This window comes from Actinomadura rupiterrae, from assembly GCF_024172125.1.
GTDB classification, from domain to species: Bacteria; Actinomycetota; Actinomycetes; order Streptosporangiales; family Streptosporangiaceae; genus Spirillospora; species Spirillospora rupiterrae.
Genome location: NZ_JAMZEA010000011.1, coordinates 1 through 57,671 on the forward strand (window position 1 = coordinate 1; position 57,671 = coordinate 57,671).

At 71.2% G+C, this 57,671-nt stretch carries 42 protein-coding genes and 3 pseudogenes (1 of these 45 running past the window's edge); 21 read left to right on the forward strand and 24 right to left on the reverse strand.

The window, feature by feature from the left end:
- Positions 1–3 precede the first annotated feature (3 nt).
- From FHU30_RS33860 to FHU30_RS33900, 13 genes and pseudogenes are all read left to right on the forward strand, one after another.
- Complete coding sequence (locus FHU30_RS33860) at positions 4–4,716, forward strand: type I polyketide synthase (RefSeq protein WP_308211458.1); 4,713 nt, start codon at positions 4–6, stop codon at positions 4,714–4,716.
- The gene (locus FHU30_RS47360) at positions 4,632–5,651 is read left to right on the forward strand and encodes a SpnB-like Rossmann fold domain-containing protein (RefSeq protein WP_253881604.1); all 1,020 of its coding nucleotides are present in this window, start codon (positions 4,632–4,634) and stop codon (positions 5,649–5,651) included. The genes FHU30_RS33860 and FHU30_RS47360 overlap by 85 nt, the downstream gene beginning before the upstream one ends.
- A 28-nt stretch (positions 5,652–5,679) precedes the next feature.
- Complete coding sequence (locus tag FHU30_RS33870; protein ID WP_253881605.1) at positions 5,680–5,886, forward strand: zinc-binding dehydrogenase; 207 nt, start codon at positions 5,680–5,682, stop codon at positions 5,884–5,886.
- A 167-nt stretch (positions 5,887–6,053) separates the two neighbouring features.
- Positions 6,054–6,350, forward strand: coding sequence for a KR domain-containing protein (locus FHU30_RS47780; protein WP_372504017.1), 297 nt, complete (start codon positions 6,054–6,056; stop codon positions 6,348–6,350).
- A pseudogene (locus FHU30_RS47785) lies at positions 6,347–6,475 on the forward strand (hypothetical protein); the annotation flags it as partial. The gene FHU30_RS47780 and the pseudogene FHU30_RS47785, both read left to right, overlap by 4 nt.
- 25 nt (positions 6,476–6,500) lie before the next feature.
- Positions 6,501–6,575 (forward strand): annotated as a pseudogene (locus FHU30_RS47790) (KR domain-containing protein); the annotation flags it as partial.
- 24 nt (positions 6,576–6,599) lie between these two features.
- A complete protein-coding gene (locus tag FHU30_RS33875) occupies positions 6,600–7,373 on the forward strand; it encodes a phosphopantetheine-binding protein (protein WP_253881606.1) in 774 nt (257 codons plus the stop codon).
- 12 nt (positions 7,374–7,385) lie between these two features.
- Positions 7,386–8,336, forward strand: a complete 951-nt coding sequence (locus FHU30_RS33880; protein ID WP_253881608.1) for a beta-ketoacyl synthase N-terminal-like domain-containing protein — start codon at positions 7,386–7,388, stop codon at positions 8,334–8,336.
- Positions 8,337–8,425: 89 nt separating this feature from the next.
- Positions 8,426–8,485: pseudogene (locus tag FHU30_RS47795) on the forward strand (hypothetical protein); the annotation flags it as partial.
- Between the two features lie 13 nt (positions 8,486–8,498).
- Positions 8,499–19,088: a type I polyketide synthase gene (locus FHU30_RS33885; protein WP_301324070.1), complete on the forward strand. Its 10,590-nt coding sequence runs from the start codon at positions 8,499–8,501 to the stop codon at positions 19,086–19,088.
- Between the two features lie 85 nt (positions 19,089–19,173).
- A complete protein-coding gene (locus FHU30_RS33890) occupies positions 19,174–19,731 on the forward strand; it encodes a (2Fe-2S)-binding protein (RefSeq protein WP_253881611.1) in 558 nt (185 codons plus the stop codon).
- Positions 19,728–20,723, forward strand: a complete 996-nt coding sequence (locus FHU30_RS33895; protein WP_253881613.1) for an FAD binding domain-containing protein — start codon at positions 19,728–19,730, stop codon at positions 20,721–20,723. The genes FHU30_RS33890 and FHU30_RS33895 overlap by 4 nt, the downstream gene beginning before the upstream one ends.
- A complete protein-coding gene (locus FHU30_RS33900; RefSeq protein WP_253881614.1) occupies positions 20,720–22,846 on the forward strand; it encodes a xanthine dehydrogenase family protein molybdopterin-binding subunit in 2,127 nt (708 codons plus the stop codon). The genes FHU30_RS33895 and FHU30_RS33900 overlap by 4 nt, the downstream gene beginning before the upstream one ends.
- Positions 22,847–22,922: 76 nt before the next feature.
- Here the strand turns inward: FHU30_RS33900 and FHU30_RS33905 are convergent, their stop codons facing one another.
- Positions 22,923–23,429 (reverse strand): MarR family winged helix-turn-helix transcriptional regulator, encoded by a 507-nt coding sequence (locus FHU30_RS33905; RefSeq protein ID WP_253881615.1) that lies wholly within the window; start codon positions 23,427–23,429, stop codon positions 22,923–22,925.
- Positions 23,430–23,645: 216 nt separating this feature from the next.
- Between FHU30_RS33905 and FHU30_RS33910 the strand changes: the two genes are divergently transcribed.
- Positions 23,646–25,412 carry an MFS transporter gene (locus tag FHU30_RS33910; RefSeq protein WP_253881616.1) on the forward strand — a complete coding sequence of 589 codons (1,767 nt, stop codon included), beginning with the start codon at positions 23,646–23,648 and terminating at the stop codon, positions 25,410–25,412.
- Between the two features lie 76 nt (positions 25,413–25,488).
- Here the strand turns inward: FHU30_RS33910 and FHU30_RS33915 are convergent, their stop codons facing one another.
- From FHU30_RS33915 to FHU30_RS33935, 5 genes are all read right to left on the reverse strand, one after another.
- A complete protein-coding gene (locus FHU30_RS33915) occupies positions 25,489–27,282 on the reverse strand; it encodes a choline/carnitine O-acyltransferase (protein ID WP_253881618.1) in 1,794 nt (597 codons plus the stop codon).
- Positions 27,279–28,148 carry a class I SAM-dependent methyltransferase gene (locus tag FHU30_RS33920; RefSeq protein ID WP_253881619.1) on the reverse strand — a complete coding sequence of 290 codons (870 nt, stop codon included), beginning with the start codon at positions 28,146–28,148 and terminating at the stop codon, positions 27,279–27,281. Before FHU30_RS33920 ends, FHU30_RS33915 begins: the two co-directional genes overlap by 4 nt.
- Before the next feature lie 4 nt (positions 28,149–28,152).
- Positions 28,153–29,004 carry a HalD/BesD family halogenase gene (locus tag FHU30_RS33925; protein WP_253881620.1) on the reverse strand — a complete coding sequence of 284 codons (852 nt, stop codon included), beginning with the start codon at positions 29,002–29,004 and terminating at the stop codon, positions 28,153–28,155.
- A gap of 375 nt (positions 29,005–29,379) precedes the next feature.
- A complete protein-coding gene (locus FHU30_RS33930; RefSeq protein WP_253881621.1) occupies positions 29,380–30,132 on the reverse strand; it encodes a peptidoglycan recognition protein family protein in 753 nt (250 codons plus the stop codon).
- A 255-nt stretch (positions 30,133–30,387) separates the two neighbouring features.
- Positions 30,388–31,398 (reverse strand): aldo/keto reductase, encoded by a 1,011-nt coding sequence (locus FHU30_RS33935; RefSeq protein ID WP_253881622.1) that lies wholly within the window; start codon positions 31,396–31,398, stop codon positions 30,388–30,390.
- 103 nt (positions 31,399–31,501) lie between these two features.
- Here FHU30_RS33935 and FHU30_RS33940 point away from each other — a divergent pair, with 103 nt between their 5' ends.
- Entirely contained in the window at positions 31,502–32,497 is a 996-nt protein-coding gene (locus FHU30_RS33940) for an aldo/keto reductase (RefSeq protein ID WP_253881623.1), read from the forward strand.
- Here the strand turns inward: FHU30_RS33940 and FHU30_RS33945 are convergent.
- From FHU30_RS33945 to FHU30_RS47365, 5 genes are all read right to left on the reverse strand, one after another.
- A complete protein-coding gene (locus FHU30_RS33945) occupies positions 32,457–32,888 on the reverse strand; it encodes a MerR family transcriptional regulator (protein ID WP_253881624.1) in 432 nt (143 codons plus the stop codon). The genes FHU30_RS33940 and FHU30_RS33945 overlap by 41 nt on opposite strands.
- Positions 32,889–32,968: 80 nt before the next feature.
- Positions 32,969–33,499 (reverse strand): VOC family protein, encoded by a 531-nt coding sequence (locus FHU30_RS33950; protein ID WP_253881625.1) that lies wholly within the window; start codon positions 33,497–33,499, stop codon positions 32,969–32,971.
- Between the two features lie 40 nt (positions 33,500–33,539).
- Positions 33,540–34,460, reverse strand: coding sequence for an NAD-dependent epimerase/dehydratase family protein (locus FHU30_RS33955; RefSeq protein ID WP_253881626.1), 921 nt, complete (start codon positions 34,458–34,460; stop codon positions 33,540–33,542).
- Entirely contained in the window at positions 34,457–35,050 is a 594-nt protein-coding gene (locus FHU30_RS33960) for a dihydrofolate reductase family protein (RefSeq protein ID WP_253881627.1), read from the reverse strand. Before FHU30_RS33960 ends, FHU30_RS33955 begins: the two co-directional genes overlap by 4 nt.
- A gap of 83 nt (positions 35,051–35,133) precedes the next feature.
- Positions 35,134–36,054, reverse strand: coding sequence for a helix-turn-helix domain-containing protein (locus tag FHU30_RS47365; protein WP_253881628.1), 921 nt, complete (start codon positions 36,052–36,054; stop codon positions 35,134–35,136).
- A 233-nt stretch (positions 36,055–36,287) separates the two neighbouring features.
- Here FHU30_RS47365 and FHU30_RS33970 point away from each other — a divergent pair, with 233 nt between their 5' ends.
- The gene (locus tag FHU30_RS33970) at positions 36,288–36,911 is read left to right on the forward strand and encodes a GNAT family N-acetyltransferase (RefSeq protein ID WP_253881629.1); all 624 of its coding nucleotides are present in this window, start codon (positions 36,288–36,290) and stop codon (positions 36,909–36,911) included.
- 40 nt (positions 36,912–36,951) lie between these two features.
- Here FHU30_RS33970 and FHU30_RS33975 read toward each other — a convergent pair whose 3' ends face one another.
- From FHU30_RS33975 to FHU30_RS34025, 11 genes are all read right to left on the reverse strand, one after another.
- Entirely contained in the window at positions 36,952–38,196 is a 1,245-nt protein-coding gene (locus tag FHU30_RS33975; RefSeq protein ID WP_253881630.1) for a cytochrome P450 family protein, read from the reverse strand.
- A gap of 214 nt (positions 38,197–38,410) precedes the next feature.
- Entirely contained in the window at positions 38,411–39,622 is a 1,212-nt protein-coding gene (locus FHU30_RS33980; protein ID WP_253881631.1) for an MFS transporter, read from the reverse strand.
- A gap of 58 nt (positions 39,623–39,680) precedes the next feature.
- A complete protein-coding gene (locus tag FHU30_RS33985) occupies positions 39,681–42,527 on the reverse strand; it encodes a tetratricopeptide repeat protein (RefSeq protein WP_253881632.1) in 2,847 nt (948 codons plus the stop codon).
- The gene (locus tag FHU30_RS33990) at positions 42,524–42,880 is read right to left on the reverse strand and encodes a hypothetical protein (RefSeq protein ID WP_253881633.1); all 357 of its coding nucleotides are present in this window, start codon (positions 42,878–42,880) and stop codon (positions 42,524–42,526) included. The genes FHU30_RS33985 and FHU30_RS33990 overlap by 4 nt, the downstream gene beginning before the upstream one ends.
- Positions 42,881–42,979: 99 nt before the next feature.
- Positions 42,980–43,735: an SIR2 family NAD-dependent protein deacylase gene (locus tag FHU30_RS33995; protein WP_253881634.1), complete on the reverse strand. Its 756-nt coding sequence runs from the start codon at positions 43,733–43,735 to the stop codon at positions 42,980–42,982.
- A gap of 61 nt (positions 43,736–43,796) precedes the next feature.
- Positions 43,797–44,939, reverse strand: a complete 1,143-nt coding sequence (locus tag FHU30_RS34000; protein WP_253881635.1) for a glycoside hydrolase family 3 N-terminal domain-containing protein — start codon at positions 44,937–44,939, stop codon at positions 43,797–43,799.
- Positions 44,940–45,158: 219 nt separating this feature from the next.
- Positions 45,159–45,968 carry a hypothetical protein gene (locus FHU30_RS34005; protein WP_253881636.1) on the reverse strand — a complete coding sequence of 270 codons (810 nt, stop codon included), beginning with the start codon at positions 45,966–45,968 and terminating at the stop codon, positions 45,159–45,161.
- A 259-nt stretch (positions 45,969–46,227) separates the two neighbouring features.
- Positions 46,228–47,172, reverse strand: a complete 945-nt coding sequence (locus FHU30_RS34010) for a sulfotransferase domain-containing protein (RefSeq protein WP_253881637.1) — start codon at positions 47,170–47,172, stop codon at positions 46,228–46,230.
- A 195-nt stretch (positions 47,173–47,367) separates the two neighbouring features.
- Positions 47,368–48,168, reverse strand: coding sequence for an AfsR/SARP family transcriptional regulator (locus FHU30_RS34015; protein ID WP_253881638.1), 801 nt, complete (start codon positions 48,166–48,168; stop codon positions 47,368–47,370).
- A gap of 103 nt (positions 48,169–48,271) precedes the next feature.
- On the reverse strand, positions 48,272–48,529 hold the full coding sequence (locus FHU30_RS34020) for a hypothetical protein (RefSeq protein ID WP_253881639.1): 258 nt from the start codon (positions 48,527–48,529) through the stop codon (positions 48,272–48,274).
- A 24-nt stretch (positions 48,530–48,553) separates the two neighbouring features.
- On the reverse strand, positions 48,554–50,191 hold the full coding sequence (locus FHU30_RS34025) for a hypothetical protein (protein ID WP_253881640.1): 1,638 nt from the start codon (positions 50,189–50,191) through the stop codon (positions 48,554–48,556).
- 202 nt (positions 50,192–50,393) lie between these two features.
- Between FHU30_RS34025 and FHU30_RS34030 the strand changes: the two genes are divergently transcribed.
- Genes FHU30_RS34030 through FHU30_RS34050 form a run of 5 tightly spaced genes read left to right on the forward strand, consistent with a single transcriptional unit; the run spans position 50,394 to position 55,980 of the window.
- A complete protein-coding gene (locus FHU30_RS34030; protein ID WP_253881641.1) occupies positions 50,394–51,422 on the forward strand; it encodes a hypothetical protein in 1,029 nt (342 codons plus the stop codon).
- Positions 51,419–51,931: a hypothetical protein gene (locus FHU30_RS34035; RefSeq protein ID WP_253881642.1), complete on the forward strand. Its 513-nt coding sequence runs from the start codon at positions 51,419–51,421 to the stop codon at positions 51,929–51,931. The genes FHU30_RS34030 and FHU30_RS34035 overlap by 4 nt, the downstream gene beginning before the upstream one ends.
- Positions 51,928–52,560: a hypothetical protein gene (locus FHU30_RS34040; RefSeq protein ID WP_253881643.1), complete on the forward strand. Its 633-nt coding sequence runs from the start codon at positions 51,928–51,930 to the stop codon at positions 52,558–52,560. The genes FHU30_RS34035 and FHU30_RS34040 overlap by 4 nt, the downstream gene beginning before the upstream one ends.
- A 16-nt stretch (positions 52,561–52,576) precedes the next feature.
- Complete coding sequence (locus FHU30_RS34045) at positions 52,577–53,449, forward strand: PASTA domain-containing protein (protein ID WP_253881644.1); 873 nt, start codon at positions 52,577–52,579, stop codon at positions 53,447–53,449.
- Between the two features lie 5 nt (positions 53,450–53,454).
- Positions 53,455–55,980 (forward strand): S8 family serine peptidase, encoded by a 2,526-nt coding sequence (locus FHU30_RS34050; protein ID WP_253881645.1) that lies wholly within the window; start codon positions 53,455–53,457, stop codon positions 55,978–55,980.
- Positions 55,981–56,022: 42 nt separating this feature from the next.
- Here FHU30_RS34050 and FHU30_RS34055 read toward each other — a convergent pair whose 3' ends face one another.
- Positions 56,023–57,282: a M24 family metallopeptidase gene (locus FHU30_RS34055; RefSeq protein WP_253881646.1), complete on the reverse strand. Its 1,260-nt coding sequence runs from the start codon at positions 57,280–57,282 to the stop codon at positions 56,023–56,025.
- Between the two features lie 93 nt (positions 57,283–57,375).
- Positions 57,376–57,671 carry the end of an AAA family ATPase gene (locus FHU30_RS34060; RefSeq protein WP_253881647.1) on the reverse strand. 2,470 nt of this gene lie beyond the right edge of the window, so 296 of the gene's 2,766 nt are visible here — the last part of the coding sequence; its start codon lies beyond the right edge, outside the window — the gene reads right to left on this strand; it ends in the stop codon at positions 57,376–57,378.

The window sequence follows — 57,671 nt, forward strand, 5'->3', positions numbered from 1 at the left end:
CACGTGGAGACCCTGGAGGACGAACCGGGCCTGTTCGTTTTGTTCTCCTCGATCGCCGGCGTCCTGGGTTCGGCAGGCCAAGCCGGCTACGCGGCAGCCAACACCTTCCTGGACGCGCTCGCCCGGCACCGCCGCGCCCAAGGACTCCCCGCAACCTCACTGGCCTGGGGTCTATGGGCCTCGCCGAGCGGCATGACCTCCCACTTGGGCGACAGCGACCAGGCCCGCCTGCAGCGCGGTGGTCTCCTCCCACTCACCACCGACCAAGGCCTGCAGCTCCTGGACGCAGCCCTCGCCAGCACCGACCCCGCACCCGTCCCAGCCCGGATCGACACCACTGCCCTGCGCGCCGACACCGCGCCACCGATGCTGGCTGGGCTGGCGCCCACACAACGCGCAGTGGCCTCCCAGGGAGAGAGCGCAGGCGCGGACTCGTTGCGGGTTGGGCTGGCGGGTCTGGATGCGGATCATCGCTTGTCGGTGGTGCTGGATTTGGTGCGTGCCCATGCTGCGGCGGTGTTGGGTCATGCGGCTGGCGTGGAGATCGATCCGGGGCAGGCGTTCCGTGATCTGGGCTTTGACTCTCTGGGGGCGGTGGAGTTCCGTAACCGGTTGTCGGCCGCGGCAGGAGTGCGGTTGCCGTCGACGATGACCTTCGACTACCCGACTCCTGAACTGCTCGCGCGGTTCCTGCTGTCCGAAGTGGTCGACGATGCTCCGGTGGCGTCCGCGACCTCAGTCGTGGCCGGACGGGCGGCCGCAGACGACGAACCGGTGGCGATCGTGGGGATGAGCTGCCGTTTTCCCGGCGGTGTCGTGTCGCCCGAGGGGCTCTGGGAAGTCGTTGCCGCGGGCCGCGATGTGATTTCGGAGTTCCCCGGTGACCGCGGCTGGGATGTGACGGCCATCTTCGATCCCGAGCCTGGCACGCCGGGCAAGTCGTATACGCGTCGAGGCGGTTTCCTTGAGGCTGCGGGCGAGTTCGATGCGGGGTTCTTCGGGATCAGTCCGCGTGAGGCCATGGGCATGGATCCGCAGCAGCGCTTGCTGTTGGAGGCGGTGTGGGAGGCGTTCGAGCGCGCTGGGATTGACCCGGCCGGGCTCCGCGGCAGCTCCACAGGAATCTTCGCCGGACTGATCGCACAAGGCTACGGCGGCGGTCTCGGGTCAGGCGTGAACGGCGTGGGTGTTAGCGGTGCGGAAGGCTATGGGCTGACCGGCACCACCGGAAGCGTGGCGTCGGGGCGGGTGTCGTATGCGCTGGGTTTGGAGGGCCCAGCGGTGACGATCGACACGGCCTGTTCCTCGTCGTTGGTGGCGTTGCATCTGGCGTGCCAGTCGGTCCGTTCTGGCGAATCCGAACTTGCCGTTGCTGGTGGTGTCACGGTGATGGCGTCGCCGGGGATGTTCGTTGAGTTCTCGCGGCAGCGTGGTCTGGCGCCGGACGGTCGCTGCAAGTCGTTCGGTGAGGACGCGGATGGGACGGCCTGGGCCGAGGGTGTCGGTGTGGTTGTGGTCGAGCGTCTGTCGGAAGCTCGCCGCCTTGGTCATCGTGTGCTGGCGGTGGTGCGCGGTTCGGCGGTCAATCAGGACGGTGCGAGCAACGGGTTGACGGCGCCGAATGGTCCTTCTCAACAGCGGGTGATTCGCCAGGCCCTGGCGAACTCTGGGCTGGGCATTGAGGACGTCGATGTGGTCGAGGCGCATGGCACCGGGACCAGCCTCGGGGATCCGATCGAGGCGCAGGCGCTGTTGGCGACCTATGGCCAGCGTTCGCAGGACGGTCCGCCGCTGTGGTTGGGCTCGTTGAAGTCGAACATGGGTCATGCCCAGGCCGCTGCGGGCGTTGCCGGTGTGATCAAGATGGTGCAGGCCCTGCACCACGACACCCTGCCCGCAACGCTGCATGCCGACGAGCCCAGTTCCCACGTGGATTGGGACGCCGGCCACGTCCAATTGCTGACCGACGCTCAGCCCTGGCCGGCCGATCATGTTCGTCGTGCGGCGGTTTCGTCGTTCGGGATCAGTGGCACCAACGCCCACGTCATCATCGAGGAGCCGCCCGGTTCTGCGGCCGTTGCCCAGGAAGAAGCCACGGGCGCGAAGCCGCCGGTTATCCCGTGGGTCCTCTCGGCCAAATCGCCCCGTGCGCTGTCGGGTCAGGCGCGCAAGCTGGTGGATTTTGCGGCCGGGTTGGACGGTTCGCAGCGGTCGGCTCTGGATGTGGGTTGGTCGTTGGTGTCGGGTCGTTCGGTGTTCGATCACCGTGCGGTGGTGTTGGCCGGGGCTGGTGAGGGGCTGGTCGAGGGTCTGCAGAGCCTGGTTTCCGGTGCGGAGCATCCCGGTGTCGTTGTCGGTTCGGGTGCTGGGGTGGCGGGTTCTGGGCGGGTTCTGGTCTTCGGTGGTCAGGGTTCGCAGTGGCTGGGGATGGGCCGGGAGCTGCTGGAGTCCTCGCCGGTGTTCGCGGCTTCGATCAGCGAGTGCGAAGAGGTTTTCGGCGGTTTGGTCGATTGGTCCTTGACTGACACACTGCGTGGCAGCGGTCCAGGTCTGGGCGATGTGGACCGGGTGGATGTGGTCCAGCCGGTGCTGTTTGCGGTGATGGTGTCGCTGGCCCGGCTGTGGAAGTGGGTGGGTGTCGAGCCCGATGCGGTGGTGGGGCACTCGCAAGGGGAGATCGCCGCCGCGTATGTAGCGGGTGCGTTGAGTCTGGCGGACGCCGCCCGGGTGGTGGTCCTGCGGTCCCAGGTTCTGGCTGAAGTTGCTGGCAGGGGTGGGATGGCGGCGGTGTCCGCCCCTGTCGAGCAGGTCACCGATTGGCTGACCGGGTGGGATGGCCGGTTGGAGGTCGCGGCGGTGAACGGGCCGTTGTCGGTGGTGGTGTCCGGCGACGTCGACCCGGTCGCAGAGTTCGTCGACTGGTGCGAGGGCGAGGGCATCCGGGCGCGTCGGTTGGCGGTGGACTACGCAAGTCATTGCTCGCAGATGGAGCCGCTGCGGGAACAGATCCTTGACGCGTTGCAGGGGATAAGCCCCCAATCGGTGTCGACGGCGTTCTATTCGACGGTGACGGGCGGTCGTATCGACACCGCCCAGCTGGATGGGGCCTACTGGTTTGAGAACCTGCGGCGCCAGGTGCGGTTTGACGATGCGTCCCGGGCACTGCTGGCCGATGGATTCCGGGTGTTCATCGAGGCGACTCCGCATCCGTCGCTGGTCACTTCGATTCACGACACCGCCGAGGCGTCCGACTCCGGGCCGCTGGTGGCAGTGGGGTCGCTTCGCCGCGACCGGGGCGGACTGGATCAGTTCCTCACCTCGGTCGCGCAGGCCTTCGTCGCCGGCGTCGAGGTGGACTGGAAACAGATCTTCGAGGGCACCGGCGCAAGCTGGACCGACCTTCCCACCTACGCCTTCGACCACAGGCATTACTGGCTGAACGCCCGCACCGCCCACGACGTTGACGGGGTCGGGCTGTCGGCGGTGGAGCATCCGCTCCTCGGCGCGGCAGTGGAACTGCCCGATGGCGGCGTCGTCCTCACCGGACGCCTGTCGATGGGAGAGAACGCGTGGTTGGCCGACCACGCCGTCCTGGGACACGTCCTGCTCCCCGGGACCGGCTTCGTTGAGGTGGCGGTCCTGGCCGGCGATCACGTCGGCGCCGCTCATCTTCGCGAGCTGGTTCTGCATGCCCCGCTTCCGTTGACCAGGGAGCAGGCGAACCAGCTGCAAGTAATGCTGACACCGCCGACGAAAGCTGCGGACGGAACGGCATCCACCGACGGCGAATGGCGAGTGGCCATCTACTCGCGGCCGGAAGGCCAGCCTGACCAGACGTGGACCCTTCACGCCGAAGGCACGCTGGAAAGCGAGCCCTCGACCGCACGCGCGGCGGCGAGTGACTGGGAGACGAAGGCGTGGCCTCCGCTGGGCGCGGAAGCAGTGGACATGGATGACACATACGAACGGCTGTCAGGCCGTGGCTATGAGTATGGTCCGGTCTTCCAGGGGCTCGCCGGTGTGTGGCGGCGCGGCTCGGAGGTGTTCGTTGAGGCGGCCCTGCCCGAGAGGGCGCGCAGTGAGGCGTCTCGGTTCGGTCTGCATCCGGCACTTCTGGACTCGGTGCTGCATGCCGCCCTGCTGACCGACGTCATCGAGGGATCCGGTGCTGAGGGGCGGGTCGCGCTGCCGTACAGCTGGAACCACGTGGCGCTGCATGCGACTGGCGCGGCGACCGTCCGGGCCAGGCTGGTTTCCCAAGGTCCAGACGAGCTGGGCATTGAGGTGGTGGACGCTGCCGGGCAGCCGGTGTTGACCGCCGGCTCGCTGCTGACCCGCCAGATCGACCCGGCCCGCCTGCGCCAGGTGTCGTCGAGCGCCGACTGGCTCTACCACCTTGCGTGGACGCAGATGGAACTGGCCGCCGCCGATGCCGTTTCCGAAATGCTTGAGGCCGGCGCGGGCCCCTCCGATGATCTCGGTGACGAGGTCGCCCTGGTCACCGTCGACCGGGACGGATCGGTGACCTGCCGGAGAGTGCTCCAACGAGTCTCTTGCTGTACTGCCGGTCCGACTTCGGCGCAGCGCCCGACGACGAAACCTCCGTCGAGCCGGCGCAGGATTCGCCAGGCGTGGTGGACGGCCTGGTGTGTGGCGTCCTGCGGGTGGTGCAGTGGTGGTTGGAGCGTGGTGGTGAGGGTCGCCTGGTGGTGGTGACTCGTGGTGGTGTCGCCTGGGAACCGAATGGTGTGAGTGATCTGGCTGCTGCTGCGGTGTGGGGTCTGGTGCGTTCGGCGCAGAGCGAGAACCCGGACCGGATCGTGCTCGTGGACGTACCGGACTGGGATGCATCGGCGCGGACGGTGGCCGACGCAGCCGGTCTAGGCGAGCCGCAGGTGGCGTTGCGCGGAGGACAGATATGGGCGCCACGCTTGCAGAAGCTGTCTGAAAGCGACCTCCTTCCCATTCCCGCGGCAGCCCCGCTTCTTTCCCCTGCTTCTGGTGAAGCTTCCCCCGATTCGTATGTTGGCGGTGAATTGAAGGGTGAGAGCGACGGCTGGGCTTTGGGCGTGGTGGATGGCGGGGGTTCGTTGGATGGCGTGGGTCTGGTGGCCGGTGAGGGCTCAGGCGAGTTGGCCGCCGGTGAGGTCCGCGTTGCTGTGGCCGCAGTCGGGCTGAACTTCCGGGACGTGTTGATGGCGTTGGGCATGTACCCCGGTTCGGAGGTAAGGATCGGTGGCGAGGGCTCGGGCGTGGTCGTGGAGACCGGCCCCGGCGTGCACAACGTGTCGGTCGGGGATCGGGTGATGGGCCTGTTCCGGGGTGGGATCGGCCCGGTATCGGTTACCGATCATCGGTTGCTGGTGCGGGTTCCCGCAGGCCTGGGTCTGGTGGAGGCCGCAGGCGTCCCGGTGGTGTTCGCGACCGCCTTTTATGGGTTGCGTGATCTGGGCGGTCTGTCTGCGGGGGAGACGGTGTTGGTCCATGCCGCTTCTGGTGGTGTGGGGATGCGCTGCGGTGCAGCTCGGCGCGGGCCTGGGGCGCGCGGGTGCTTGGGCACGGCCAGCCGCGGTAAAGTGGGATTTCTGCGGGGGCAGGGGTTTGCTGCGGAGGAGATCGCTGATTCGCGGTCGACGTCGTTTGAGGGCTGACTTCCTGCGCTTGACCGGTGGTGCTGGCGTGGATGTGGTGCTGGATTGTCTGGCGGGGGAGTTTGTGGATGCGTCGTTGCGGTTGTTGCCGCGCGGCGGCCGGTTCTTGGAGATGGGCAAGACCGATATCCGCGATGCAGGACCAGATCGCCGAGCAGTATCCAGGGCGTCTGGTATCGCGCCTTCGATCCTGATGGACGCCGATCCAGAACGGCTGCAGGAGATTCCTGACTGAGATCGGCCGGGTTGTTGGAGCAGGGGTGAGGTGCAGTCCGGCTCCCGGTGTCGGTGTGGGGTGTGGGGGAGGCGCGTCGGGCGTTCCGGTTCTTCAGCCAGGCCCGCCACATCGGGAAGATCGTGCTGACCTTTCCCGCCCGGTGATGCGCCCAGGTTGCCTCGGTCATCACGGGTGGCACGGGTGGTCTGGGTGTGGTGGTGGCCCGCCACGCGGTGCAGCGCTGGGGCATGCGGGATCTGGTGCTGGTCAGTCCGTCCGTGGTCCCCGAGGCCGAAGGCATCGGCGAGGTGATCGCGGAGCTGGAGGAGGCCGGCGCCCGAGTTCGAGTGGCGGCCTGCGATGTCAGCGATCGCGCGGCTGTGCACGACCTGATCGATGGCATCCGTAGCCGACGGCGGTCGGGTCGCGGGCGTGGTCCACGCTGCCGGTGTCCTGGACGACGGTGTGGTGACCGGGTCTGACGCCTGAACGCGTGCGCCGCGTCCTGGCGGCTAAAGCGCAGGCGCGTGGAACCTGCACGTGGAGACCCTGGAGGACTGAACCGGGTCTGTTCGTGATGTTCTCCTCGATCGCCGGCGTCCTCGGTTCGGCAGGCCAAGCCAGGCTACGCGGCAGCCAACACCTTCCTGGACGTACTCGCCCGGCACCGCCGCGCCCAAGGCCTCCCCGCAACGTCACTGGCCTGGGGCCTATGGGCCTCGCCCAGCGGCATGACCTCCCACCTGGCTGACAGCGACCAGGCTCGCCTGCAGCGGGGCGGACTGCTCCCGCTCACCACCGACCAAGGCCTGCAGCTCTTGGACGCAGCCCTCGCCAGCACCGACCCCGCACCCGTCCCAGCCCGGATCGACACCGCCGCCCTGCGCGCTGACACCGCGCCGCCGATGCTGGCCGGGCTGGCGCCCACACGCCGCGCGGTGGCCTCCCAGGTGGTGGAGAGCCAGGGCGGTCTGCAGAGCAGGCTGGCGGGTCTGGCCTCCGAACAGCAGCTAGCAGTGATCCTGGATCTGATCCGGGCGCATGCGGCCGCGATCCTTGGTCACGGTAATTCTCGCGATATTCATCCGCAGCAGGCCTTCCAGGAGTTGGGATTCGACTCCCTCGGAGCGGTCGAATTCCGCAACCGGTTGTCCACCGCGGCAGGTGTCCGCCTTCCCAGCAGCATCACCTACGACTACCCCACCCCCCAAGTCCTTGCCGCCCACATCCACGCCGACATCACCGGCGGCGCGGATGAGAACGGCTCCACTGCGGGGCACTCGGCAAAGTCCGTCTTCGACAATCTGGAATCCCTCCTGTCCATCGCGACTGCGGACGAGGCGGAGCGGAAGAGGCTCGTCACCCGCCTGCGAGCGATCGTGACCAAATGGGACAGCAAGCCCGATGCTCACCCGGATTCCAATATCGATATCGAGTCGGCCGAAGAAGATGAACTTTTCTCTATCATCGATAGGGAAGCCGGCTATGACTTCCGAACCAACTAAGGGGCGTCTTAGATGGCGAACGAAGATAAGTACGTCCAGTACCTGAAGCGCATGACCGTTGATCTGCGCGAGGCTCGCCGGCGTATCACCGAACTTGAGCAGGGCGACTCGGAACCCATTGCGATCGTTGGGATGAGTTGCCGTTTCCCCGGCGGTGTCGTGTCGCCCGAGGGGCTCTGGGAAGTCGTCGCCGAGGGCCGGGACGTGATGTCGGAGTTCCCCGGCGACCGAGGCTGGGATGTCACAGGCGTCTTCGATCCGGTGCCGGGCACGCCCGGAAGGTCATACACCCGGTGGGGTGGGTTCCTCGATGGTGCGGGGGAGTTCGATGCGGGGTTCTTCGGGATCAGTCCGCGTGAGGCCCTAGGCATGGATCCGCAGCAGCGGTTGCTGCTGGAGGCGGTGTGGGAGGCGTTCGAGCGCGCCGGCATCGATCCGGCCGGCCTTCGCGGCAGCTCTACCGGGGTCTTCGCCGGACTGATCGCACAGGGCTATGGCGGCGGGGCAGGCGTCGGCGGCACGGGCGTGACCGCGCCAGAAGTGGAGGGCTACGGACTGACGGGCTCGACGACGAGCGTGGCGTCGGGCCGGGTTTCCTACGTGCTGGGCCTGGAGGGCCCGGCCGTGACGGTCGACACGGCGTGCTCCTCATCGCTGGTGGCGCTTGCACCTGGCGTGCCAGTCAGGTGCGGTCCGGCGAGTGTGAAGCTGGCGGTCGCCGGGGGTGTGACGGTGATGGCGAACACCGGAATGTTCGTGGAAGTTCTCACGCCAGCGTGGGCCTGGCGCCAGGACGGCCGGCTGCAAGTCCTTCAGCGAGAAGGCGCGGACTGGAACCGGCCTGGGCTGAAGGCGTTGGGCGTGGTGTTGGTAGAGCGTCTGTCAGATGGCCGCGTCGCTTGGGTCCATCGCGTGCTGGCGGTGGTAGCGCGGTTCGGCGATCAACCAGGACGGCGCGAGTAACGGGATTGACCGCGCCGAATGGTCCCTTCGCAGCAAGCGGGTGATCCGACAAGCCCTGGCCAGCGCGGGTCTGGGCGTTGAGGATGTCGATGTCGTGGAAGCCCACTGGCACCGGAACCACCCTCGGCGATCCGATCGAGGCGCAGGCGCTGTTGGCGACCTATGGCCAGCGTCCGCAGGACGGTTCCGCCGTTGTGGCTGGGGTCGTTGAAGTCGAACATGGGGCATGCCCAGGCCGCTGCGGGTATTGCCGGTGTGATCAAGATGGTGCAGGCCATGCACCACGACACCCTGCCCGCGACCCTGCACGCCAGCGAGCCCAGCTCCCACGTCGACTGGGATGCAGGCCACGTTCAATTGCTGACGGAAGCCCAACCCTGGCCGGCCGACCATACCCGCCGCGCCGCGATCTCCGCCTTTGGGATCAGCGGCACGAACGCCCACGTCATCCTCGAAGACCCGCCTCCTCTGAGCAGTCCGGCGCCCTCGGATGACTCTGCGAAGCCCGACGTGGGGTTGCCAGTGGTGCCGTGGGTGTTGTCGGCCAAATCTGCGCGGGCCTTGTCGGGTCAGGCGCGCAAACTTCTGGAGCACCCCGCGGTCAAGAGTCTCGACGCTTCCGGCAGTTCGCGATCGCAGATCGCCGATGTCGGTTGGTCGTTGGTGTCGGGTCGTTCGGTGTTCGATCACCGTGCGGTGGTGTTGGCCGGGGCTGCCGAGGGCTTGGTCGAGGGTCTGCAGAGCCTGGTTTCCGGTGCGGAGCATCCGGGTGTGGTGACGGGGTCGGGTGCTGGGCCGCTGGGTGGTCGGGTTCTGGTCTTCGGGGGTCAGGGTTCGCAGTGGTTGGGCATGGGCCGGGAGTTGCTGGAGTCCTCCCCGGTGTTCGCGGCCTCGATCAGCGAGTGTGAAGAGGCGTTCGGTGATCTGGTCGATTGGTTCTTGACCGAGACGTTGCGTGGCAGCGGTCCGCGCGCAGGTGACGTGAACCGGGTGGATGTGGTTCAGCCGGTGCTGTTTGCGGTGATGGTGTCGCTGGCCCGGCTGTGGAAGTGGATGGGTGTCGAGCCCGATGCGGTCGTGGGGCATTCCCAGGGGGAGATCGCGGCTGCGTGTGTAGCGGGCGCGCTGAGCCTGCAAGACGCCGCGCGGGTCGTAGTGCTGCGGTCCCAAGTCCTCGCTGGGGTCGCTGGCCAAGGTGGAATGGCGGCGGTGTCGGCCTCGGTCGACCAGGTCACTGACTGGCTGACCCGGTGGGATGGCCGGTTGGAGGTCGCGGCGGTGAATGGGCCGTCGTCGGTGGTGGTGTCCGGTGACGCCGACCCGGTCGCAGAATTCGTCGACTGGTGTGAGGGTGAGGGGGTTCGGGCGCGTCGGTTGGCGGTGGACTACGCCAGTCATTGCTCCCAGATGGAGCCGCTGCGCGAGCCGATCCTTCAGGCGTTGCAGGGGATACGCCCCCGATCGGTATCGACGGCGTTCTATTCGACCGTGACCGGTGGCCGGATCGACACCGCTGAGCTGGATGGGTCCTACTGGTTTGAGAACCTGCGGCAGCGGGTGCGGTTTGAGGACGCGTCCCGGGCGTTGCTGGCTGATGGGTTCCGGGTCTTCGTCGAGGCGACCCCGCACCCCTCCTTGATGTCGTCGGTTCACGACACTGCCGAGTCGTTTGACGATGGGCCGGTGGTGGCGGTGGGGTCGCTGCGCCGCGACCGTGGCGGCCTGGATCAGTTCCTCACCTCGGTCGCGCAGGCCTTCGTCGCCGGCGTCGAGGTGGACTGGAAGCAGATCTTTGAAGGCACCTGTGCCGCCTGGACCGATCTCCCGACCTACGCCTTCGATCACCGGCATTACTGGCTGAACGGCCGCAGCGGCCATGACGTGAGTGGCGTGGGGCAGTCGGCGGTAGAGCACCCGCTCCTAGGGGCGGCGGTCGAGCTCCCTGACGGCGGTGGCGTCGTCCTCACTGGACGCCTGTCGATCGGGGAGAACGCGTGGCTGGCCGACCATGCCGTCCTGGGACAGGTGCTGTTCCCCGGAACCGGGTTCGTTGAGGCTGCGATCCGCGCCGGGGACCAGGTCGGTGCGGGTCATCTGAGCGAGCTGACTCTGCACAATCCGCTGCTGCTCACCAAGGAGCACGCCACCCGGCTGCACGTCATGCTCACGCCGCTCTCGGACGGCTCTCAGGGCTCAGATCCCACACCGGGCGACTGGCGGGTCGTCATCTACTCGCGTCCGGACGGCCAGGAGGACCAGCCCTGGAGTCTGCATGCCGAAGGCGTCCTGTCCAGCGGCCTTGGCAGAGGCGAGGCAGGGGCCGAGATCGAGGTCGGCGGCTGGGGCGCAGGTGGCGCTTGGCCTCCACCGAGTGCAGAGGCGGTGGACATCACCGATGTGTACGACCGGCTGGCGGAACGGGGCTATGAGTACGGTCCGGCGTTCCAAGGGCTGAAGGGAGTGTGGCGGCGCGGGTCCGAAGTGTTCGTCGAAACGGTGCTGCCCGAGACGGTGCGAGCCGAGGCGCCTCGCTTCGGGATGCATCCGGCGCTTCTGGACTCGGTACTACACGCGGGCCTGGTGACGGACGTGCTCGGAGTGGCGGCCGGCGGCCGGGTGGCGTTGCCGTTCTGCTGGAACCAGGTGGCGCTGCATGCGTCCGGCGCGGCAACCGTCCGGGCCCGGCTGGCGCCCGAAGGTCCAGACGGCCTGAGCGTCACGGTCGTCGATCCGTCCGGACAGCCGGTTCTGACCGCCGAATCACTGCTGACAAGGCAGGTCGATCCCGCCCGGTTGAAGCAGGCGACCTCAAGAACCGACTCGCTGTACCGGCTCACATGGTCCGACATCGACAGTCTGCCGACATCGGCTGCCAGTACGGACGACGGCGAGAGCCGAGAGGACGTCCTGGTCGTCCCAGTGGATCAGGACGGTCCCTCCATCGAACTGCCCGACCAGGTTCCTTCGACCGTTGTGCTCTGCTGCCGCACAGCCGCAGGTTCCGACGATCCGCAGGATGTCCCAGGTCATCTCGATGGCCTGGTGTCCGGCGTCCTGAGCGCGGTCCAGCGGTGGCTGGCGCGCAGCGACGAGGATGCCCGGCTGATCGTGGTGACGTCGGGTGCGGTGGGTCGGGAGCAGGACGAAGTTCGTGACCTGGCAGGCGCAGCGGTATGGGGCCTGGTGCGTTCGGCACAGAGCGAGAACCCGGGCCGGATCAGCCTTGTGGACGTGCCCGACTGGGACACCCCGATTCCCGCCGTCCTGGCGGCCGCATCCCTTGATGAACCCCAGTGCGCGCTCCGCGATGGGCATGTCTGGGCGCCGCGTCTTCGTCGCCTCACTGGCCCGGCCCACGAGGCAAAGGGTGGTGCATCGGTCTCGACCGGCTCTCTGATCATCACGGGTGGCACGGGTGGTCTGGGTGTGCTGGTGGCCCGGCATGCGGTCGAGCGCTGGGGCGTTCGTGATGTGGTGCTGGTCAGCCGTCGCGGCCCCGAGGCCGAAGGCATCGAGGATGTGCTGGCCGAGTTGAGGAACCTCGGAGCACAGGCATGCGCGGTGACTTGTGATGTGAGTGACCGCGCGGCTGTGCACGACCTGATCGCTGGCATCCGTGCCAGCGGTGGCCGGGTTGCGGGCATCGTCCACGCGGCCGGTGTGCTGGATGACGGTGTGGTGACCGGCCTGACGCCCGAACGCGTGCGCCGCGTCCTGGAGGCCAAAGCGCAGGCCGCGTGGAACTTGCACATGGAGACCTTGGAGGACGAGCCCGGCCTGTTCGTCATGTTCTCCTCGATCGCCGGCGTCCTCGGCTCGGCAGGCCAAGCCAGCTACGCGGCAGCCAACACCTTCCTGGACGCGCTCGCCTGGCACCGCCGCACGCAAGGACTCCCTGCGGCATCGCTGGCGTGGGGGTTGTGGGCGTCCGCCAGCGGCATGACCTCACACCTGGACACCACCGACCAAGCCCGACTGCAACGCGGCGGTCTCCTCCCACTCACCACCGACCAAAGCCTGGAGCTCCTGGACGCAGCCCTCGCCAGCGACCATCCGGCACCCGTTCCGGCCCGATTCGATGCCGCTTCAATGCAGTCCGCAGTAACGCTGCCGCCGATGTTGGCTGGGCTGGCGCCCACACGACGCGCGGTGGCCTCCCAGGCAGAGGGAGCAGGCGGGGATTCGTTGCGGGCTCGGCTGGCGGGCCTGGATGCCGATCGCCGCATGCCGGTGGTGCTGGATCTGGTGCGGAGCCATGCAGCGGCGGTGTTGGGCCACGCGGGTGGGGCGGAGATCGATCCAGGTCAAGCATTTCAGGATCTGGGCTTTGACTCCCTAGGTGCGGTGGAGTTCCGTAATCGGTTGTCGGCTGCGGCAGGTGTGCGGTTGCCGTCGACGATGACTTTCGACTACCCGACTCCTGAACTGCTCGCGCGCTTCCTGCTGTCCGAAGTGGTGGACGATGCTCCGGTGGCGTCCGCGACCTCGGTCGTGGCCGGACGGGCGGCCATGGACGATGAGCCGGTGGCGATCGTGGGGATGAGTTGCCGTTTCCCAGGCGGCGTGGTGTCGCCGGAAGGCTTGTGGGATCTGGTCGCTGAAGGCCGCGACGTGATCTCGGAGTTCCCTGATGATCGCGGCTGGGACGTGGCGGGGATCTTCGATCCCGAGCCTGGCGTGCCGGGCAAGTCCTACACCCGGTGGGGCGGATTCGTAGAGGGCGCTACGGAGTTCGACGCGGGCTTCTTCGGCATCAGTCCGCGTGAGGCCATGGGCATGGATCCGCAGCAGCGTTTGCTGCTGGAGGCGGTGTGGGAGGCATTCGAGCGCGCTGGGATTGACCCGGCCGGGCTCCGCGGCAGCTCCACCGGAGTCTTCGCGGGCATGATCTCCCAGGGGTACATGGGCGGTGCCGAACTCGAAGGCTTCCGGCTCACAGGAACGACGGCGAGCGTTGCATCGGGCCGGGTTTCCTACGTGCTGGGCCTGGAGGGCCCAGCCGTGACGGTCGACACAGCGTGCTCCTCGTCGCTGGTGGCGTTGCACCTCGCGTGCCAGTCGGTCCGTTCGGGTGAATCCGAACTTGCCGTCGCCGGTGGTGTGACGGTGATGGCCTCGTCAGAGATGTTCGTGGAGTTTTCGCGGCAGCGTGGCCTGGCGCCAGATGGTCGCTGCAAGTCCTTCGGCGAGAATGCCGATGGGACCGCCTGGGCCGAGGGTGTCGGTGTCGTCGTGGTCGAACGCCTCTCCGAGGCGCGTCGCCTTGGCCATCGCGTGCTGGCGGTGGTGCGTGGCTCGGCAGTTAACCAGGACGGTGCGAGCAACGGATTGACCGCGCCGAATGGCCCGTCGCAGCAGCGAGTGATCCGGCAAGCCCTGGCCAGCGCGGGTCTGGGTGTTGAGGACGTCGATGTCGTGGAAGCCCACGGCACCGGAACCACCCTCGGCGATCCGATCGAGGCGCAGGCGCTGCTGGCGACCTACGGCCAGCGTCCGCAGGACGGTCCACCCCTGTGGTTGGGCTCGTTGAAGTCGAACATGGGTCATGCCCAGGCCGCTGCAGGGGTCGCAGGGGTGATCAAGATGGTGCAGGCCCTGCACCACGACACCCTGCCCGCAACCCTGCACGCCGACGAACCCAGTTCCCACGTCGATTGGGACGCCGGCCACGTCCAATTGCTGACCGACGCTCAGCCCTGGCCAGCCGACCATGTTCGTCGTGCGGCGGTTTCGTCGTTCGGGATCAGTGGCACCAACGCCCACGTCATCATCGAGGAGCCGCCCGGTTCTGCGGCCGTTGCCCAGGAAGAAACCCCAGGCGCCAAGCCGCCGGTTATCCCGTGGGTCCTCTCGGCCAAATCGTCCCGTGCACTGTCGGGTCAGGCGCGCAAGCTTCTGGATTATGCGGCCGGTCGGGGTCTGGACGTTGCTGACGATGTTGCCGCCCTTGCCGATGTGGGTTGGTCGTTGGTGTCGGGCCGTTCAGTGTTCGATCACCGTGCGGTGGTGCTGGGTGAGGACGGCCAGGAGCTGCTGGCGGGTTTGCGGTCTGTGGCTGAGAAGCCCGCTGACGAACTCGCCGGTCCTGCGGTGTCAGGCGTTGTGCGCGCTGGCGGGACGGTGGCGGTTTTCCCAGGTCAGGGTTCGCAGTGGCTCGGCATGGGACGTGGCCTGTATGAGGCCTACGAGGTGTTCGCTGAGGCGTTCGACCAGGTCATAGCCGAGTTGGAGTCCTGCCTGGGCGATGCCGTCGCGGTTCCGCTGCAGGAGGTGCTGTGGGGCGAGGATGCGGACCTGCTGAATCAGACGTTGTTCACGCAGGCGGGCCTGTTCGCGGTTGAAGTGGCGCTGTTCCGCTTGGTCGAGGCATGGGGCCTCCGTCCGGACTTTGTGTTGGGGCACTCGGTCGGCGAGATCGCGGCGGCGCACGTGGCCGGGGTGTTGTCGCTTGCGGATGCGGCGCGGTTGGTCGCGGCGCGTGGCCGGTTGATGCAGGCCCTTCCGGCCGGTGGCGCGATGGCGGCGGTGCAGACCGACGAGGAGCACCTCCAGGAGTTCCTGACCTCGCAGGGACTGACAGACGTTGGGATCGCGGCGGTCAACGCCCCCGGCTCGATCGTCGTATCAGGCGCAGCCAACCAGGTTGAGCAAGTGGTGGAGTGGTGCAAGGGACAGGGCCGTAAGGCGACACGGTTGCAGGTGTCGCATGCCTTTCATTCACCCCTGATGGATCCGATGCTGGCCCAGTTCAGGGAGGTCGCCGAGTCCGTCACACCGCGTCCGGCCGAGATCGCGTTGGTGTCCAACCTGACCGGGACCGTCGCTGATGAGGAGTACGGCACTCCCGACTATTGGGTGCGGCATGTTCGCCAACCGGTCCGGTTCGCCGACAGCATCGCATTCCTGCACACGCAAGGCGCGTCCCGGTTCCTGGAACTCGGCCCTGGCACGGCCCTGACCAGCCTCATCACCCAAAATCCGCCCGCGCTGTCCGCCTCGGGCAGTCCGCAGCCGGATCCGCTCGTGGTCCCCACGCTTCGCAAGGGCCAGGACGAGCCCCGGACCCTGCTGACCGGTCTGGCGCAGGCGTTCGTCGCCGGCGTCGATTTGGACTGGAAGCAGGTGTTCGACGGCACCGGCGCCACCTGGACCGACCTGCCCACCTACGCCTTCGACCACCGCCGCTACTGGGCGCACAACCCGAACGACCTTGACGTCAGCGGTGCAGGCCTCTCGGCGGTCGCCCATCCCCTGCTCGCCGCCGCCGTCGAGCTCCCTGGCGACGGCGACGGCGGTGGCGTCGTCCTGACCGGACGGCTTTCGATGGGCATCGACACCTGGCTCGCCGACCACGCCGTCCAGGACCAGGTCATCTTTCCCGGCACCGGGTTCGTCGAGGCCGCGATCCGCGCCGGGGACCAGGTCGGCGCGAGCCACTTGCGCGAGCTGATCCTGCACACCCCGCTTTCGCTCACCCGGGATCACGCCACCCGCCTGCACGTCAGGGTCACACCCCTGCCGGACGAGGCCGGGGACTCCGGCGAATGGCGGGTGGAGATCCATTCCAGGCCCGACACCGACGAGGAGCAGGGCTGGGTCCTGCACGCAGAAGGCACGCTCGCCGCCACCGCAACCACACCCGACACCGCAACCGCAACCGCAGCGACCGCCGCGCTCGCGCGCGAGGCCGGTGAGGGGGCCTGGCCGCCGCCGGACGCGGAGCGGCTCGACACCGCGGACCTGTACGAGCGGCTCGCAGAACGTGGATACGAGTACGGACCGGCCTTCCAGGGCTTGACGGCCGTCTGGCGGCGCGGCGAAGAGCTGTTCGTAGAGGCGGCCCTGCCCGAGCCCGCGCACGGCGACGCGTCCCGGTTCGGACTGCATCCGGCGCTGCTCGACGCGGTGCTGCACGGCGCCCTCGTGGCCGACGTGCTCCAAGCTTCAGGCTCCGGTCGAGTAGCGCTCCCGTATTGCTGGAACGACGTGACCCTGCACGCAACCGGTGCCGGAGTCGTCCGGGCCCGGCTGGCTCCCGAGGGCGAGGACGCTCTCAGCGTCTCGGTGGTCGATCCCGCCGGTCAGCCGGTGCTGACCGCCGGTTCGCTGCTGACCCGCCAGGTCGATCCGGCCCGTCTGCGCCGGGTACCGTCCGCTACCGGCTGGCTTCACCACCTCACCTGGAGCCCTGCGGAGACTGCCGGCGAGGGTGCGAACGCCCGACCCGAGGACGTCACCGTCCTGACGTTGGCGGAGGCCGGCGGAGACCACCCCGCCGGGACGACACTCCTGTACTGCGACGGCGCCGCGCAGGGCGACCCGGATGCCGCGCAGAGCGACGTGCCGGACGTTGTCGACGGCCTGGTGTGCCGGGTCCTCGACGCGCTTCAGTGGTGGCTGGCCGCGGCAGAGGATCAGGACCACCTGGTGATCCTCACCCGCAACGCGGTGCCCTCAGAAGACGGGGCGGCGGGCGACCTCGCCGCCGCAGCCGTGTGGGGACTGGTGCGCTCCGCGCAGGCCGAGAACCCGGGCCGGATCACCCTGATCGACCTCGACGACCAGGACACTCCGACACAGGTCGTCCTCAAAGCTGTCGCGCTCGGCGAGCCCCAGTGCGTCGTCCGCGTCGGCCAGGTTCGGGTGCCTCGGCTCCGCTCCCTGGCGAGCGCAGTCCCGGCGTCCACCGGGCAGCGTCAGCGTCCCCCGGCCCCGGACGGAGCGTTGCTGATCAGCGGCGGCACCGGAGGGCTCGGCGCGCTGGTGGCGCGGCACGCGGTGCGGGAGTGGGGCGTCCGGGAGCTGGTGCTGGTCAGCCGCCGGGGCCCGGAGGCGGACGGCGCGGACGACCTCGTCGCCGAGTTGGCCGGGGCGGGCGCGCGGGTGCGGCTGGCGGCCTGCGACGTCGGCGACCGGGACGCGCTGCGCGCCCTGGTCGGCGCGGTCCACGCGGACGGCGGCCGCATCGGCGGAGTCGTCCACGCCGCCGGGGTGCTGGGCGACGGCGTGCTCACCGGCCTCAGCGCGGACCGGGTCCGGTCCGTCCTGGCCGCGAAGGCGAGGGCCGCCTGGAACCTGCACTTGGAGACCGCCCCGGACGAGCCGGACCTGTTCGTCATGTTCTCCTCGATCGCCGGAGTCGTGGGCTCGCCGGGCCAGGCCGCCTATGCCGCCGCCAACGCCTTCCTCGACGCGCTCGCCCACCACCGCCGCGCCCAGGGCATGCCCGCAGCGTCCCTGGCGTGGGGGCTGTGGGCCGCGCCCAGCGGCATGACCGCAGGGCTGAACGGCGCCGACCAGGCCAGGATGCGGCGCGGCGGCCTGGTGCCACTGGCCGAGGCGGAGGGCCTGGCGCTGCTGGACGCGTCCCTGGCCACCGGCCACCCGAACCCTGTGCCCGCCCGCCTGGACGTCGAGGCCATCGCCGTTGCAGGAGCGCCCGTCCCGCCGATGCTGGCGCCGCTCCTGCCCGTCCGCCGAACGGCCGTCGTCGCGGCCGTCGTCGCGGCCACCGCCACGGCCGCCGCCACGGCCGCCGAGCCCGGAGTCACCCGGCGGGATCTGCGGCACCGGCTGGTCGGCCTGGCACCAGACGCCCGCCGGAAGGTGCTGCTGGACCTCGTCCTCGGGCACGCGGCGGCGGTCCTCGGCCATGCCGACCCCGGCGAGATCGACCCGGGACGGCCGTTCCTCGAACTCGGCTTCGACTCCCTCGGGACGGTCACCTTCCGCAACGCGTTGAACCAGGCCACCGGCCTCGGCCTGACCTCGATGTCCGTGCTCGACCACAACACCCCGGCCGACCTCGCCGCGCACATCGACGCCGAGCTCGACCGCGGCGGCCAGGAGGCCGGCCGGACCGGCGACAAGGCCGCCGACCATCTCGGCGATCTCTTCCACGGCGCTGTGAGCGCCGGCGAGGTGCACCGGGCGTGGGGGCTGCTGTCCCTGGCGGCGACGCTGCGCCCGACGTTCGAGGACCCCGCCGACGCGCCGCCGCCGGTGCGGCTGGCGGAGGGCGACGCGCCCGTGCAGCTCGTCTGCATCGCGGCGCCGACGGCGATGAGCGGCCCCGGCCTCTACGCCCGGATGGCCCGGAGCCTGAGCGACCGGCGGCAGGTGGCGGCCGTGCCGCTGGCGGGTTTCCGACCGGGGGAGCGGCTGCCCGCCTCGGCCGAGCATGCCGTGGGGAGCCTCGCGGACGGCGTGCTGCGGGCCGTGGACGAGCGGCCGTTCGTCCTGATCGGCCACTCCTCGGGCGGCGTCCTCGCGCGCGCCGTGGCCCGGCGCCTTGAGACCTCGGGGGCGCGCCGCCCGGCGGGGCTGATCATGCTCGACAGCTTCCGGGCGGAGCCGGACGACTGGGGCGTGCCATTGGACCAGCTGATCACCGGCATCCTGGAGTTCGAGGACCTGCTGGGACGCTTCGACGGCGAGCGGCTGACCGCGATGGTCTCCTGGTGCTCGCTGCTCCCGGAGATCGCCCGCGAATCCCCGGCCGCTCCGACGCTCTTCGTGCGCTGCGCCGACCCTTACTTCTTCACACCCGCCGCCGAGTCGGCCGGCGGGGAGCCGGAGCCCTGCTTCGCCGAGCCCTGGGAACCCGCCCAGGAACTCAGGCATATCGACGCCGACCACTTCGGAATGATGGCGGAGAAGGCCGATCGCACCGCCGGGCTGGTCCATGCCTGGATCGAGGAGCTCACCGCCGCCTGGGAACTCAGGAACGCCGACGACCGCGGGCACCGCTGACCTGCCGAGGAGCGACATGACCAGCGAAGTGAGCACGGACCGCCGCGAAGCGAGCACAGACCCCGGGGTGACCACGGACAGCGGGGTGAGCACGGACCGAGCGGTGCGGCTGACGGTGAACGGGAAACCCCACGATCCGGTGCTGGACCCGCGCAGCACGCTCGTGGACGCGTTGCGCGACAGCCTGGGCCTCACCGGCACCAAGAAGGGCTGCGACCGGGGCGAATGCGGCGCCTGCACCGTCCTGGTCGACGGCAACCCGGTCCTGGCGTGCATGACGCTGGCGGCGGCGGCCGAGGACCGGCAGGTCACCACTATCGAGGGCGTGTCGGACGGCCAGGGCGGCATGCATCCCGTCCAGCGGGCCTTCTGGGAGGCCGACGCCCTGCAGTGCGGTTTCTGCACGTCCGGCCAGGTGATGTCGGCTATCGCCTGCATCGACCAGGGCCACGCCTCCTCCCGCGGCAGGATCAGGGAGTGGATGAGCGGGACCCTCTGCCGCTGCGCGGCGTACCCCCAGATCGTCGACGCCGTCGAGACAGCAGCCCGCGAGTCCGCATCGACCGGCGAACCCGTAACGGTCCGCGAGTCCGTACCGACCGGCGAGGCCGGAGCAGTCCGCGAGAGGGAGGCGGGACGATGAGGGCGTTCGCCTATGCCCGGCCGGGCACGCTGGAGGAGGCCCTCGCCGCGCTGCGCGAGCCGGGGGCGGACCTCCTCGCGGGCGGGACCGAGCTGCTCAACTGGATGAAGGACGGGATCGAGGCACCGCGGACGCTGCTCGACATCACCGGGCTGCCCCTCGGCGAGGTGGCCGCCGCCGGCGACGGAGGGCTGCGGATCGGCGCCGTCGCCAAGATGAGCCACGTGGCCGCGCACCCGCTCGTCCGCGACCGGTATCCCGTGGTGCGCGAGTCGCTGCTGCAGGCGGCCTCCCCTCAGCTCCGCAACATGGCGACCATCGGCGGCAACCTGATGCAGCGCACCCGCTGCCCCTACTACCGCGCGGAAGACGGGACGGGCTGCAACAGGCGGGTGCCGGGGTCGGGCTGCGCCGCGCTCGAATCCGGCGACACGTCCGCGCACGCGATCTTCGGCTGGAGCCCGTCCTGCGTGGCGACGCTGCCGTCCGACCTCGCGGTCGCGCTCGCCGCTCTGGACGCCGAGTTGGTCACGGTGGGCGACCGGGGAGAGCGGCGCATCCCGGTCGCGGAGTTCCACCGGCTGCCGGGCGAAGAGCCCGCGCGCCACAACGAGCTGCCGCCCGGCGAGCTGATCGTGGCGGTCGTGATCCCACCGCCTCCGGACGGCGAGGTTTCCCGCTACCTCAAGGTCAGGGAGCGCGCGTCGTACGGGTTCGCTGTCGTGTCCGCCGCCGCGGCCGTGGTCCTTGACGGCTCTGGCGCGGTGGCCGGCGCCAGGGTGGCGCTCGGCGGCGTCGCGCACCGGCCCTGGCGGCTGACCGAGGCCGAGTCGGCGCTGCGCGGGGTCCCCGTCCAGGATGCGGTGGCGGTGCGCGCGGCGGTAGAGCGGTCCTTCGCACAGGTGGACCCCCCACCCGGCAATGGCGTCAAAGTCGAACTGGCCCAGCGCGCCGCTGTCCGCGCGCTGCAGATGGCGGGAGGCGCGGCATGACGACCCTGGACACGCCCGACCAGCCCAGTCCACCGAGCCCCGATGGCCCTCTGCGTCCGGACGGGCCTGACAAGTTGACCGGCGCGGCCCGCTACACCGCCGACGTCACCGTCCCGGGGATGCTGAACGCCGCGCTCGTCCCCGCCACGATTCCGGTGGGGAGGGTCGCCGCCGTGGACGTCTCGGCGGCCGTCCGGGCACCCGGGGTGCACGCGGTGCTCACCGCCGCGGACATGCCCGATCTGCAGCCACTGCCGTCGCCGCCGCTCGGCCACGGCAGCCTGCCCATGCGCGACGACGTGATCCGCCACGAGGGGCAGCCGGTGGCGCTGGTCCTGGCCGACAGCTGGGAGCAGGCGCGGTACGCGGCCGGGCTGGTCGGTGTCGAGTACGCCGACACCGCGGCGCCGCTGGCCTTCGAGGACGCGCCGGACGAGACGCCCGCGAGCGGCCACGCCTTCTGGCCCACCGACGCGTCCGTGGGTGACGTGGAGGCGGGCCTGCGCGCCGCGGACGTGGTGGTGACCTCGGACTACGGCACCGCCGACCGGCACGCCAACCCGATCGAGCCGTCGGCGACGCTCGCGGTCTGGGACGAGTCCGGCTCGCTGCTGGTCCACAGCTCGGTGCAGGCGCTGCGGCTGACGCACATGACGCTCGCCGGGATGTTCCGGCTTCCCCCGGAGAAGGTGCGGGTCATTTGCCCCTATGTCGGCGGCGGGTTCGGCGCCAAGGGGTACATCTGGTCCCACACGATTCTTGCCGCCGCGGCCGCCCTGGTGGTGCGCCGTCCGGTGAAGATCGTGCTGACCCGCGCGCAGATGTTCACCCTGTCCGGCCATCAGCCCGTCAACCGGCAGACCGTCACGCTCGCGGCCACCCGGGATGGTGCGCTCACCGCGATCCGGCACCACTCCACGCACCCCACCGCGCGCGAGGACGGTTACGTCGAGGGCGCCACGCGCTCGACCGGCTGGCTGTACGCCTGCCCGGCGATCGAGACCCGGATGCGGGTGCGCCGCGTCGACCGGCCCAACCCGACCGCGATGCGTTCGCCCGGCGAGGGCATCGGCCTGTTCGCGCTGGAGACGGCGATGGACGAGCTGGCCGCTGAGCTGGGCATGGACCCGGTGGAACTGAGGATCCGCAACGAGCCCGAGCACGAGCCGATGACCGGCCTGCCGTTCTCCACCAGGACGCTCGTCCGCTGCCTGCGCGAGGGCGCGCGGCGGTTCGGCTGGGAGCGGCGCAGCGCCGAGCCCCGCTCGATGCGCGACGGCCACGACCTGATCGGCTGGGGCGTCGCCGCCGCGAGCAAGGACTCCATCGGCGCGCTGTCCTCGGCGCGGATCTCCATGGAGGCCGACGGGCGGGTGTGCGTGGAGACCGCCATCCAGGAGATCGGCACCGGCATGCCCGCCGCGATCCAGGCGGTGGCGGGCCCGGTGCTCGGGGTGGCGGCCGAGACGGTGCGGGTCCGGCACGGCGACACCTTGCTGCCCGCCGCGAGCCCGTCGATCGGCTCGATGTCGGCGCTGAGCGTCGGCTCGGCCGTTGAGCTCGCCGCGACGCGGCTGCGGGACGAGCTGGAGGCGGCCGGCGGCCTGGAGGGGCTGCGCGCGGCGGGCCTCGAACGGCTGGAGGCCGAGGCCACCTGGGACCCCGCCGAGCACATGCGGGAGAAGCTGTCGCGCAACGCCTACGGCGCGGTCTTCGCCGAGGTGCGGGTGGACGCCGACCTGGGGCAGGTGCGGATGAGCCGGTGCGTGGGCGTCTTCGGCGCGGGACGCATCCTCAGCCCGGTGACGGCGCGGAGCCAGATGATCGGTGGCATCGCCTGGGGGTGCGGGCAGGCCCTGCTGGAACGGTCGGTGCTGGACACACGCCGGGGCCGGTTCCGCTCGAAGAACCTTTCGGGCTACCTCGTCCCGGTCAACGCCGACATCGGCGATGTCGACGTCTCGTTCGTCGAGGACGACGACCGGCGGGTGAGCGCGGTGGGCGCGAAGGGGATCGGGGAGCTCGGCGCCATCGGTGTCGCGGCCGCGATAGCGAACGCGGTGTCCCACGCGACCGGTCGGCGGATGCGCGAGCTGCCGATCCGCATCGAGCACCTCCTCTAACCGCCGTCGCCTCCGCGTCCGCGTCCCGCCCTTCCAGAGGTGCTGCTTCTTCGGAGGGCCGCGGATGCTGCGGTCCCTACGCGCCGGCCTCTCCGGAGGCGGCTTTCTCGGGTGGGTGCTGGCTCCGGCCGCCGTCGCCGTTGGGAGAGGAGTCCTGGAGGACGAGGGCCTGGAGCAGCTCCTTGAGGGTCTGGATCTTGTCCGCGGAGAGCGGGGTGAGGAACTCGCGCTCGGCGGCGTCGGCGTCGAGGTCGGCATGGGCCAGCATCGCCCGGCCCTCGTCGGTCACGTCGACGATGTTGCGCCGCCGGTCGGCCGGGTCGGGATGGCGGGTGACCAGGTCCCGGCCCTCCAGGGCGTCCAGCAGTTCGACCATCGAGGTGCGGTCGATGCCGAGCAGGCGCGAGCCCTGCAGCTGGGACATCGGCCCCTTGGCGGCCAGCACCCGCAGCACGGCGAGCGACCGGCTGTCGATGCCGTGCGGGGCCAGTGCGGCGGCGTTGACCTCGTACAGCCTGCGGTAGGCGCTCTTGAGCAGGTAGCCGAGGCGGCTGGTGAGCTCTTCGGAGACTTCGCTGGACACGTCAACAACTATACAACTAGAATACTGTCAGGCAGGCTGACAATCGGGTTAGGTGATACATCCTCACCCTGACGTTTGCCTCGTCCGGCTCGCCCGCAGTGCCGGTGCGGGCCGCAAGCACCGTCGTCGAGCCCTGGAAGCTCCCCCAAATGAAGCTCCCCCCAACGAAGAACTCCCTTCCTGATCGAGCGTCATCGAACACAAAGGGGCGTCGAAATGACTAGTCCGGCACGTCCCCCCGGAAGCGCGGCGGCATCGTCCGGCGCGCGGGACGACCGCTACAAATGGATCGCCTCGTCCAACACCACCATCGGCATGTTCATGGCGACCCTCGACGGGTCGATCGTGATCATTTCGCTGCCCGCGATCTTCCGGGGCATCCACCTGGACCCGCTGGCCCCCGGGAACATCGGGTTCCTGCTGTGGATGGTGATGGGCTACCTGCTGGTCATGTCGCTGTCGGTGGTGACGGTCGGCCGGCTCGGCGACATGTTCGGGCGGGTCCGGATCTACAACCTCGGATTCGTCGTCTTCACCCTGACCTCGCTGGCGCTCTCGCTCGATCCCTTCACCGGGTCCGCGGGCGCCCTCTGGCTCATCCTGCTGCGGCTGGTCCAGGGGTTCGGCGGCGCCATGCTGGTCGCCAACTCCGCGGCCATCCTCACCGACGCGTTCCCCGCCAACGAGCGCGGCAAGGCGCTCGGCTTCAACCAGATGGCCGGCATCGCCGGGCAGTTCATCGGCCTGGTCGCGGGCGGCCTGCTCGCCATGGTCGACTGGCGCGCCGTGTTCTGGGTCAACGTGCCCGTCGGGGTGATCGGCACGGTCTGGGCCTACCGGAGCCTGCGCGAGATCAGCACCTCCAGTCGCGGACGCATCGACTGGTGGGGCAACATCGCCTTCGCGGCCGGAGTCGGCGCGATCCTCGTCGCCATCACCTACGGCATCCAGCCCTACGGGTCGCACTCGATGGGCTGGACGAACCCGTGGGTGCTCACCGGCCTCATCGGCGGCGCCGCCATGCTCGCGGTCTTCGTCCTGATCGAGACCCGGGTCAGCAACCCGATGTTCCACCTGAGCCTGTTCCGGATCCGCACGTTCACCGCCGGGAACATCTCCGGCTTCCTCGCCGCGATCTCGCGCGGCGGCATGCAGTTCATGCTGGTGATCTGGCTCCAGGGCATCTGGCTGCCGCTGCACGGCTACAAGTTCGAGGACACCCCGCTGTGGGCCGGCCTGTTCCTGCTGCCGCTCACCTTCGGGTACCTGATCACCGGCTCCTTCGCCGGGATCATCTCCGACCGGTTCGGGGCGCGGGCGCTGACCGTGGGCGGGATGGCGCTGTTCGGCCTGTTCTCCCTGGGCCTGTGGGCGCTCCCGGTGAACTTCTCCTACCCGGTGTTCGCCGTCCTGGTCTTCCTCGGCGGCGTGGGCGCGGCGATGTTCGCCGGACCCAACAACGCCGAGATCATGTCGAGCGTCCCGGCCAACCGCCGGGGAGCCGCCTCGGGCATGCGGGCGACGTTCTCCAACTCCGGCAACACCCTGTCGATCGGGGTGTTCTTCACCCTCATCATCATCGGCCTGTCGGCAGGCCTGTCGCACTCGCTCACCACCGGCCTGGAGGCCCAGGGCGTCCCGTCCGGCATGGCGCACGACGTCGGCGCGATGCCGCCGGTCGCGGCCCTGTTCGCGGCGTTCCTCGGCGTGAACCCGATGCACGGCCTCCTGCAGCCGGGGACGCCGCTCAGCACCCTGCCGCAGTCCAAGGTGCACGCGCTGTCGAGCAACACGTTCTTCCCGCACGTCCTGTCCGGGCCCTTCCACCACGCGCTGATGGTCGTCTTCGCCACCGCCGCCGTGATGGCCTTCCTGGCGGCGCTCGTGTCGCTGGTGCGCGGGCCGAAACTCCAGGAGAAGGCGGCGCCGGTCGCTACGCCGGCCGCCACCGTGGCCCAGGAGCCCGCACCCCCCAGGGGGTGAGGGACGCCGGACCACGTCCGGGGCAGGTTCTTCCGGGTCTGAACGGCGCGGCACAGACCCGGAAGGACCGCCCGCGTCAGGGGGTCGCCAGCAGTTGCTGGAGTTCGGCCACGGCCTGCTTGAGGTGGTCGGCGAAGGCGTGCATGGCGGCGGCCACCGGGCGGGGCGTGGACAGGTAGAGGTTGAAGCGGTCGGGCAGCAGGACGTAGCCGACGCCGATGCACTGCAGGCTCGTCGACCCGAAGCCGAAGAACTGGATGTTGGTGGACGGCGCCGAGCTGGTGCTGAGGTAGTCGTCGCGCATCTTGATCCAGCCGGGCGTGTCGTACAGCGGCAGCGGCTCGGTCACGCCCAGCTCGGCCCCGCGCCGCTTCTGGATCAGCTGGAGCTCCCACAGATGCTGCTCGGGCACCTGCCCGGCCTGGCTGTCCTTGGCGCGCCGGACGTGGGCGTCGGCGGCGGCGCGGTAGGCGGCGCGGCGGGTGTCGGCGTCGGCGGACGGGTCGTCCATCACGTCCGCGAACCGGACGGCCTCGGGCGTCACCACGCGCATCGCCTCGGTGCGGCCGCGGCGCAGGTGCCGGGTCGCGATCGACTCGTAGGTGGCGCCGAGGAAGCCCTTGGCGCGCCGGTGCGCGAGCTGGTAGGCCATCTGCACGAACGCGTCGGGCGAGGTCTTCAGCTCTTTGGCGCGCGTCGAGCCGAAGTCGTCGAACGAGACGGTGGTCGTCGCGGTGTCGGCCGCGTACTGGGCGAACGACGCGTCCGCGGCCCGGATCTTGTCGATCAGCTTGTCGGTAAGGACGAAATCGACGGTCTCGACCGCCGGGGTGCCCTGCGGCTGGGCGCCGGACTGCGCCGACTGCTCCTCGGCCGGCGCGCCGAGCAGGGCGTCGACGAAGCTGAGGATGGTGGTCCCGTCCAGGCCGCAGTGCTCGACGTTGATGCCGGCCGTGCCGTCCGCGAAGACGATCAGCGAGACGGCCTTGTCGAACCAGCGGTTGGCGCTGTCGCCGTGCAGCAGCTGGTCGCAGGCCTGGAGGTTGTCCCGCGGGGTGAGGTCTTCCAGGCAGACGCAGAACAGCGCCGTCTCGATCGTGTCGAGCGCGGCGGCGTTGGAGGGGTGCGCGGCCAGCAGCGCGTCGCGGTCGGCGGCCCATTCGGCGCGCGCCTCGGTGGTGAGGTGACCGACCGACGCCTCGGGCCGCGCGTCCGCGGCCAGGATGGCGTCCAGCCCGGCGGTGATCTCCGGCAGGGTATGCGGACGGCCGGACGATCCGATCACGTCCATCCGGAACATGGTGCCCTGATGAAACACCACGATGTGCCGGGCGGGGGAGGGGCCCGGACTGGCGTCGCTGTAGGGGGCGCGGACGGTGTCCTGCACCGCGCCGGGGATGCGCGTGGTGGAGAACAGGAACTTGTTCTGCTCCATCGTCAGCGGCTGCCCGCGCTGGACGATCGGCGGGATGCGCTCGTCGTCCAGCAGCAGCTTGTAGTTCACCGCCGCCGCGATGAGGCCCGCCGCGCGCCCGACCTGCCCGGCCGCGGCGTCCTTGAACAGGAAGAAGAAGTTGGCGTTGAGCGCGATGCGGTCGCGGCGGCCGAGGTAGCGGTAGGGCCAGAACGTGTCGAGCCAGCTGTGCACGCCCTCGCTCGCGTCGTAGGCCTCCAGCGCGGCGTGCAGCCTGCGGCCCGGACCGTCCGGGCGGAGGAACGCGGCGAGCTCGCGCTCGGTCTCGGCCAGCTCCTCGGCGGTCAGCAGCGGCGCGCACCACTCCAGGAACCGCCGGCCGCTGTCGTCCAGCGACGGGACCGGGATGCGCGGCAGGGTGTCCTCGTTGTCGAACGTCCGGGGGGTGGTGTTCACTGCGGTCCTCGTTCTGGATGGTGCGGCCGGGAGAGGTAGAGCTGCGCGTAGAGCCAGCCTTCGGACTCCAGGCCGGACGGGTCCACGGCCGCGCCGTGCAGCGCGTCCAGCACCTGCGCCTGCTCGTCCGGGCCGGCGAAGCGCCGCTGCTTGAAGACGCCCTCGTGCCGGACGGTGTCGTAGCCCGCCGCGGCGAGGGTGTCGGCGATCGGGTCGAAGGGGAACATCCGCAGGACGAAGTGTGCCATCCACGGCCGCCGTCCGCCGTGCGCTTGGACGATCCGCGCGATCGTCCGCTCGGTCACGTAGCCGATGCATCCGGTGGAGATGACCAGGTCGGCCTCGGCGAGCTGAGCGCGCTGCGGCTCGGTGGGGTCGCCGGCCTCAAGGTCGGCGTGGATCGCCGCGTCGATGAACCCGGCGTCCACCGCGTAGGACAGGGCGCTGTCCGAGGCGTCCAGTCCTAGATAGCGCGCACCGCCGGAATGGTCGTGGGCCCGGACGAACGCGCGGTCGCGGGCCAGCAGCGAGTCGTGGGTGTAGAAGTCGCGGTCGCAGTAGCGCTCGTACAGCTGCTCCATCGTGACGTCGCAGCGCAGCAGCGCCGCGTTGATGCCGTAGGAGCAGCCGATGTCCAGCACGGTCGGCGACGCGACCCCGCTGACCTCGCGGTACTGCTGGAGCAGCGCCGCGAAATGCGGCTTGGCCGCCTGGGGGATCTGGTAGTCCAGCGCGCGCAGGGTGGTGAAGTAAGCGCGCGGGTCGGGCTCGGTGTAGATGTGGTCGAACGAGGCCTTGCCCGTGGCGTCGGTCCGTGTTGCACCCGGAGCGTGGGGGCGCCTGGCGCCCGTGGTCTCGGTGTACATCGCCTCAGTCCAGAAGCCGGTCGACGCGGACGGCGCGGCCCTCGGCCCGCAGGTGCTCGGGGAGCACCCGGCCGAACAGCTGCCGGGTGCGGGCGACGCTGCCGACCACGCCCGGACGCTCGCTGTAGGCGAAGATCGCCGAATGGCGCGGTGTCGCGCCCCGGACCTCGCTGACCCGGTGCAGCGAATAGCGTCCCTTGAAGAGCTGGAGATCGCCGGGCCGCAGCGAAAGGCGCCGGACGTCGCCGCCGCGCCCTTCGAGGACGTCGCGGACCTCGGTGAAATTCTCGTCCTCGGCCGATCTGATACCCGGGCAGTATTCGAACACGCCGCCCTCATCGGGTTGCTGCGTCACCATGCTCACCGTGAACTCGTTGGTGTCGAAATGCCACGGGTGTTCCATCCCGGGATTGACCACGTTGAGGCACAGCCCCGACAGCGGATCGGCAAGCTCGTGGACCCGGGGCAGCCCGAAGCAGGCCGCGATGAACTGCTGGAACACCTCATCGCAATACAGCCGGTGGATGATGAAGTCGGCAGGAATACGGTCGCGCGGAACGAAGGCGTTGCCGCGCTCGAACGGGATGCGTCCGGGATGGTCGGCCGGGAGCGAGGGATCGGCGGCGATGTTGTAGACGTTGACGGTCTCGACGTCGTAGTGCGCCAGGGGAGCGGCCGTGGCGCATTCTTCGCGCAATGCGCCGAGCAGCGGGCCGCGCACGAAATCGGGCAGCACGCTGCAGCCGGAATTCTCCAGATCGCGCCGGACGCCGGCGATCAGCGGCGCCGGATCGGACAGGGGATAGCGGGTCGTGTCGACGACCTGGTCGACCGTGCGAGCCATCGGTGCGCCCATCAAGATCCTTTCTGCGGACCAGGAAAATTCATAGCACACCGAATGAGTATCACTCGATGATCGATTTATGCTCGTACCCTTGTAAATTGCCGTCACACAGGGCCACGTGACCTGCGAGTACGGCAACCCCCACCCGCCCCACCCCCCGCGCCCTCCCTTTCCCACCCTGTGTCCCACATCACGTCCCGCCCCGGAGACGCCCTTTTCCGGACCTCCAATGGCGCAGCTTTAGGACCGGTTGAAATCCGCCCGCCCAGCCGAGGTCCGCTGGGCAGCTCGGTTGCTGGGGGCTTTCGTGGGCGAGCAGGTGTTGGACGCGATCATGGGGCCCTTGCCCTGACGGTGCGGCAGGGCAAGGGCCCCATTTGAGGCGGGTTAGGCGATCGGGGCTTCCCAGGTGGCGCGCCAGGTGTCCGGGCCTACGATGCCGTCCGGGTTGAGGTGCTTTTCCTTCTGGAAGGCGATGCAGACCCGGCGGGATTCGTCGCCGTAGACGCCGTCGACGGTGATGGTCCATCCGCGCTTGTGCATCTGTGCTTGCCAGGTGCGGACGCTGGTGCCCGTCGAGCCGACCTTCAGGTAGACGCCGGGCCATGCCGGAGCCTTGCCGGGTGGGGTCGGCTTGCCGCCGGGACGGGGCGCGCCCTTCTTCACCCAGGCATACAGCCGGTCGCCGGGGCAGGAGGTGCTGTAGCCGTCGCGGTGCCCCTTGATCTGCGAGCCCGCGTCACCCGCCTCGCGGAGCCATTCGATCGCGTCCCGGAGGCCGTTCAGCATCGCGTCCGACGGGACGACCAGGCCCTTGTCGCCGACCAGGCCGCACACCGCGTAGTGGTCGGTGTTGAGACCGGGGCCGTTGGCCGCGCACAGGCGGTGCGGGCCACGCCCTTCGTAGACGTAGCCGTGCGGGCAGACCAGCGCGTTGTAGGCGATGTCGGCCCAGCCATTGCCGTCCATGTGGTCGCGCTGGATCGACTTCACCAGTGCCGTGCACCGGTCGTGGTCGTCGGTCAGGGCGGGGGAGATGGTCTCGCCGACGTAGTGGACCTTCACGCCCTTGGTACTGGCGAGGCGGGTGTAGTTCTTGGGGGCACGGGCGCCCCACTGGGCGCGGTGGATCAGCTTCACGGGCGGGCTCCTGACGACGAGGGCCTCCGCATCGGTCCCGAAAGGGGACGGGAGCGACACGTCGGCAGTGGGGTCATCGGCGTTCGGGGTGAAGTTTCCGGGAGTGCTGTTACCCGATGTGTCGCCGCCGTTACGCGGCGACATGTACCGGCGAACCACGTTACCGACCAGGATTGCCAGAAGTCCTGAGATCTGCTGAATGATCTGCTGGGTCTCGTCCCCGCCCGGCGGAACCCGTCCCCGCGGTGGCCCGGACTACCGGGAGCCCGTCGCAGGGGGCGACTTGTAGTAGGACTTCTCCAGGTAGGCGACCTCGTGCGGGCGATAGGGCTCTTCCAGGTAGGCGGCCTCGTCCTCGTCGAGTTCGACGTCCACCGCGGCCAGCGCGTCGGCCAGCTGGGACGGCTTGGTGACCCCGACGATGGGCGAGGACACCACCGGGTTGCGCATGACCCAGGCGAGGGCGACCTGGGCCGGGGACAGGTCCCGCTTGCCCGCGATCTCGTGGACGCGCTCGACCACGGTCCGGTCCTCGTCCCGGTAGAGGGACGTGCCGCCCGGGTCGGTCTCGGCACGCGCCGTGGCGGCGTCCCAGGGCCGCGTCAGCCTGCCCCGCGCCAGCGGGCTCCACGGGATGACGCCGATGCCCTGGTCGGCGCAGAGCGGGAACATCTCCCGCTCGGCTTCCCGGTGGATGAGGTTGTAGTGGTCCTGCATCGACACGAACCGCGTCCAGCCGTTCAGGTCGGCCAGGAACAGGGCCTTGGCGAACTGCCAGGCGTGCATGGACGAGGCTCCGATGTAGCGGACCTTCCCCGACTTGACCGCGTCGTGCAGCGCCTCAAGGGTCTCCTCGATCGGGGTGTCGTAGTCCCAGCGGTGGATCTGGTACAGGTCGATGTAGTCGGTCCCCAGCCGCTTCAGGGACGCGTCGAGCTCGGCGAAGATCGCCTTGCGGGACAGCCCGCCGCCGTTCGGGCCGGGACGCATCCGCATCCAGACCTTGGTGGCGAGGACCACCTCCTCGCGCCGGGTGAAGTCCTTCACCGCCTGCCCGACGATCTCCTCGCTGCTTCCGGCGCTGTACCCGTTGGCCGTGTCGAGGAAGTTGACGCCGCCCTCAAGGGCCTGCTTGATGATGTCCCGGCCGGCGTCCGCGCCCAGCGACCAGGGCTGCCCGCCCCGGCCCGGCTCGCCGAAGCTCATGCAGCCGAGGGTGATGGCGGAGACTTCCAGTCCGGTCGTTCCAAGCTTGATGTATCGCACGCAGTCGAACCTAGGAGCTGGAGTGCGCTCCGACGCAAGTTCGGAAACGGGACGATGGCCAAGACTTGACTTCGAGCGCGCGCGAAGTCGGAAGGTTCTACGCATGCGTTACACCACGATCGGATCCGACCCGGCGACCGCCCGCACCGTCAGTGCCCTCGCGCTGGGAGCGATGCGCTTCGGCACCACGACCGACGAGGCGACGTCGTACGCGATCCTGGACCGGTTCGTCGAAGCGGGCGGCTCGTTCATCGACACCTCGAACAACTACGCGTACTGGGTGAACGGGACCCAGGGCGGTGAGAGCGAGGCGCTGCTCGGCCGCTGGCGGCGCAGCCGCGGCGTCACCGACGAGGTGGTGATCGCCACCAAGGTCGGGGGCCGTCCGACCAAGCCCGCGACCCGGCTCGCCGACCACGCCGAAGGCCTCGCCCCAGCCGTCCTGCGGGAGCAGGCCGACCGCAGCCGCGAGCGGCTCGGCGTCGACCGGATCGACCTCTACTACGCGCACATCCCGGACATGTGGCACGGCACCCCGCTCGCCGACACCGTCGCCGGGTTCGGGGAGCTGGTCGCGGACGGCACCGTGGGCCTGCTCGGGCTGAGCAACTTCTGGGCCTGGCAGCTTGAGCGGGCGCGGCGGCTGGCGGACGCCTCCGGGGCGGCCCGGGCCGATGTGTTCCAGTACCAGCACAGCTACCTGCGGATGCGGACCGACATCCCGGACCCGCGTTTCGGCCAGGACGGCGAGTTCGGCACCGCGGACGGCTCGATCCTCAGCTATGTGCGCGCCGAGGCCGGCACCACCCTGGTCGCCTACTCACCGCTCCTGGGCGGCGCCTACGCCCGGCAGGACAAGCCGCTGGACGAGGCCTTCGACCACCGGGGGACGACCAACCGGCTGGCCGCGCTCGACGCGGTCGCGCGGGAGACCGGAGCGACCCGGAACCAGGTCGTCCTGGCCTGGATGATCGGCGGCGAGCTGCCCGCCGTGCCGCTCGCGGGCTTCTCCTCGCTCGCGCAGCTGGACGAGGCGCTGGCGGCGGTCGACCTCGACCTCACCGACGATCAGCGGCGGCGGCTCGACGAGGCTCACTGAGCGCGGTGTCGGGACCCTCGCAGGTGGCGATGGCGCCGGTGTGGTAATCGATCTTGCGGTCGATCGCCGCGAGGTGCTCCATCGCCTCCGCGAGGTTCCGGCGCACCCGCTCCCGGTGCGCGGCGAGCAGCTCCAGCCGCTCGCGCTCGTTCCCGGCGCCGTTGCGGACGGCCTCCGCGTAGCGCCGGATCTCGCGGATCGGCATGCCGGTGGCGCGCAGCTTGCTGATCAGGTCGATCCAGTCGAGGTCGTGCTCGGTGTAGCGGCGGTGCCCGGACTCGGCCCGGCTGACGCCCAGCAGCAGCCCGTCCCGCTCGTAGTAGCGCAGCGTGTGCACGGTGAGGCCGGTGCGCGCGGCTGCATCGGCAATGGTCAGGCCATGGTTCGTCACGAGATCAGCATTCTGCCTGGAGTGCGCTCTAAGTCAAGGGCGCGACGCGTCGCTCGCCCCGGCACAAGCTCCCCGCCTCCTCAGCCGACGCGTTGGGCTAGGGAGACGATGATGCCTTCCGGGCCGCGCACATAGGCCATCCGCCAGGACTGCTCGTGCTGGCCGACGCCTCCGACCAGGCCGTAGCCGTCGGCGGCGAGTTGGTCGAGCGCCGCGTCCAGGTCGTCCACCTCGAAGGCCACGTTGCGCAACCCGAGTTCGTTGGCCATGGCGTCGGGAAGGCCCGGCCGGTGGTCGGGACGGTCGAAGCTGGACAGCTCCAGCGTGGTGCCGCCCCCGGGCGGGGCGAGCATCACGATCTGGGTGCGGGAGTCGGGGATGCCGATGACGGTGTCGAGGAACTCGCCCTCGACGGCCATCGGCGCGCCTACGACCTCCAGGCCGAGCCGGACGAAGAACTCCGTGGCTGCGGCCAGGTCCGCGACGGTGATGCCCACGTGGTCGAAGCGGCGGATGCGCGACCCCGGCCCCGGTGGCTGATCCGAGGGCTTGCGGTCGGTGCGGGACGGGGCTGACGCGGGGCGTGCTGCGGCGTCTTCGGGGTCGAGCATGCTTTCTCCTTTACCAAGTGGGGTGGGACGGGATCGCTGGTCAGCGGGCATGGTCGGCGCGCCAGTCCACGTAGTCGGCGACCGCGCGGTGCAGGTCGTAGGCCGGGACGAAGCCGGTGTCGGCGACCAGGCGGGTGATGTCGAGGTAGGGGTCGGGGCCGGTTCCGCTGCTGCGGCCGGGGTGCAAGGGCAGCCGGGCGCCGGGCACGGCGGCCTGGACGGCCTCGACCAGCTGGCGCCCGGTGTACGGGGTGCCGTTGGAGACGTTGTAGGTGTCGTGCGCCAAGGTGTCGGCGGCGATCAGCGAGGCGATGGCGCGTCCGGTGTCGGGGGCGTAGCACAGGTCCCCGCCGTCGTCGGCGTACAGCGGCGCCGGCTGCTCGCCCCGCAGGACGGTACTGATGTAAGGCGGGATCGGGTTGAAGGGCGACGCGGGGTCCATCAGCGGTCCCCAGGTGCTGCCGATCCGCAGCACGACCGGATGCACGCCGGTGCCCTGCAAGGCGTTGGTGACCAGAGGTTCGACGGCCTTCTTGAACGCGATGATCGGATGCGGCACCTGGACGGCCGGGATTTCCAGATCCTCGTGCCAGGGGATTTCGGGCCGGCCGATGTAGGCGCCGAGGCTGCTCGCGACCGCGAACCGGCGCACCTTCCACTGGCGTGCGGCGTCCAGGGCGTTGAGCAGGCCCGCGGTGTCGGTGCGGAAGTAGGGGAGCGGGTCTGCGCCGGGGACGCTGCCGGCGAGGTGGACGATGTCGCTGATCGAGTGCCGCGATCCCAAGGCGAGGAAGGCGTCCCGGTCGGTGACGTCCAGCGGTTCCACCACGACCCGATCGGTCAGGAACGCGGGGACCTCGGTGCGCCCGTGGGCGGTCACGACGACGTCGCGTCCGAGGTCGGTCAGGGCGCACGCGGTCTGCGCGCCGATCATGCCCAGGCCGCCGGTCACCAGGATCATCGGGTCACCTCGTAGTGCAGGTGCGTGACGTCCGGGGCGGTGACCGCGTCGAGCAGCCGCAGCCGGACGTGCGCGGGCAGGGGCTGGAAGAACGGCCGGCCGGCGCCGAGCAGGATCGGCACCTGGTGCAGCACCACCTCATCGACCAGCCCGGCCGCCAACGCCTCGGTCGTCACGCTTCCGCCCATCAGGGCCACGTCCCTGCCGCCGGCCAGGTCGCGGGCGACGGCCAGGGCGTCCTTGATACCGGTGCTGACGAAGGTCTGCCGGGCGTGGTCCTGCGGCGCCGGGCGGTGGCTGAGCACGACCAGCGGCGCGTCCGGGTGCGGGGTGCCGCCGCCGTCCCAGCCGGAGTCGTCGTAGGTGTTGCGGCCGCAGAGGGTGGCGCCGATGCGGGCGGCGAGCGCGTCGAAGACGCGGACGCTGGGCTCGCTCAGTGTGAACCCGTTGAACACCGTGCTGGGGCTGTCGCCGCTGAAGTACCAGTCGAACAGCATCCCGGCGTCGCCGAGGCCGCGTCCCGGACCGGGGTCGCGGCCGGTGATGTAGCCGTCGACGGAAACCGACAGCGCTGTGATGACCTTGCTCATGAGCCGGCCTTCCGTGGGTGATCAGGCACACGGTGACGCTATGAGGTGGCGCGGCGGTTCGTCTTGAACGAATCGCGCATGCGTCAAAGCCGCCGCCGTGGCGTCCTGCGGGAGGCGAGGAAGGAGCGGTAGGACGCGGCGTGGTCGTGTTCGCGCAGGCAGCGGTCGACTTCGCCGCCGAACAGGGCGCTGGGCGTGACACCGGCCAGGCGCAGGCATTCCCGGGTGAGGTGGGACTGATCGGCGTAGCCGACATCGGTCGCGAACCCGGCCATCGATTCGGCGCCCGGCTGGCCGAGCGGCGTGGTCGCGGCCTGGGCCAGCGCCAGGAAGCCCTGGAACCGCAGGGTCCGCTGGAGCACCTTCGGGGACACGCCCACCACGTGCAGGCAGCGGCGGCGCAGTTGGCTGGCCGACAGTCCCAGGTGCGAGGCGAGGACGCCGACCTCGGCCCGCTGCCAGGGCATCAGCAACCGGACCGCCTCGTCCATGAGCCGATCCGGTCCGGGCGCCGCACGCATCTCCTGCAGCAGGCGGGCTTGGAGCAGCGCGAGGGCCGCTTCGGGGGTGGGCGCGTTCATCATGGCCTCGCCGAGCTGGTCCACCCACCGGTGCCCCAGTTCGCGCAGCGTGACCCACTGGTCAAGCAGTTCGGCCGGGGCGACCGGGAGCAGCGGGTTGCTGCCGGGGCGGAACCGGATCCCGACGATGGTGGTACGGGCCGGGACGATGTCCAGAGCCGGGCCGGTCAGCGGACCGAGCAGCTGCGGCTCGCCGCCGAGCGGCCAGTGCAGGTCGACGCCGCCTGCGGGGAGGCGGCGCTGGACGTAGGGCACGTCCTCGGTGCGGTGCACCCAGACCGTCTGCACCAGCGCCGCCAACCCCGGTTCCGGCAGCCGCTCGACGTAGGACCGCACTACTCCGGTGTCGGCTTCCAGGGCGGACGCGGCCTCGCCTGCAGGCAGCGGCGCCTGGATGGTCTGCTCCCGTCTCCGACCGCTCACGCACCCGTCCTCGCTGCTCGCTCGCCGGCACCCTCGGCGAGGCCACCTCGAACGCGATCTCACTCGTCCAGGTAACAGCTTACTCACGTGAGTAACTACGACGGCTCGCCCTCGGGTCCGTGATGCCGCGACATGCCCGATTCGAGGCGATCTTGTAAGGTGCGATGTCGCCTGGTGCTCATGACGTGGCCGCTGGTGCGGTTCGCAGGGGAAGGGGTGCGATGGTCGCGGACATGGTCGGAACATGGGTGGCGGGCTGGGCGAGGTCGCGGCGGACGCCTCCGCCGGTCGCGCATCCCTGGGGCTTCTACATCGACGTCGCCGACGACCCCGCCGAGGTGGGACGCCACGTCCTCCCCGAGGCCGAGGAGCAGCTGGTCCGGCGCGCCGCCGCCTCGGTGACCGACTCGCGGACCTGGATGAAGATGCCCGCCGAGCCCGAGGACGTCGAGCCGTGGCTGTCGCCGGGCTGGGTGATGGCCTGGGAGGACGCCGGCCACCTGATGGCCCTGGACCTCGCGGCCACCGCGCCGCGTCCGCCCGACGGGTACAGCGTGACCGTGGAGTCTCTGGACGGCGTCGTCCACCTGCGCGTGCTGGACGCGGCGGGCGAGCCGGCGGCCAAGGGGCAGATGGCGGTCCTCGGCGAGGCCGTGGTGGTGGACCGGGTGCGGACCGAGGAGGCGCATCGGCGGCGCGGCCTGGGCGGCTTCGTGATGCGCGCGCTCGCCGACGAGGCCGTGGACCGGGGCGCGGTGCTGGGCGTCCTCGGCGCGACCGACGCCGGACGCGCGCTGTACCAGACGCTCGGCTGGAAGAAGCACGCCACCCTGGCCGAATGCGTCTACCGGCCCTGACACACCTCCCGGCGGGACGCCGGCAATTGACGAAGGCCGTTCACCGAACCGTCGTTCCGGACGGGGTGAAGGTGACCGGAAGTTCGGCGAGTCCGCGCAGGGACGACGTCCGCCAGCGCAGTTGTTCGGCGGGCTTGGCCAAGGCGAGGTCGGGAAGGCGGCGCAGGGCCGTGCCGATGGCGACTTCCGCTTCGAGGCGGGCGAGGGCGGCGCCGAGGCAGAAATGGATGCCGTGGCCGAATCCGACGTGCGGTGTTTGGCTGCGGTGAATGTCGAACCGGTGCGGCGCGCTGTAGCGGGCCGGGTCGCGGTTGGCGGCGGCCAGGGAGGTGACGACCAGATCGCCGCGGCGGATGCGGGTTCCGGCCAGGTCGAGGTCGCAGGTGGCGAAGCGGGCCAGGCCCGTCCCGATCGGGCCGGTGTAGCGGATCAGCTCTTCGACCGCCGCGGGCAGCAGGTCCGGATCGTCCCGCAGGACGGCGAGCTGGTCGGGATGCAGCAGCAGCGTCATGATGCCGGTGCCGACGAGGTTGACGGTGGTCTCGTGCCCGGCCAGCACCAGCAGGATCGCCATGCCGAGCAGCTCGCGGTCCGACAGCCCCTCGGCGGACGGGCGCGGACGGGCCAGGTCGCTGAGCAGGTCGTCCTGCGGGGCGGCGCGCTTCCGGGCGATCAGGTCGGTGAAGTAGCCGGTCAGCATCCGCTGCGCGTGCTCGGCCGAGCGCAGCACCTCCGGCGGGTTCGGCGGTAGCACCAGGGCGATGGACCAGCGTCCGAAGGCGTCCCGGTCCTCCAGCGGCACGCCCAGCAGCTCGCAGATCACCGCCATGGTGAGCGGAAAGGCCAGGTCGGCGACCAGATCGGCGTGCCCGGTGGGGGCGACCTCGTCCAGCAGCAGGCCGGTGATCTCCTTCACCCGGGGCCGAAGCGTGGCGACCCGCCGGACGGTGAAGACCCGCGACACCGCCCGCCGCAGCCGGGTGTGGTCGGGCGGGTCGGTGGACAGCAGGCTGACCTCCAGCACGCTCCGCTCACCGCCGGCGGCGCCTTCGGCTGGTTCGCCGGGCCGCGGTCCGGTCGGCGGACGGGTGCTGAACCGGGCATCGGTCAGGACGGTCAGCACGTCCTCGTAGCCGGTGACGACCCAGAACTCGCCCATGCCGGGCTTGCCGACGCGCTGCACCCGCCCGGCGTCCCGGATCCGCTCCATGAGCGGGTAGGGGTCGAACATCGAGGTGAAGTCGGCGGGAAGGTGATGCACCGCGGGCGGGGTGACCGGCGTCATTTGCCGTTCCTTTCCTGGTCCGGCGCGCGAACGGTGATCAAGGGTTTATCAGAAGGCCGCGCCGGGCGGCATGGGCGAAAGTGGTCACGCGCCTTTGCAGCAAGGGTCACCAGCGCATTCATCGAAAACAACGCGCGCAGTCCCGTGCCTGGCCGCTCGTGGCCGCAATTCCTCTTGCATTCGGTCGCTGGATGCCTTAAAAACCCCGTCCAGATCAGTCGGCCGGGACGGAGCGGGGGAGTCCCCGCGTGATCAGGAACGCCGCGACCACGCCGACCACCGCGGCCCCGAACACCACCAGATGCAGCGGGACGATCTCGGCGACGGCCCCCGACAGCGCGAACCCCATGCCCTGCCAGAACATCAGGCCGGCCGCCTGGAGCGCCAGCGCGCGGGCGCGCAGCGCGTCCGGAGCGGTGGCCAGCAGCAGCCGGTCCAGGCCGAGGTGCTGCGCCCCGCCGACCCCGGCGGTCAGCAGCACGAGCAGCGTGACGACCAGGCAGGGACGCATCACGTACACCAGCAGCGGCACGAACATCACCATGTTGAGCGCGGCGACCCACCGCACTTGCAGCGCCGGACTCGCCAGCCAGGTGATCAGCACTTCCCCGAGCACGAACCCGGTGGGTAGCGCGCCCATCAGTAGTCCGGTCTGCACGCTGCCCGCGTGCAGTTCGCGCGCGTAAGGGATCGCCAGCGCTTCGGGCGCGGCGGCCAGCATCGGCAGCACCCACGCGATCGCCAGGATCTGGCCGACCGGACGGAACCTCAAGACCTGTCCCAAACCCGACAGCGAGTCGCGCAGCAGCGGCGGACGGGCGTCGGCGTGCGGGAGCCGTTCCCGCGTGCCGATCCGCAGCACCGCCGCCGAGGTGACGAAGCACGCCGCGTTCACCAGCAGCGCGCCGCTGGGGGAGATGACCGTGAGCAGCGCGCCGCCGACCGCGAACCCGGCGATCTGCGCGCCCTGGGTGACCACGCGCAGCAGGCTGCGTCCCGGCGCGTAGGCGTGGTCGGGCAACACGTCCGCGATGGTCGCGGCGCGCGTCCCGGCGAACACCGGGGCGATGAGCCCCAGCAGGGAGGCCAGCACCAGCAGGACCGGCACGGGCGCCGCCGGAACCGCCATCAGCGCCGCGACCGTCCCTGACAGCAGGTTGCACACCACCAGCAACCGCCGCGGCGCAAGGCGGTCGACCAGCGACGACAGCAACGTGCCCGCCAGCAGGTAGGGCATGAAGCCCACCGTGAACACCAGCGCCGCCAGGAGCGGTGACCGGCTGCGCCCGTACACCAGCACCGTCAGCGCCAGCTCGGCGACCACGGTGCCGAGCATCGAGATCACGAACGACGCGAAGATCGCGCGGAACTCGCCGACGGCCCACGCGTCCCGGTACCGGCTCCGCTGAACTGACGCCACTGTCATACCTAGGAACGTTGCACGCGGCCCTCGGGGCACGGCCAACCTTTCGCCCTGGAACGAATCAAAGCGACGGCGCGGCGGGGTCGGCGCCCGGTTCGGGCCCGGTCGGCGGGGTGCGGGCGGAGGCCAGCGCGGCGCGAGCGTCCTGGGTGCTGGGGTGGTCGGGGCCGAAGACCCGCTCGTGATCGGCCACCGACCGTTCGAGCAGCGGGACGGCCTTGGCGTGGCGTCCGGTCAGGTAGTAGGCGCGGGCCAGGTTGCCGCGGGCGATCACGACATCGGGATGGTCGCGGCCGTTGACGCGGCGGCTGCGCGCGGCGACCTTCCGGAGCAACGGGATCGCTCGGGACGGGTCGCCGTCCGCGAGGTAGGCGGTGGCCAGGTCGTTCTGCGAGCCCAAGGTTTCCGGGTGGCGACGGCCCAGCACGCGGCGCCGGTCGGCAACGGTGCGGACGAACAGCGGGATCGCGCGCGCCGGTTCGCCGGCGGCCAGGTAGGCCGACGCGAGGCTGTTGCGCGTGGTCAAGGCGTCGGGATGGCGAGCGCCGATCACTTTCTCCTGCTCGGTCAGGACGCCGTCCAGGATGCGGATCGCCTCGGACGGGTCGTCCGCCGCGATGTGGGCCTGGCCGAGGTTGTGCAGCAAGGCCAGGGTGTCGGGGTGGTGCGGTCCGGTGCGGTCCTGCTGCTCGGACCAGGCGCGCCGGTGGTAGGCGAGCGCGCGGCTCGTCCTGCCCTGGTCCATCAGGTAGTTCGCGGTCGCGCTCCACAGCGCCACCGGGGGCTGGTCGGCGGGCTGGGCCGCCAGGTGGTCGGCGAGCGCGTCGATGTGGGGGAGGAACCTGCGCCAAACGGGCCATCCCCGTGGGGCCGACCAAGGCGGCAGGGAGGAATCAAGGAGCTCGATGGCCAGCTCGCGGGTCGAGTCGAGAGGGAAGACCGGTTGGCCGCCTTCTGTCGGCCCTTCGGCGCGCATGACGGCCTGGACCAGGGGACGGATCGCCACGGCATCACCGCTGCGGACCAGCAGCGCGTAGGTCTCCAGACCAGCGAGCGAGGCGTGCATGAGCGCCTCCAACTCACCCTGACCGGAGAACAGCAACTCGGTGGGAATGTCGTCGGGCGCATACCAGGACAGGGTGCGCAGCAGGCCCTCGGGAAGCGGCCCGTACTGGTCCATGATCTGGTCGAGGCTGATCCGGCTGGTCGCCGCGACCACCTTGGCGGGGTCGTCGTCGCCGGGCGCGGGGAGCAGGTCAAGGTAGTCGGCGGCAGACAGCTGGTGCTGCTTCATGTAGGCGGCGGCCTGCTCGATCGCCGGAACCAGGCAGCCCAACGCCCGGCACAATGGTTCGGCCCCGTCCAGCAGCCCCGGACCGGCCACGCGGCGGATCATCTCCACGGCATGCCGCAGCGGCAGCACGGTCGGCGCGGACGCCGGATCGGCGAGGTCGGTGTAGAACCGGGACGCCACCGACTCGAACTGCCGCACCTTGTCGTCCTCGATGGTGGCGTCCGGCGGCCAGTATCGGGTGACCAGCCGGTCGTCCGGCAGGACGAGCGCCAGCGACTCGCCGGGCCGGTCCTCGATCCACCGGATCGCGTTGAGCGCCGGCCCGCTCGCCGAGGCCAGCAGCGTCCCCACCGCCTGCATCAGCCGCGCCTTGCGCTCCAGCTCCGCCGGTTCGACGAGCCGCTGGTACACGAGCCGGACCTCCGAGGGAACTGCGGTCGCCCGCGTCTTCCCCCACGGATGCGTCGTCCTCGGCAGCATCACATCGACCAGGCCCGGCACGCGGTTGTAGCCGTCGAGACCGACCGCCTCGGCCGGGTCGTAACCGAACTCGGTCAGGTAGTCGGCCCTGTCCAGGAACGACAGCAGCCCGACCGCGAACTGGATGCCGACCAGCCGCAGATCCTGCGCAAAGGCCGCGCCGATGTCGGCGGCCGACATCATCGCGAACAGGTCGGCTTCCAACTCCTGGCTGTGCGCCGGCCAGTACTCGCGCAGGTAGGTCTCGACCGTGGCGGCGCCGTTGGCGGACGCCCGGACCCGCTCGAACGCCTCCTCGGCGAACCAGGGCGAGTCGTGCACCGCCCGTCCGGGCGCCTGGACGTGGCCGCAGTACACGTGCGCCAGCTCATGGCCGACCAGGAAGTCCATCGCCCCGTGGGCGATCTCGTACATCGCCGGAACCAGCCGTCCGCTCTGCTCGGGTGCGAGGTCGGCGGCGCTGAAACCGATCCGGTAGCGCTCGCCCTCGACCGCCGCGCACATGCCGTAGGCGATCTGCTGATGCAGGTAGGGATTCTGCTCGGCCGCGTCCAGCAGCGCTTGGGGGAAGTCGGGATGCCGCCACGGCTCGTCCAGGTCGGGAAACGCCGCACCCGCCAGGGCCACCAGCTGGGCGAGGATGAGCGACAGCGCCCAGAAGTCCTCCACCACATAGCGGCCCATCAACACCAGGTAGCGGCGGTCCGACCACTGCTGCACCGAGGCGTGCGGACGGTACCGGTCGTCGGTGGCGAACAGGAACTCGTGCTGGGCGTCCAGGCCCATCAGCCGGCTCACGCGCGCGAACGACCGCGCCAGATGGACCGCGCAGGACGGTGGCTCGACCGCGGTGAACCGGATCGGATGCCGCGCCAGGTCGTGCCGCAGCTGCTCCATCTCCGGCGCCGTCGTCCCGCCGACCGAACCGGTCGACAGCGCGCTCGCCGACGCCGCCAGCTCGTCCGCGGTGACATCAGGCGCGGTGAGCGCCCGATGGAAGGCGTCCAGATCGGTGAGCCGCTGCTCGATCTCCGCGCGATCGCGCAGGAACACCCGGTCGCGCTCCGACTGCCTCTGGTACTGCGCGACCGCGTCGATGAACGGGCCCCAGTCATCAGAGGCCGGCCCGCTCATTCCGGCGGCGCGCTGTTCTCGACGGCCACGCCGACCTCCACCAGGACGGCCGGGTTGGCGCAGAACCGTCCGACCCCGATGCTCACCACTGCCCGGGCGACCGTGGCCGCCGGGACGGGCACCTTGCCGACCGCGGTGATGATGGTGTCGGTGAGGACCGCGGCCAGATCCCCGGCATCGCTGTCGGCCGCCTTGACCAGCTCGTCGAGCCGCGGACACAGCAGATCCCGCAACGAGGTCAGGACGCGCAGGAACCGGATCGCGTCCGGGAGCTGCGCGGCGCCGATGGGACGGTGGATCCCCATGGCGTCCTCAAGCTCGATCAGGGCATCCCGAAGTTCGTCAGTGGCCATGGAGAACGAATCCCTTCCGCCAAGCACCCGCGCGGACTCCGCCTACGCCTGTCTATACCGCAGCCGCCCCACCCGGACCAGAGCCCATCCGGTGCGCGATCAGTCCAGAACCCGATGCGAGGCGGCGATGGCCGCGCAGAGCGCCGGGACCGCGACACCGATCGGCTCCCTGATCACCTCGGTGGCAAGGTCGTCGTACGGCGTCGAATCCCGATTGACGATGACCAGCCTGGCCCCGGCCTCGACCGCAACCCGGCACAGCCCGGCCGCGGGCTCGACCAGCAGCGAACTGCCGATCGCGATGAACAGCTGCGCGGCGCGGGCGATGTTGGCGGCCTTACCTAGCAGGTCTTGGTCGAGGAACTGCCCGAACAGGACGATCGACGGCTGGAGGATCCCGCCGCACGCAGTGCACGCCGGGTCGTCCTCGCCCCTGCTGAGAACCTCCGCGGTCAGCGTCTCGCTGCCGCACCGGGTGCAGTGGGTGGTGGCCATCGAGCCGTGCAGTTCGAGCACCTTGCGCTGCGTGGACCCGGCCCGCTGATGCAGGCCGTCCACGTTCTGGGTGAGAATCCGCACCGCCAGGCCGGCCGCCTCCAGTTCGGCCAGTGCCAGGTGGGCGGCGTTGGGTTCGGCGTCGCGTCCGTCCAGCACCGACAGCGCCGCCCAGAACCGGCGGCGTACGTCGGCGTCGGCGAAGAAGGCCTTGCGGTTGAACAATCCCAGCAACTCGGGGTTCTTCGTCCACACGCCGTCGGCGCCCCGGTAGTCGGGGATGCCGGAGTCGGTGCTGATACCGGCGCCGGTCAGCACTGCGACCCGCGAAACACCACGCGACCAGTCGGGAAGATCCATGCCGCGACGGTAAAGCCGACGCAACGTCGTCCGCGACTGATTTTCGAGGCCGGTGGGCTGGTCAGGACAGGGTGGCGCGGAGCGCGGTGACGCGGTTGACGGCGGCGTTGAAGGCGGTCGGGTCGAGCTGGCCGTTGCCGAGCGCGGTCGCCAGCGCGGACGTCGCGGATCTCGCCTGGGTGATGTCGCGGGCCGAGCACAGCAGCAGGTCCATGCCCGCGCCGGCCGCGGTCACCGCCTTCTGGCCGGTGGTGCCGAACGCGTTGAGGGCGCCGGCCTCCAACGCGTCGGTGATGGTCACGCCGGTGAAAGCGTTGCGGCCACGCAGTTCCCCGATGACGGTCGGGGAGAGTCCGGCGGGCAGGCGCCGATCGAGCGCCGGATAGACGGCCCACGACAGCATGACCAGCTTGACACCCGCGCGGATGGCGGACGGGTAGGGGACCTCGTCGATGCTGTGCAATTGCGACAGCGTCACGTTCAGCGTTACCGGCCCGAGGTCGGTGTTCTGGCTCCTGGTGGCCGACCCGAGGCCGGGAAAGTGCTTGGCAGTGGCGGCGACCCCGGTGGCCTGCTGGGCGGTGATGAACGCCTGCCCGCACTCGGCGCAGACCGCCGGGTCGTGGCTGTAGGACCGCTGGTACTGGTCGATGAAGTTGCCGGACTTGTAGTACACGTCCAGCACCGGCGCCAGATTGACGTTCATGCCGACCCCGGCCAGGTTCTGGCCCGCGCTCGTCCCCGCGCTGGTGGCGGCGCCGACCGGATCGCTGGACGCGCCGACCTGCTTCTCCGACAGGACCGGTTCGCCGGGCAGCCGGCGGACCAGCCCGCCTTCCTGGTCGGTCATCAGCAGCAGCGGGACACCGATCGGGCTGCGCGCCTGCGCTTGGCGCAGCTGGCTGACCACCCCGGCGATCTGCGCGTCGCTGGAGATGTTCTCCCCGAAGAAGATCACTCCGCTGGTCTGTCCGGCGGTGATGTCATCGAACAGGCTCTGCGGCGGCGTCAGCCCGGGATAGGACGAGATGACCCGCTGCCCCGCCAACTGCAGATCGCTCAACGCCGCCGCAGACCGCGGCCGGGGGAGCGCCGGCACGCCGACCAGCCCGGCCATGCCGATCCCGGCCATGGAGGCCAGCGCCTGCCTGCGCGTGGGCTCCGGACCCGAGGCCCCTGCGTCGCCCGTCACCGGCTCGGTCATGACCAGCCTCCCTTGCTTGGAGCGGGATACCACGCCGCCAGGCCGGGGCAGATGGCACGATCCACGCCCTCCGCCGATTCCGGTCAGCCTCCCCACAATGCACGCCCCGCCCCCCGCGTACCAGCCCCGAAGCAAACCCGCCCCTGCGACCTAGCTGGTGGCCGCCGCCTACCTCGGGCTCACGCCGGGAGAGAAGGGCGGCCCGTGCCGACGCGACGCCTACTCGGGTTCCGGCGTGGCCTCGCGGGCGGCGGCGTCCAGTTCGGCGGACGCGACCGGGTCGGCTCCCTCGGGGCGCAGGCCCTGCTCGATGATCGCGATGAGCTCGATGATGTGCTGCCTGGTCGAGCCGTACCGCGCCGCCAGGTGCTCGACGTCGATGAGGGTCTGGTCGCGGTCGTGCCGCGCCGCCTGCCGGTCGCTTCGGGCCGCGGCCCGGTCCCTGCCTGCGGCGAACCGGTTGCGCGCGTTGGCGTGCCGCTCGCTGCGGTCGGCCTCCTGGTCGGCCTGCAGCGCGAGCAGGAATCCGCGCAGCGCGGCGCGGTCCACGCGGTTGGAGGCGCGGTCCGCCTCATCGGAGCGCTGCTGCTGCGGGGTGCGCTGCCCGGCGGGCTGCTGGGCGGCGCGGTCGTCGCGCAGCTCGGCAAGGCGGAGCAGCTCGGCCATCCGCTCGGCGTCGGCTCGGGCCGAACACGCCGAAGCGACGGCACGCGCGGCACGCGCCGACGCCCATCTGTCCCGCTCCTCTGCCGCGTCGTCGCGTGCCTGCGCGGCGAGGTCGCGTGCTTGGCCGGCCCGCCGACGCCGCTCAGCCGCAGCGACCGCCACCGCGTCGGGGCCGGCATTCGGGTCGTGGTCGAGGTCCGGCTCAGGGCGGGAGCCGGGCGTGGCTGTCTCACCGGCCGCCAACCGCTCCTGCAGAGTCGCCGCGGCCCTGGCAGCCACCGTGCTCAACGCGGCGTCGGGATGCTGGGCTGCCAGTCCCTCCAGCAACGCCACCACCGCGCTGATCTCGCCCCGCTCTAACATCGTCACTCTCCTCCTATCCTCGGTCTGGCATCCGCGCCGGTTCCGGACGTCCGTCCCACGGTCGGCGCAGCGCCCGAGCGGCTTCCGATAGGGGTGCCCACCAGACGCAAGCAAATGCAGCGGCAGCCCCGCTCAGGCAACCTGGTCCGAGGTCATCCGCACGCACAGCACCAGGAGAGGTCGCCTTATGGTTCGCCGCCCGCAACCCTGCGCGTTGGGAACTCGCTAATCGCGAAGGACTCGGTTCAAAGGCGAGTGCTTAGAAGTTGCTTGGCGTCGGTAGTGCGGGTCGATGGATCCAGGCTGCTAGGTCTGCTGGTGCGCATTGGGCGACTCGGGCGGCGTACCGGGGAAGGTCCTCCTCGCCGAGGATCTGCCGCCATTGGCCGGTCGATCCGCTGTGGAAGAACTGGCTGGGGTCGTGGTAGAAGCCGTTATGGCTGGCTTCGGGCGCGAGTTCGCTAGCCCGGCTCTTCATGCCCTGGAATGTGGCGGCCTGGACCAGGTCCGGCCAGGCTTCCTCGGGAACGGCGATGCCGAGCCGGGCCGCTAGGTAGCGCATCTGCCCTTCGAGGTCCTCCAACAAGTCCTCGTAGCGCAGCAGCACGATGTTCGGCTGGTCACGCACCTGCCAGAACGTGTCCAGATGGTGCAGCACGATCTCCAGGTCGGACACCGCCTTTCCGGGCGCGGCCGGATTGACCCAGGCCCAGAAACGCTCGCGCGCGGTCCCGCTCGGCGGGGAGGGAGCGCCGGCCAGCAACTCGTTGAGGACGGCGGTGCCCACGGCGTCCTCCCGCAATGCCAGCGACACCGCCCGGTCGGTGTTGCCGGCATGGCTGTCCAGAGACACGGCCACATCCCGCGGATCGCGGCTTGCGCACAGGTAGGTGACCCGCTCGTCGAAGGGCAATCCGTCCAGGGGCGTATGGGTCTTGATGAATCGCCGGTGCGTCTGCGCCTCCAGGTCGGCCAGCACTTCGGGGAGCGGGCGCAGCAGGACGTCCAGCCACGGCGAGATCTGGTCGAGCGGCCGGTCGAAGGCCGCGGTCTGGAAGATCTCCAGGGCGCAGATCATCTGCAGCCAGGTCGTGCCGCACTTGGCCGGGGTGCTGATCACGATGTCGCCGGGACGGAACACCAGCCCATCCCAGCGAGCCGAGTCGGTGAAGGAGGTCTGGTAGCGAACGCGCTCCAAGCCCATCCCGCGAGATTGACAGCCCCCGGAGCGACCCGTCAACCGTCCCGTGAAAGTCGCCGTTGCCGGTGATCGCGTGGAGTTGGAGCGGGGTGGTTTCGCGGGGCGGGTGATCGCCTCGCGGGAAGGGTGTCAATCCGGCCGGGGTTTTCGGACCGGGATGCGAGGTGTTTTGGTGACGATCTCGGGGCGGTGGGGTCGCTAGCGTCCGCCGGGGGCGCTGGCGCGGGCCAGGCCCCGGGCGTGGTGCTGGGGCGAGGGGGCGGGGCGCGGTTGGTGTGCGCCGCCGGCCTTGAGGGACGGGGTGATGAGCGCCAGCAGTTGCGGGGTCGGCTCCAGGCCGAGCTCGCGCCCGAGCAGCCGGCGGCAGCGCTCGTAGGCCCGGCGGGCCTCGACGTGGTTGCCCTCGCCCTGGTGGGCGGCGATGAGCATGCGGTGGGCGCTCTCGCGCAGCGGGTCGGCCTGGACGGCGTGGGTGGCGACGTCGATCGCCGGGCCGAAGCGCCGCTGGCGGTTGTAGAGCGAGGCGAGCTGTTCGAGGGCGTGCAGCCGCAGCTGCCGGAACCTTTCGCGTTCGACCAGCGCCCACTCGTCGAACCAGTCCGGCAGGACGTCGCGGGTGAGCACGGCCCAGACCGGTGTCGCGCACGGGCGGTTCTGGTCGGGCGTGCGGGCGTGCTGCAGGATCGAGTAGGCCAGGGTGCCGGCGACGGTCAGATCGAGTTCGACGGACTCGGCCAGCCGCAGTTCCTGCCCTGCGCCGCCGATCAGCAGCGGGCAGCGCTTCTGGATCCGCCACAGCGCCGAGCGCAGGTTCGCCCGGGCGCGGCCCTCGGGAAGCCCGGGCCAGAGCGCCTCGGCGACCGCGCCGCGCGGCTGCGGCCCTCGGCAGCTCAGCAGCCCGGTCAGGCGGCGCGGCCCCTCGGGCAGTTCGACCGTGCTTCCGTGCCGTCGCACGCTCAGCGGGCCGAGCACTGCGACCGTGTACTCCCTGTCGGCCATGGCGGCCTCCGTGTCGAGCCGGGGCAAGAGGCGGGAGCTCAGACGGCTAGCCGGATTTACCTTCTGCTTACCTTATGCCCGTCACCGCGGCGTCACCAGGACGTCACTGGTCGGTGCCGGTGCCGGTGCCGGTGCCGCTGCCGGTGCCGGTGCCGCTGCCGGTGCCGGTGCCGGTGCCGGTGCCGGTGCCGGTGCCGCTGCCGGTGCCGACCAGCCGCAGCCAGGTGTCCAGGTCCGGCAGCATCTCGGCCGCCGACCGCCAGGTGCGCACCGCGCTCACGCCCTGCTCGGTGACGAAGATCCCGCGGACGACCAGCGTCCCGCCGTGCCGGGACGCGCGCAGCACCAGGGTGGACGGCACCCCCTCGGGAGTGGGGATGGCGGTTCACCAGTTCCCGGGGACCAGGTCCGGGCCCACGACCGCGCCGCCGGCGTGCGCGGCGTCGTGGTGGAAGTGCTCGGTGTACCAGAGCACCACGTCCACCGGGTCGCCGTTCAGGTCGAAGAGCGCTTCGGGCGGGGTGAGGAAGGCGTCGAGACCGGCGCGCGACAGCTGCGGCCGGGTGGTGAAGCCCTGCCCGTCGTCCAGTTCGCCGGAGCCGGGGACCGCCGAGGTGGCGGGTTTGTAGCGGAGCACCCACAGGTCGCCCACGCCGTAGGAGTCGGCGACACCGGCGTCCGGTCCCGGGACCAGCGTGTAGGACGCGCCGCTGCCGGTGTTGCGGACCCGCCAGCGGCGGTTCCGGAGCGGGTCGTTGGGCCTGCGGATCTCGTAGCGCTTGGTGTGCCAATGCGCGCCGTCCGGCATGATCGGCGGGTCGTTGTACTCCTCCACGACGTTGCGGGACGGGGAGTGCACGTCGAAGTCGAGCCGCCAGTAGACGTGGTGCCGGTGCGGGCGGCAGGTGCAGGGGTTGTCGGTCGCGGCGAACCCGAACCGGGGGCGGATGGTCCCGTCGGCGCGCAGCCGCCACTGGCTGATGTAGCGGTACCAGCCCGCCTGCAGCTCGCTGACCAGCACGACCTCGTCGCCCAGGACGTAGGCGGCGACGCCGCGGAAGTTCCCCGAGTCGCGTCCGGTGTCCAGGATGGTCAGGGCCGGGGCGGTGCAGTGCCGGAAGCCGGGGATCCAGTCGTCGCCGTTCGCCTCGAAGCAGGCCTCGGAGTTCTGCCAGTCCCGGTAGGTCGGGCCGCAGTTGAGCGCGGTCTGCGGCTCGTACTCGATGTTGAGGATCGGCACGTGCGCGCGATACAGCACGCTCTTGCCGCGGTAGCGGACGTTGCGCAGCTCGATGCCGGACCCCTGGGTGCCGGACGAGGCGGCCGGGCGGACCACCAGCAGCTCCCACAGCGTCTCGCCGCCGCGGGTGACGCGCAGCCGCAGCTGCCCTGCGCTTCCGGTCGGGCTGCAGGAGTCGTCGGGCCGCGCCGGTTCGCATCCGCGGCTGGCGAAGGGCAGGCGTTCCTCCAGCTCGTGCAGGACGCGCCGCTTGGCCATGTGGACGGCCACCACCCGGCTGCGCTCGCGGTCGGGGGCGAGCAGGCCGATGCCAAGTACGCGTTCGGGATGGCCGTCGGGTCCCGTATAGGGCACCACGGGCGGCATCGGCCGGAACACCGCCCAGTCCCGGGTGTCGAGGTCGGCGCGCAGGGACTCGTCGGTGCGCAGGATGTCCACGGCGGCCTGGAACTCGGCCCGGCTCGGCAGGGGCTGGTCGGCCGAGTCGGAGATCTCCAGCGGCCCGGGGGAGCCGGGGTCGGCCGCCGCGAGCGGGCCGCTCACCGACAGGGTGCGCTCGCGCAGGTAGTCGTACACGACCGCGTGGAACGCGCCGAACCGTTCGGGTTCGGCGCTCTTGGCCGCCTCGTCGACGGGCCGGAACGCCAGCACCCGGGCGGGCGCGCCGCGCAGCACGCGCTCCAGCTCCGGGTGCCGCGGCAGCGTGGCGGCGAGTTCGCCGATGAGCTTGTCGTCCGGGCCGACCGGCTCGCCGATGAGCCGCAGGCCCTCGTCCTCGGTCATGTCTCCTCCGCGCTGCCGTGGGGTCGTCCCGTCCAGCCTGGGACGCGAGGTGTCGCGCCACCGTCACCGGGACGTCGCGACCGGCGGGACCGGACGCGCGCGAGACGTCCCGGCGACGGTGCGGCGACGGTCGGGGGACGCCCGGCGTCGCACACTGCGGGCACGCGTTCTTCAGGAGTCCGCCCTGCTTCAGGAGTTCGTCATGGATGCGTCGCCGAACGCCGGCCCGAGGTACCCCTACCTGCGGGAGGCCCTGCGCAGCGAGTACGCGGGCCTCCCCGACTCCGCGCTGGAGTCGCTGCTGCCGCAGCTGACCGGGACCTCGGCCGAGGACGCCGAGAACTGGCTCAGCACCCTCGGCAACGCCGCCGGGCAGGTCGGCAGGTTCCTCGCCCAGAACCCCGGTGTCGTCCAGGCGGCGGGCACGCTCGTCGGCGGACCGGTCGGCGGCCTGGTGGCCGGGGCACTGCCCGGCCTGCTGGGCACGCTCACCGGGACACCCGCGGCGCCTCCACCGGCCGCGGTCGCCGCGGCTCCACCGGTCGCGGGGGCGGGGACCGTTGTCCCGGTGGCCGCTGCCATCGCGGCGCCGACGCCCGGTCCCGCACCGTCCGGGGACGCGGCCGCCCGGCTGCTGGCAGTGCTCGCCCGGCCTGAGACGATCAGGGCGATCGGGCAGATGGTGCTGGGCGGCGCGGGCCGGGGGAACGTCACGGTGGGCGGGACGACTCCGGTGCCGGCCGCGGCGTTCAGCAACCTGCTGGGCGCGCTGGCCACCCAGGCGAGCGCCGAGTTCGCCGCGGCGCAGGCCCTGCCCGCGGCGGAGTTCTACCTGTCGGCCGACCCGGGCGCCGACCCCGGCAATCCGGAGGACCGCGCCCGCGCCCTGCTCCAGCTCCTGAGAGTGACCGACCCGCCGTCCGACCCGCTCTTCGGGCCGGGCCCGGCCGGGCCGGCTGGGCTTCCGGAGCGGCCGGAAGGGCCGGAGCCGGTCGAGCCCGGCGAGCCGTCCACCCCGACAGAACCGACAGAACCGACAGAACCGGCCGCGCCCGCTAGCTGGGGCGAGCGGCCCCGGTCTCCCGTTCGGCGCGGGCCCGTGCGCTCTCGGAGGACGCGCGGCCGTGCCCGCCGGTACCGGCGCCGTGACTGGGAGGCGGCGGAGGACATCGCCGCGAGCGAGCTGGAGACCGCCGCCTGGTACGAGCTGGCCCGGGTGGTGGGCTCGTGACGGCGCCGGGCCTGCCCTCGCTGGAGGAGCTGATGGGTTCCCTGCGCGAGCAGGACCCGCGGCTCGCGATGGTCCTGGACGTCCTCCAGGCCCAGAACCCTCCCCGGAACCCGCCGCAGCACCCGCCGCAGGACCGGCGCGCGGACCGCCCGTCCGCCCAGGACGGCGACCCCGACGAGGCGATCGCGACCGTCATCGCCGAGGCGGCGCGGGTGGAGGCGTCCCTGCGCGAGGCCAACGACCTGCTGGTGAGCTTCCGGGCCGAGCTGGACGACCTGCGGCGCCGCAATGACGCGCTGGCCGCCGCGGCCGGGTCCTGCTACCTGTGCTGGGGCGAGGACCCCGGCTGCCCGGTCTGCGCCGGACGCGGCCGTCCCGGATGGCATCCCCCCGAACGCTGGGCCTACCGCCGCTACCTCGCACCGGCCCACGGCCGGTTCGTGCGGGCCGCGGCGGCGCGGGCCCGGCCGGCACCCGATCCCGATCCGGCGAAGGAGGCCCGGACATGACCGTGTTCACCGAGGCGGACGAGGCCGTCGACGAGGCCGACGAGGCGTACCTGCCCTACGAGGCGGACGAGGCCGACGAGGCGCTCGACGAGGGCTACGAGGAACGGGCGCCGCGCCGCGGCTACCGGCGGAGGGTCCCCGCGCCGCGGCCGTCCTCCTACGGGCCGCCGGGTTACGGCGGTGCGGGCCCCGGCGGCCGGGCCGCGGTGACCTCCGGCGTGCTGGAGGCGCGGCTGGAGGCCCAGCGGGTGGCGCTGGCGCGGGCGATCCGGGCCGTCGACACCAAGGCGATCGGGATCGGCGACGACGTCGGCCGGCTGCGCAGCGCCACCCGGCGGCGCGAGCAGGACCTGCAGGGCCAGATCCCGATGCTGGCGCTGCTGCCGATGCTGATGGCGCCGCCGTCCAGGCGGATCTCCGAGATCGGCGACGACGGCCGGGTCCTGGTCCCGGGCGGCGGCACCGACATGCTGCTGCCGCTCGTGCTGGTCATGGGGATGAGCGGCGGCGGGCTGGGCGGCGGTGGCGGCCCGGGCGCCGGCTCGGGTCAGGGCGCCGGGATGGACCCGACCATGCTGATCATGATCGCGTTGCTGGCGACCGGCGGCCTCGGCGGCCGGCCGTCGTGACCGGGCGGAGGCCGACATGGTCGCGATGACCAACTTCCTGTACACGCTGCTGATCGGCCGGTCCGCCGGGCTCAGCCCGGCCGAGACCACCCGCCCGGCGCTGCTGTCGTCGCTGGTGCCCAACCCCGGCATGGGGCTGGCCCTCGGCGCGGTCATGGTCCGGCAGGCCGCCGCCGGCCAGCCGTCCGACGGCGCAGGCGGGCCGTCCGGCGTGCCTTCCGGACCCGTCCGGCAGGTCCAGGTGCCCGACCTGCGCCGCGCGCGGTTGCGGGACGCGATCGCCGACCTGCAGGACGCCGGGCTGCGCGAGGGCGCCGTCCGCGAGACCGAGGCGGACGTCGCCCGGGGCGCGGTGGCCGCGACCGACCCGCCGATGTTCGCGGTGGTGCCCCGGGGCTCGGCGGTCGACCTGTACCTCGGGGCCGGGTCCGCGGTGCCCGACGTCGTCGGGATGCCCGTCGCCGACGCCGAGCGCGTGCTCGCCCGCCACGACCTGTCCGCGCGGGTCCAGCGGATCCCGGGCGAGGAGGGCACCGCCGGGATCGTCCGCAGCCAGACGCCGGCGGCGGGGGACCTCCCGCCGGCCGCCGTCACGGTGACCCTGCAGGTCAGCATGGGGCTCACCTGCACGGTGCCGTCCCTGGTCGGGCTCACCCTGCCGCAGGCCATCGAGGCGGTCCACCGCGTCGAGGGCGGACGGCTCAGAGTGGTGAACGCGAACGAGTGGGGACGCAACGCCGACGGCGTCGTGATCCGGCAGCGGCCCGCCGCGGGCGAGCCGGTCGCCGTCGACGCGGTGATCCGCGTGGACCTGCGCGAACTCCTCAACGGGCACGTGCCCGGGCCCGGCGCGGCGGCGCGTCCCGGCGGCGAGCACCCCGTGGCCTGACCGCGATGGACCCGCACCTCGCCGCGCTGCTCGCCGGTGCCGCGCCGGACCAGGAGATCGGCGTCCTGGTCCGGCTGCGGCACCGGGACGCGCGGCCCCCGGCCGGGCTGCGGACCGTCGCCCGGTTCGGCCCGGTCCTCACCGCGCGCGCCCGCGCCCGCGACGTCCCGGCGCTCCGCCGGTCCCGCCAGGTGGCCAGCGTCAAGGCGCCCCGGCTGTACGGGCCGGACGTCGAGGCCGTCCACCCCGAGGACCTCGACGGCGACCGGCCGCTCCCGCGCGACCTGCGCCGACCGCCCGGACTGAGCGCCACCGGTGACCGGACGATGGCGGCGTTCATCGACTGGGGACTGGACGTGGCCCACCCCGACTTCCGCGAGGAGGACGGCCGCACCCGCGTCGCGGCGCTGTGGGACCAGCGGCCGGGGCCGGTCGCCGACCGCCGCAACCGCTACGGGTACGGCCTGACCCACACCCGCCGGGACATCGACGCCGCGCTCGCCACCGCCGACCCCTACACGGCCCTGCGCTACCATCCCGCCGACTCCGATCCCGGAGGCGGCGCCCACGGCACGCACACCTGCTGCATCGCCGCCGGGAACGGGCGCGGCGGCGGCCCGTCCGGCATCGCCCCGCAGGCGTCGATCGGCTTCGTCCAGCTGTCGACCTGGGGTCCGCGCGGCCCGGACGACCTGGGCGACTCGATCGCGCTGCTGGAGGCCGTCGACTTCCTGGACCGCGCCGCCGGGGACCGTCCGCTGGTGGTGAACCTCTCGCTCGGGCACCAGTCGGGACGGCACAACGGCCGCACCCTCGTCGAGATCGCCCTGGACGAGTTCGCCGGGCACCGCGCCGGGCGCAGCTGCGTGCACAGCCTCGGCAACTACTTCGGGCGGCATGCGCACGCCTCCGGACGCGTCCCCGCCGGCGGTTGCCAGGAGATCGCCATGGTGCTGCCCGCGCCGCCCCGGACCGCCCAGCTCGACCTCTGGTACCCCGGCGAGGACCGGATCGACATCTCCCTGGACGGCCCGGGCCTCGATCCCGCGCCGCTTCCGCTGGGCGCCACGATCGTCCGGTCGGGCGGCACACCGGTCGCCGTCGCCCGCCACCGCACCGATGACCCCGACGACGGCCGCAACGAACTGGTGGTGGAGTTCACCGGCGCCGCCCGGCCCGGCCCGTGGCGGTTGACCCTGCGCGGAACCGACATCATCGACGGACGCTACGACGCGTGGCTGGAACGCCCCCTGCGCGGCCAGGCCGCCGCCGCCTTCACCGAACCCGACCGCCGCATCACCACCGGCAGCGTGTGCAACGGACGCCGCGGGTTCGCCGTCGGCGCGACCGGCCCGTCCGGCGCGCCCACCTCGTTCAGCAGCAGCGGCCCGACCGCCGACGGGCGCATGAAGCCCGACCTGGTAGCGCCGGGAGCGGGCGTGCTGGCCGCACGCTCCACCCCGCGCGGCGCCGCACCCGGCACCGGCGGCCTCACCCGCATGTCCGGCACGAGCATGGCCGCGCCCCACGTCACCGGAACCGTGGCGCTGCTGTACTCCGACGGCGTCACCGACCTGGCCGCGATCCGCCGCCTCCTGGCCGAGACCGCCACCGCCCTGCCCGAACACCCACCCGAACGCACCGGAGCCGGCCTCCTGAACACAGCCGCCGCCCTCCGGACCCACCCCCGCCCAGAGCAGCGCCAGCCGGACGTGCTCCAGCCAGACCCGTCCCCTCCGGAGGCCACCGTGCCCGTCCCCGACGCCCCCGAACTCCACGACCCGCCCGCCGCCGCCTCCACGGTCGTGGTTCCCGAACCCGGTGACCTCCTCGTCCGCCACCTGGACGACGGACGCGACCACATCAGCGTCGTCGTGCGCGCGGGCCTGCACAGCCGCGCCGACCTTGCCGCCACCACCCCGCTGGAACGCGGCCCGGACGGGGCCTACGCCGTGGTCACCGACCTCGACGGCGGCCGCACGCCGGGCCGCACCCTCGGCCGCCTGCTCCTCGGCCCGGACGGCCGGGTCGCACCGCTGACCACCCTGGTCCGCCACCGCGCCGCCGCCCGGGACCCGATCGCCGACCTGCGGCTGAGCGAACCCGCCCGGACCGGCGCGGCGCTCCTGCTCGCCCGGCATCCGGGGACCGTGTTCACCAGCGGACGCCGCGACGCCCGCGCCCAGGCCCACGCGATGGCCGTCAACGTCGTCGCGAACCGCCGCTGGATCGAGCAGACCTACAGCTCCGAACCCGAGCGCGCCGAACTCCAGCAATGGGTGGACCACCATCCCGCCGCCACCGCCGACCAGATCGCGGCCGGCCTGCGCGCGATCCTGGACGGCTGGTCCGACGCACGCCGCGCCCGCCTGTCCAAGCACTTCGGCGGGCTCGCCTTCGACGTCCAACCGGTCACCGCCGACGCCGACCAGATCAAAGCCGACATCCGCGCCCTGCCCGGCCTGGACCGCTTCCTGGACCGCGAAGGCGGCATCACCCGCTGGCACGCCCAGTTCAACCCCACTCCCTAACCCACCGGCCGAGGTCGCGACCCCGGCCGGAGAGCGGGGAGATTAGGCGCGGAGGAGGCGGGAGGTGAAGGGGTTGAGTTCCAGGGGGCCGCGGTCGCCGATGATGACGGTGCCGCCGAGGTTGACGGCCTTGCCGTTGATGACGGCGTTGGGTTCGAAGGAGAAGGTCATGCCCGGCTGCAGGGGCATCTCGCCGCCGATGGTCGGCAGGACGAACAGGCGGCCGTAGTCGGACGCCTCGGGGACCTCGGTCAGGCCGGAGCCGAAGCCGCAGACCGGGCCGTAGGGGTTGAGGGTGTGCACCATCGGGTGGATGTTCCAGGAGCCGGCCTCCTTCAGCGGCGCGAGCATGGCCTCGGCCAGGTCGCCGAAGGTGTTGCCGGGACGGGCGACCTTGAGGCCCTCCTCGTAGCAGGCGGCGGCGAGTTCGGCGGCGGCCTTGATGTCGGGGTGCGGTTCGCCGATGGCGATCGCGATCTGGTGCTGGGTCTCCTTCATGCCGAACCGGCAGAAGCCCTCGGCCAGGACGACGTCGCCGCTTTGCAGCCGGCGCGGCGCCTGCGGACGGTAGGACCAGGCGGGCGGGCCCCAGGCGACGAAGCCGGTTCCCGACCACAGCAGCATGTCGGGGGCGGCGCAGCCGCGGCGGAACGCCGCCGACATCCCGGCGGCGAACAGTTCGGCCTCGGTGACGCCCGGCGCGGCCGCCTCCAGCATCGCCTCGGCCATGGCGTCCCCGGCGGCCGCCGAGTACCGCACGACGGCCAGTTCCTCTTCGGACAGGCGGATCGTGGCGGCGAGGAAGGCGGGGCCCATCTGCTTGAACGTCACGCCGGGCAGGGAGTCGACCACCTCGCGCCACAGCAGGTAGGGGATGGGCGGGTTGAGGTGGAACGGCGGGTAGATGTCCAGGCCGAGCACGCCGACCGAGGCGTTCTCCAGGCCGTGCTCGCGCAGCACCTCCACGATGCCGGCGGCGTTCTTGCCGGGCTGGATGACCGACCCGGCGCGGATGTTGCGCGGCTCGATCCACAGCTCGTCGCCGCGCCGTCCCGCCTCGATGTGGTCCTGGATCGACATGTTCGACCAGACCAGCTGGACGGGGTCGGCGTCGCGGCAGAACACCACGAACGAGCCGGGCCGGTCGTTGCTGAAGTAGGCGTCGGGGGCGAACGGCGCCAGGTCGGCGCACTCGTGCTCGCCGTAGGCGACGAGCGCGTCGACGCCCTGCTCGTCCATGAGGCGACGCGCCAGCGCCCAGCGGCGGTCGCGCTCGGCGAGGGAGTAGGTGGGGATGTGCATCTAGGGCGTCCTTCCGTCGGTTTCGGATGCGGAACCGACGCTAGGAGCGGGGCCTGTACCGGCGAATCCGTCACATGACCTGGTCGCCACCTGTCATGTGGCCCCGTCACCGGCCGGCGGCAGGTCGAGGGCGGGGAGTTCGCTGCGCGAGGTGACGCCGAGCTTGGGGTAGGCGTGGTTGAGGTGGTAGCCGACGGTGCGGTGGCTGAGGAACAGCCGCGCGCCGATCTGCCGGTTGCTCAGCCCGGTCGCGGCGAGTTGGACGACGCTGCGCTCTTGCGGGGTGAGGACGGCGAGCGGGTCGTGTGCGCGGCGCGGAGTCGGCGGAGTCTCGCCGGCGGCGCGCAGCTCGGCCCGGGCCTGCGCGGTCCAGGCGGCGGCGCCGATGC

Excerpts from the sequence above, each read along its gene's own strand:
- FHU30_RS34045 (WP_253881644.1), top strand. The coding sequence starts at position 52,577 with ATGGTCGCGATGACCAACTTCCTGTACACGCTGCTGATCGGCCGGTCC.
- FHU30_RS33900 (WP_253881614.1), top strand. The coding sequence starts at position 20,720 with ATGACGACCCTGGACACGCCCGACCAGCCCAGTCCACCGAGCCCCGAT.
- FHU30_RS33955 (WP_253881626.1), bottom strand. The coding sequence starts at position 34,460 with ATGATCCTGGTGACCGGCGGCCTGGGCATGATCGGCGCGCAGACCGCG.
- FHU30_RS33960 (WP_253881627.1), bottom strand. The coding sequence starts at position 35,050 with ATGAGCAAGGTCATCACAGCGCTGTCGGTTTCCGTCGACGGCTACATC.
- FHU30_RS33875 (WP_253881606.1), top strand. The coding sequence starts at position 6,600 with ATGACCTCCCACCTGGCTGACAGCGACCAGGCTCGCCTGCAGCGGGGC.
- FHU30_RS33910 (WP_253881616.1), top strand. The coding sequence starts at position 23,646 with ATGACTAGTCCGGCACGTCCCCCCGGAAGCGCGGCGGCATCGTCCGGC.
- FHU30_RS34055 (WP_253881646.1), bottom strand. The coding sequence starts at position 57,282 with ATGCACATCCCCACCTACTCCCTCGCCGAGCGCGACCGCCGCTGGGCG.
- FHU30_RS33970 (WP_253881629.1), top strand. The coding sequence starts at position 36,288 with ATGGTCGGAACATGGGTGGCGGGCTGGGCGAGGTCGCGGCGGACGCCT.
- FHU30_RS34005 (WP_253881636.1), bottom strand. The coding sequence starts at position 45,968 with ATGTTAGAGCGGGGCGAGATCAGCGCGGTGGTGGCGTTGCTGGAGGGA.
- FHU30_RS33940 (WP_253881623.1), top strand. The coding sequence starts at position 31,502 with ATGCGTTACACCACGATCGGATCCGACCCGGCGACCGCCCGCACCGTC.
- FHU30_RS34015 (WP_253881638.1), bottom strand. The coding sequence starts at position 48,168 with ATGGCCGACAGGGAGTACACGGTCGCAGTGCTCGGCCCGCTGAGCGTG.
- FHU30_RS33975 (WP_253881630.1), bottom strand. The coding sequence starts at position 38,196 with ATGACGCCGGTCACCCCGCCCGCGGTGCATCACCTTCCCGCCGACTTC.
- FHU30_RS34025 (WP_253881640.1), bottom strand. The coding sequence starts at position 50,191 with ATGACCGAGGACGAGGGCCTGCGGCTCATCGGCGAGCCGGTCGGCCCG.
- FHU30_RS33895 (WP_253881613.1), top strand. The coding sequence starts at position 19,728 with ATGAGGGCGTTCGCCTATGCCCGGCCGGGCACGCTGGAGGAGGCCCTC.
- FHU30_RS34030 (WP_253881641.1), top strand. The coding sequence starts at position 50,394 with ATGGATGCGTCGCCGAACGCCGGCCCGAGGTACCCCTACCTGCGGGAG.
- FHU30_RS33950 (WP_253881625.1), bottom strand. The coding sequence starts at position 33,499 with ATGCTCGACCCCGAAGACGCCGCAGCACGCCCCGCGTCAGCCCCGTCC.
- FHU30_RS34010 (WP_253881637.1), bottom strand. The coding sequence starts at position 47,172 with ATGGGCTTGGAGCGCGTTCGCTACCAGACCTCCTTCACCGACTCGGCT.
- FHU30_RS33985 (WP_253881632.1), bottom strand. The coding sequence starts at position 42,527 with ATGAGCGGGCCGGCCTCTGATGACTGGGGCCCGTTCATCGACGCGGTC.
- FHU30_RS34050 (WP_253881645.1), top strand. The coding sequence starts at position 53,455 with ATGGACCCGCACCTCGCCGCGCTGCTCGCCGGTGCCGCGCCGGACCAG.
- FHU30_RS33995 (WP_253881634.1), bottom strand. The coding sequence starts at position 43,735 with ATGGATCTTCCCGACTGGTCGCGTGGTGTTTCGCGGGTCGCAGTGCTG.
- FHU30_RS34040 (WP_253881643.1), top strand. The coding sequence starts at position 51,928 with ATGACCGTGTTCACCGAGGCGGACGAGGCCGTCGACGAGGCCGACGAG.
- FHU30_RS33980 (WP_253881631.1), bottom strand. The coding sequence starts at position 39,622 with ATGACAGTGGCGTCAGTTCAGCGGAGCCGGTACCGGGACGCGTGGGCC.
- FHU30_RS34000 (WP_253881635.1), bottom strand. The coding sequence starts at position 44,939 with ATGACCGAGCCGGTGACGGGCGACGCAGGGGCCTCGGGTCCGGAGCCC.
- FHU30_RS33990 (WP_253881633.1), bottom strand. The coding sequence starts at position 42,880 with ATGGCCACTGACGAACTTCGGGATGCCCTGATCGAGCTTGAGGACGCC.
- FHU30_RS33925 (WP_253881620.1), bottom strand. The coding sequence starts at position 29,004 with ATGGGCGCACCGATGGCTCGCACGGTCGACCAGGTCGTCGACACGACC.
- FHU30_RS33885 (WP_301324070.1), top strand. The coding sequence starts at position 8,499 with ATGGCCAGCGTCCGCAGGACGGTTCCGCCGTTGTGGCTGGGGTCGTTG.
- FHU30_RS33880 (WP_253881608.1), top strand. The coding sequence starts at position 7,386 with ATGGCGAACGAAGATAAGTACGTCCAGTACCTGAAGCGCATGACCGTT.
- FHU30_RS33920 (WP_253881619.1), bottom strand. The coding sequence starts at position 28,148 with ATGTACACCGAGACCACGGGCGCCAGGCGCCCCCACGCTCCGGGTGCA.